This is a genomic window from Streptomyces sp. NPDC036822 (assembly GCF_055609145.1).
Window position 1 is genome coordinate 401,529 of sequence record NZ_JBVJPY010000005.1, and the last position, 55,491, is coordinate 457,019.

Consider the following 55,491-nt stretch of genomic DNA (forward strand, 5'->3'; position numbering starts at 1 on the left):
CGCAGCTGCGAGTTGTGGATCTCCGCCGCGCAGGCCCGTCTCGGACTGCGGCAGGGCCCCGGTGACCCCGATGTCGAGGGCGCCGTGGACCGGGCCCACCACCAGTGGGAGCAGATCGAGGACCCCGCCCGTGCCCGGGAACTGGGCCCTGTCCTCTACGCCTTGCGCCGAAGAGTGCCGGGCCGTCAGCCCGGGGCGCTCGCCGCACTCCGACGCCGGATGCGCTGACCCGCCCGTACCCCGCAGCGTCGCCCGGGGCGGGGCGCGCGAGGACGCGGGGGACTGCCATCATCGGGGGTATGGCGACCTCCTCCGCCCCGGCCGCGGGCGACCGAGCCGACAGGACGACGCTCACCACCGAGCGTCTGCTGCTGCGGCCCGTGCTGGCGGGCGACGTGCCGGCCGTGACGCGGTTGTGGACCGACCCGCTGGTCCGCCGCCATCTCGGAGGCCCGGTCACCGAGCAGGTCGTACGGATCCGGCAGCGGCGGGTCGTCGGCGCGCCCGGCGTCCACGCGGTGGTGCGGACGTCGGACCGGACACTGCTGGGCCTCGTCACGCTGGAGCCGGACGCCCGGGACGGGGAGACCGAGGTCTCCTACCAGTTCCTGCCCGAGCACTGGGGACACGGGTACGCCCGCGAGGCCGTCGCCGCCGCCGTCGACCGGGCTCTGGAGAGCGCACCGAGCGTGGTCGCGGTGACCCAGGAGGCGAACGACCGGTCCCGGCGGCTCCTGGCCGGGATCGGCATGACCCACGCCGAGTCCTTCGTGGAGTACGACGCCCACCAGGTCCTCTACCGCAAGCGTCGCGAGCACGTCTGAACCCGCCACGGACCCGGACCGCGAGTGAACTCCCGCCCGGATACGCCCGCCGACGACGTCAGAAGCGCGCGTGCGTGGTGATGTCGGACTCGAACTGCGTGATCATCTCCGGTGTCACCGTCGGCCGGCACTGGGCGATCGCCGCCAGGTAGTCCGCCGTGCTCGCGCCCGGCACCCGTTCCTCGGCACCGCCCCGCGCCCCGACCGCCACCAGGTCGCGCTCGAAGGAGTTCTGGGCGGCGATCCGGGCCGCGTGCTCGATGTCGGCGGGAGTGAACAGCTCGCTCGCCGCGACGAGTCCGTCGATGTCCACATCCGTCCTGCCGTCGGTGTAACGCGTCCAGATCGCGGTGCGGGCCGCCTCGTCCGGCGTACCGATCGGGATGAGGTAGTCGAACCGGCCGGGGCGCAGGAAGGCGGGATCGAGGGAGCGGATCGAGTTGGTCGCGCACACCAGGAGCCGTTCGTCGCGCTCCCGGAAGCCCGGTATGAGCTTGAGCAGTTCGTTGGTCACGCCGTGCATGCCTCCGGGCTGCGCCGGTTCGGAGCGGACCGGGGCGATCTCCTCCACCTCGTCGATGAAGACCAGGACCCGCTCCAGCTCCGCGATCCGCGCGAAGGCGGAGCGCAGTGCCGCCGCCAGGTTGCCCTCGTCGGCGAGCCGGGAGGGCAGGATCTCCACGAAGGGCCACCCGAGGCGTGAGGCGATCCCGCGCGCGAAGGTCGTCTTGCCCGTTCCCGGGGGGCCGAAGAGGCCCACCGCACGCGGCGGACGCACTCCGTGGCGCGCCGCGCGTTCCGGCTCGGCGAGGGGAAGCACGACACGCCGTTCGATCAGGTCCTTCTCCCGCTCCATGCCGGCCACCTTGGCCCACAGGTCGCCGGGAAGCAGCCGCCCGCCGAGGTCCTCGAGGAGGTTGGCGGCGGGGCCGTGCAGCGGCTCGACCTTCTCGAAGTAGGCGACGGCGGGCTGACGGGTGTAGCCGGCGTTGAGGAGCCCTTCGCCGAGCAGGTCCTCCTCCGGCAGGACGTAGGCGATCCGGCCCACCCGCGCCGCGACGAGCCGCCGCTCCAGCTCGACCAGGAGGGCGCTGGCCAGTCCGCGTCCGCGCCACGCCGAGGAGATGGCGATCCGCATCACCCAGGCCCGTTCGCCCGCCACACAGGCCAGGGCGGCCCCGATGGGAACGCCCTGGTGGACCGCGACGACGGCCGGCTGGCGGGAGGTCAGGGCGCCGATGCACTCGGCGAGGGAGAAGACCGACTCCTGACCGAGCTCGGCCGTGGTGTCGATCAGGTGGACGACCGCGGCGAGATCGCTCTCGCGGTAGTCGTGGATGAGCCAGTTCACCGGTACCGCCCCTCGTTCGTACTGTTGCGGCGAGGCTAGGGGCGGCCGGTGACGCCGGTCGTGTGCCGGTGTGCACAAGGCGGAGGCGGCGAATGCTACGAACCGTCACTGGTCCGTTCCGGTGGCTCGCGGCACGCGCGAGGGGCGGGGGGCACCGCCCCAAGGCGCGCACGCGCGCACGGGAGATGCGCGAAGCCCCCGGAGGAAATTCTTCCGGGGGCTTCTGGACACTACCTGCGGCGCTGCCGTCAGTACGCGGGCGCGAGCTTCGGGTTCGGGCCGTGGGCGTTCTCGGTCTGGTTGCCCTCGCTCGCGTAGAACACGATGAGGATGATCGCGCCGACGAGCGGGATCAGACCGATGAGGATCCACCAGCCGGAGCGGCCCGTGTCGTGGAGCCGGCGGACGGAGACCGCGAGCGTCGGGATCAGCACGGCCAGCGAGTAGATCAGGCTGAGCAGCTGGATACCCAGCGCGCTGTCGATGATGGTGAGCACGATGCTGATGAGCACGCTGAAGAGCGTGAACATCCAGAATTCCTTACGGCGCGCACGGCCGCTGAATACCGCGTACTTCTTGAGAACGTCGAGGTACCAGTTCACTTTGTCCCCCCAAGGACTGGGATGCGAGCGGGAGCCTGTCCCTGTGGAGCAAGCTTACGCAGAACTTATGTGGCTGAAACGGCGTGGGTCAATTCGTTACCTACAGAGGGGCGTTGGGCGGCGATGTGTCTGGATTTGCGCAGCCTGTGGGTCGATACACGAGAGCGGCGTCGCATCCAGGGGGTGCGACGCCGCTCGGCAGAGGATCAGAAGTTCCTCATGTCCTTCGCTTGCTCATCAGCAGTCCGCCTGCCGTGAGCGCAAAGAGGCAGACGCACGCGCCCGTGATGACGTTGCTCACGATCGCGCCGGTGTCGGCGTCCCTGGCGACCACCCATGGGGAGATGATCATCCAGACTCCGAACAGCAGGACGGCGAGATTGAGGTCTCCCGTCCGCTCCGGGGCGATCGACATGCACAGGCCGACGACCGCGAGGGCGATGCCGACGATCAGGTTGGTGAGGGCGAGGTCCGGAGCGGCGGCCGCGAAGTGCACCGTGTAGGGGGAGATCGCGAACCAGACTCCGGCGAGGATCACCAGTTCCTCGACTGCCGTAACGCCACGGGTCTGGAGCATCCGTGAGTAACGGTCCCGCATTTCCGGGGCGTCGGGGTGGCCCCTGATATCACCCGGGCGATGAGAGACGTCAGACATACGACTCGCCTCCTTCTGGCGTCATGCACGTCCGACCATGCTTGCGACATCGTGCCGCGCTTACATTGTGCTCTTATCTGGGCCTTATGTGTAGATCTGTCCGGTAAGAGATTTCTACGGAAATCAGCCGCCGAAAGTGCCTCGGCGACCGCCAGGTGAATGACCGTTCGGTGAATGAGCGACGACCGACGAATGGATACGCACCTTCGTATCCTCATGCGCGTAACCCCGCCTACCTGGCGTAAGGGCGCGTCATGATCTCCAGGTTATGGCCGTCGGGGTCGGCGAAGTAGGCGCCCCGGCCGCCGAAGAGGTGGTTGACCCGGCCGGGGTCCCGGTGGTGCGGGTCCGAGAAGTACGTCACCCCCACCACCTCCAAGCGGGCGATCATGGTGTCGAACTCCTCGTCCGGCACCAGGAACGCGTAGTGCTGCGGGACGAACGTCAGGTCCGGGTCCTCGTAGAAGTCGAGGGTGACCCGGTTCCCGGTGTCGACCGGCACGAAGGGCCCGAACGGGGCGCCGACCTCCAAACCGAGGATCGTGGCGAGGAAGCGTGCGGAGAGGTGCTTGTCGCGGGCGTGAACGGCTGTGTGGTTGAGCTCGACGGCCACAGGGGGTCCTTTCGGAAGGTGGGCGAGGGTGTCCTGGCTTCGTCTCGTCGCGCCGGCGGCGCCCGTCGCGGGCGACGTCGCGGACGACGCGGTGGCACGAGGTCGCGGCGGTCGCGATGCCTTCATGCGCGGGGAGACGGCCAAGGCGGGCCTCGCGCCCGTCCGGCGGAGCTCACGCCATGGCCGGGTGCCCTACTCGCTCACGGCCCATGGCCGACCCGGCAGTCATGGGGATCACGCTAGCCGCTGATCAGGTCGAGCGGCAACGCGGTAGCGGTGGGAGCCGTCGGGCGTAGCCTGGAAGTGGACTCGGGGGTTCTCTGTCCCACCGCCCAGGAGGCGGATGACCATGACCGGAATCGTGCGCCGGAGCTTCGACTCCGCAGACGAGACCCGCCCCTTCGAAGACGGAACGGGCCGGCTGGAACTGCTGAACACGGAACACGGCCCGGTGGGCCGCGCTGTGTTCGAGCCCGGTTGGCAGTGGACGAAGCACGTCAAGCCGATAGCCGGCACCGACAGTTGCCAGGCGTCCCACGTCGGCTATGTGGTGAGCGGCCGGATGAAGGTCGTCATGGACGACGGCGAGACCCAGGAAGTCGGCCCGGGAGACTTCTTCACGGCCACCCCGGGGCACGACGCGTGGGTCCTCGGCGACGAGGCGTGCCAAGTCGTGGACTGGGCCGGATTCGGCGACTACGCCGTGCGCAAGGACGGTTGACCCGGCCCGCCTCGCGAGGGGCGGGGGAGGATGACGTCGTCAGCGGTCTGACGGGTCGTCGCCATGAGCGGTCACCGTTCCGTCGAGCAGCCCGGCCAACTCGGCGAGCGGCCCGCTTACCGCCCGCTCGCGGCAGGGCGCGCCGCCACAGGGTGACCGGGGAAGACCGGCCGGCCACCGACCCGCGTCGTATATCCGCTGATCACGGGGGCGTTGCCCTGTTATCGTCGCCCGCATGCCCGAACTGATCGCCCCCACGGCACGCCTCCACACCTCCTGGCTCACGGCGCACGCGGAGTGGAGTCCCGGCGCCCGGCAGGACGGCGGCGGCATGCGTCTGGCGGGGGAGGACGTCCTCGCGGATCCCGACGTCTTCGCGGCCTGGGTGCGGCGACTGCGCGAACAGTCGGACCCGGATCGGCCCCTCGCCGAGGGCTGGGTGCACGCCACCCACTGGTGGATCGTCGAGGACGACACCTATCTGGGCGCCATCGACCTGCGCCACACCCTCAACGACTTCCTGTTCCGCGCGGGCGGTCACGTCGGCTACAGCATCCGTCCCTCCGCCCGGCGCCGGGGCCTGGCGACCTGGGCGCTGGGCGCGGTGCTCCCCGAGGCCCGTGCTCTGGGTATCGAACGACTCCTGCTGACCTGCGACGACGACAACATCGCGTCCGCGCGCACGATCGAGCGCAACGGCGGCTTCCTGGAGGACGTGCGGCAGACGGAGATCGGCCTCAAGCGGCGCTACTGGATCACGCTGTGAGCGGCGTGGACGGCAGCGGCACGGACGGGCGCGGTACGGGTGGCATGGGGGCGGACGGGCGCGGTACCGAAGGGGGCGCCTCCCATGGAGGCGTGAACGGCCGCGGGGTGGAGGCGGAGGCGGGAGTGGGGCGGGCCGTCGACGCCTCCGGTGAGACCGGACGCTCCGACGGCCATGAAGCCGCCGAGGTTCGCGAGGCCCGCGACGTCCACGAGGCCGTCGCGGCGGAGCTGCGGCTCATGGAGCCGGCCGTCCGTTCCTCGCGGGAGCTCGCCGGCGATCTGCTCGACCCCGACTTCGTCGAGGTCGGCGCCTCGGGCCGCCGCTGGACGTACGCGACCATGCTGGCCGCGCTCCCCACCATGGCCGGCGCGACCGCGGACGGCCCTCGTCACGAGCCGATCGGAATGACCGGTGCCGTTCTGGCCCCCGGACTGGTCCACCTGACCTACGAGACGGTGATCGAAGGGCAGCGGGCGCGCCGCAGTTCGCTGTGGCGGCGCCGTACGGACGCGGCGGGGCACGGCTGGCGGCTTTACTACCACCAGGCCACGCCCGTGCCGAGCGCTCCGCGACAGCCGTAGACCCACGGCGGACGGCCGGCCCGAACGACGGACGATCCGTCATCCGTCATCCGTCACCCGCCATCCGCGTTCCGCCATCCGCGATCCGAACGACGAACGACGGGCGACGAACGACGAACGACGGGCGACGAACGACGAACGACCGGCCGCGGACCCGCCGCGCCGCCCCGCGCGATCAGATGTAGGCGTCGGTCATGCACTCCGCGGCGTGGTCGCCCCGCTCGTACTGACACCGCAGAGCGGCCGCCGCCCGTGGCCGTTCGACGTCCTCCTGCCCGAAGTGCTCCCGTGCCACCCGCACCACGTCCTCCACCGTCACGATGGCCGGCTCGCCGGGGCCGGCCGCGCCACGAGCGGTGGCGATCGCCAGATCGGCGGCCCGCAGCAGCGCCCGCGCGGCCCTCCGCTCGGCCACCGCCCGCGCCCGCTCCGCGGACAGCGGCTGCACGGCGCGCCCCCTCCGCAGCACGCCCACCGCGATCAGGGCCGTCCCACCCGCCACGATCAGAACACCGACCGCCGTGTCAGCGCTCATCCCCACGAACCCGCCCCCCGCTCTCCTCGTGCCCCGCGCACCCGGTTTACCCGAGCGGAGAAGGCGGCACACGACAGGTGTCTTGACATGGCCAAGTTACACGTGTCACCTTGACGATCGTCCCTCAGCGCGCTGTCCGGCCAGGAAGGCTCCCCATGTCCGCCCCGACCTCCCCGCGTCCCCCGGCCGCCACGCCCGCCTCCGACTCGCGGAGCGCGGACGCCGTCGTCGTCACCACCGGCAGCGGTCCCGTGCGCGGTGAGCGCCACGCCGACGACAGCTTCCGCTTCCTGGGTGTCCCGTACGCGCGGCCCCCCGTCGGGGACCTGCGGTTCGCCGCGCCCGTACCGCCCGAGCCGTGGACCGAACCCCTCGACGCCACCGCCTACGGGCCGACGGCGCAGCGGCGCCCCTTCGCGGACGTCACCACCATCCCCGAGCCGTCGGTCCCGGGAGCCGGCGTGCTCAACCTGAACGTCTTCACCCCCTCCACGGAACCCGCCACTCCGCTGCCGGTCCTCGTCTGGATCCACGGCGGCGGTTACGTCGCCGGCTCGGCGGCCAGCCCCTGGTACGACGGGGCCGCCTTCAACCGCGACGGTGTCGTGCTGGTCTCCGTGGGATACCGCCTCGGCATCGAGGGCTTCCTCCACCTCGACGGCGCACCGGACAACCGCGGGGTGCGCGACTGGATCGCCGCCCTCGAATGGGTGAGGGACAACATCGGCCGCTTCGGGGGTGACCCGGCTCAGGTGACCATCGCCGGCCAGTCGGCGGGCGGTGGCGCGGTGCAGACCCTGCTGGCGGTGCCCGCGGCCCGGACGCTGTTCCGCGCGGCAATCTCCGTCTCCGGCGCGGTGATGCGGCCCGACGGTCCCGAGGTCGGCCGGGCCGTGTCCCGGCTCTTCACCTCACGTACCGGAGTGCCCGCCACGGCGGCCGCGTTGCGGGGTCTGAGCGACGACGAACTCCTCGATCTCCAGGGCCGCCTGGGGGAGCCCGGCCCCGACCGTGCGGGCCTGCCCCCGCTGCTGTCGCTGGCGCCGTTCGCCGACGACGAGCTGATCCCGGCGCCGGTCCTCGGCGCGCTCACCTCCGGCGACGCGGGCGCCGAGGTTCCGCTGATGCTCGGGTTCACCGCGCACGAGTTCAACGCCTTCCCCGCGCCAGGGCCCGAGGGCCCGCCCCTACCGGTGATGCTCGGCGCCCTGGGGCTCGACGAGGCCCGGGTGGAGCGCTTCATCGCGGCGTACGCGGAGGGTGCGGGCGAAGGAGGCCAGGACCGGCTCTTCGGGCAGGCGCTGACCGATGCCACCTTCCGTGCCCCGTCCCTGGCCGTCGCCGATGCCCGCGCGGAGCGCGAACGGCCGACGTGGCTCTACGAGTTCAGGTGGGCGTCCCCCGTCAACAGCCTGGCCTTCCACTGTCTCGACCTGCCGTTCGCGTTCGACCTGCTCGGCGCCGAGGGCGTCACGGCGGCCGCGGGAGAGGCGCCGCCGCGAGCGCTGGCCGACGCGATGCACCGGGCCTGGGTGGCGTTCGTACGGGACCAGGACCCGGGCGAACAGTGGCCGCGCTACACCGTGTCGGACCGGGCCACGATGGTCTGGGACGCGGAGCCGCGCGTGGAGAGCGACCCCCTGCGGCAGGTCCGCGAGATCTGGCGGCCCTGACGCGGCGGCCACCCTCCGGCATCTGTCGGACGCCCCCTCGTGAGGACGGCGGGGCTTCCCGGCACGCTGACGGCGGCGGGCCGGGGGCGACGGCAGACACCGCGTCGCCCCCGGCCCGGTCCGAGGGGTGTGGAGGGCTGTCCGATCACCGGTCTCCGGCGCAGGGCCCTCGCGCACGATTCCGGCTCAGGACGCCGTGGCCCCGAGGGCCTCGATGATGGCTTCGGAGAAGGGCTCCAGATCGCCGGGATTCCGGGAGGTGATCAGTCGGAATCCCTCGGACGAGTCGACGGCCACCTGCCGGTCCACCCAGTTGCCACCCGCGTTCGTCACGTCGGTGCGCAGCGACGGGTAGGAGGTGAGTTCCCGGCCCTTGACCAAGCCGCTCTCCACGAGCAGCCAGGGGCCGTGACAGATCGCCGCGACCGGCTTGCCCGCCTCTGCGAACGACGCCACCAGCCGGCACGCCGTCTCGTCTATCCGCAGATTGTCGGCGTTGACGGTGCCGCCGGGGATGACGACCGCGTCGAAACGGTCGGCCGACATCTCGCCGTACGTCGTGTCCGGAAGCACCCTCTCGCCCGGCTTGCGGTCGGACACCAGGGTCTCCACCGGCTCCGCCTTCTGGGCCGCCACGGTCACCCGTGCGCCCGCGTCGCGGAGCGCCGCCACCGGCTTCTTCAGTTCGTCCTGCTCCGTCCCGTAGTTCGTCGTCATGACGAGCACGCGCTTTCCGTCCAGGGTCACGGCCGTCTCCTCCTTGATTCATGGCCTTGGCGTCACCCTTTGCGTGTCACCCCCTGACGCGATCCCAAACCGGGACACTTCGGGAGCACGGGTCCGGCCCCGCGCCGGCCCTGACGTCAGCCGCCCTCGTCAGCCGGCCCTGACGTCAGCCGCCCACGTCAGCCGGCCCGGAATCCGATCGTGCCGTCCGGCAGGACCGCCTCCACCGTCGCGCCGTGCTCCACGGTCCTGCTCACCGTGCAGTGCTTCTCGTGCGTCAGCCGCACGCCCCGGGCGAAGACCTCGGCGGCCTTCGGATTGCTGTCCGGAAGCTCGAACTCGTAACTGACCCTGATCCGGCCCACCCGCCCGTCGTCCTCCGGGCCCGAGACCGACTCCACCACGATCCGCAGGTCGTCGTGGTCCACCGCGCGCGCCGTGCGGTCGATGACGAGACCGCCGCACCCGCCCATCGCCGCGAGGAGCAACTCGACGGGGGTGAAGGACGGCTGCGTGGTGTCGTCGTCCGCGGCGCCGATCCGCACCTCGGCCCCTCGGTCGTTGCGGGCGGTCCAGTCGCGGTAGCCGTTGCGGACGGTCTCGATGCGGTAGTCGGCCATGACGGCGGTGCTCCTCGGCTCGGGGTTGGTTCGTTACGGGTCGACGGCCCACGCAACCCCACGCGTCGTGAGCGGCCAAGGGGACGCGCCGGTCCGGCGCTCGGCCTGGAAGCGCGGTCGCGCGGGGATCCGGACGGCCGGACGGATCCCCGCGTGAGTAGGTGCGTACGCGCGAACTGAGTACGGCGCCCGATACCCCACCATCGCCCGCGCTGGTGGAATCGGGGCATGACCTCGGAGACCCGGCGCAGCCGCCGCATGCAGCACGTCACGACGACCGGCTCGGCGCTGGCCGTGGCGATCGTTCCCCTGGTCGTCGGCGTCCTGGTCGCCAAGTCGGTCGGCGCCGACCCGATGGCCCCGGTGAACGCGCTGATCACCAGTGGAGGGCAGCGGGCCAGGCTCTCCCGCTCCCAGCTGCGCACCTGCTCGGACCGGGTGCTCCGCAGAGCCGGCGCCCGGACGCGACGCCCCGTCGGTCAGCCGCGGAAGGACGCGGGGCGCTCCGGAGAGGCCTCCGCCAGGGCCTTCGTCACGGCCTCGACCCCGCCGCGCAGGCCGTAGACCGGGGTGTCGGGCTGCTGGCGCCAGGAGTCGTCGATGCCGCCGGCGTCGACCGTGTCGAAGCCGAGTTCGTCGATGAGGGCCCGTATCTTCCGCTTGGCCGCCTCGTCGTCGCCCGCCACCGGGAGCGCGATCCGCTCCGGGTCTCCGGCGGGGCGCGGCTTGTCGAGGATGTCGGCGGCGTAGGTGCCGTTGAAGGCCTTCACGACGGGGTGGCCCACGTGCCGCTCGGTCCAGCGGCTCTCGGTCAGACCCTCGTCCTCGATGGCGGCGATGCGGCCGTCCCGCTCACGGGGGTAGTAGTTGCCGGTGTCGAGGACGGCGAATCCGTCCGCGGCGCCGTCGAAGAGACCGATGGGAAGGTCGGGGACCGCCTTGAGCGGGACGGTGACCACGACGACCTCGGCGCCGCGCGCCGCCTCGGAGACGGGCACGGGCGTCGCCCCGGTCTCCTCCGCGAGGGCGGTGAGGGTCTGCGGGCCGCGGGAGTTGGCGACGGACACGTCGTGGCCGAGTGCGGTGAGCCGCCGGGTGAGGTTGCCGCCGATGTTGCCCGCGCCGATGATGCCGATCTTCATGGAGCTTCCTTCCGAACCGGGTGCGGCCGAATGCCACGCCAGGCCAGAACTGCCGACCGTGTGCACCTATTCCCGGCCGTCCGCCGGGGATTGAGCGGGGGGACCGGCAGGATCACCCGAGGCGGGAGGCGTGGCACGGCCTCGACGGCGCGGCGTGCGGCTACTGTCGGCCGCGCGCCGGATCACGACCGCGGTCGGCGGTGCCGCCGGCAGCGCGAGCCGGACCAGAGCGAGGAGAGGGAGACCGAGCCGTGGCGAGAAAGATCATCCTGTACATGTCGGTCTCGCTCGACGGCTACATGGAGGGGCCGGACCGTTCGATCGACTGGCACACGGTCGACGCGGAGCTGCACCGCCACTTCAACGAGGAGCTGGCCGCCGTGGGCGGCTTCATCGACGGCCGGGTGACGTACGAGCTGATGCAGGACTTCTGGCCCACCGCCGACAAGGATCCCGCGAGCACCCCGGAGATGGTCGAGTTCGCCGAGATCTGGCGCACGAAACCCAAGATCGTCTACTCCACGACCCTGGAGCACGCCGACGGCAACACCACGATCGTGCGGAGCGTCGACCCCGACGAGGTCCGTGCGCTCAAGGAGGAGCCGGGCGGTGACCTGGCGCTCGGCGGGGCGGACCTGGCGGCCGCGTTCGCGGAGCACGACCTGATCGACGGCTACCACCTCTGCGTCCATCCCGTCCTCCTCGGACGCGGCAAGCCGCTCTTCCCCGGCACGGACACCCTCACCTCCCTCCGCCTCGTGGGGACCCGGACCTTCGGCACCGGCGTGGTGCTCCTGCGCTACGAACGGGACCGGTAGCAGGCGTCGCGCGGACGTGTTCCGCCCGGACTCTTGTGGCGGGAGCGACAACTGCCTACTTTCGAGTAACTCGACTTACTCGGAGTAACTCGCTCTCGCCGCAAGGGTGTCGGTGCCCCGCGACGGCCTCCTGGAAGGAACACGGATGTCTGCTCCCCGCTCGGGTCGCGGCGCACGCCGCCTCCTGCTCGGCTCCCTCGCCGCCGCCCTCGCGCTCGCCGTCGGCAGCGGCTCGACCGTGGCCGCGGCCCCGGGCGGCTCCGGCGCCCCGGCGGCCACCGGCCTGCGGGAGGTGATGTTCGTCGGCAACAACTGGGACGGCACGGCCGACGTCATCGAGGCCGGCGGCGACTTCCGGCGGATCGCCCGGATCGACGTGGTCCCCGACCGCGAGCGGCGGATGTGGGAGATCGGCCTCAACCCCGTGAAGCTGGCGTTCTTCCTCGGCGTGCGGCAGGGACCCGGTGAGGGACACGACCAGCTGGTCGACGACATGTACGCCACGCCCGACGGCACGGCCATGGTCGTCTCCCGCCCCAGCTTCGCCGACGTCGTCTCCCTCGACCTGCGGACCGGAGCGATCAACTGGCGTTTCCCCGTCTCGGGATTCCGCTCCGACCACATGGCGGTCTCACCCGACGGCACCCGCGTCGCCGTCTCCGCCTCCACCTCCAACACCGTGCACGTCCTGGACATCGTCACCGGCAAGCAGGTCGGCTCGTTCGCCACCGGCGACAAGCCCCACGAGAACGTCTTCAGCGCCGACGGCCGGTACCTCTGGAACATGGCCATCGGCGAGGTCACCACCGCGCTGGACGAGCCGTGGCTCGACTGGACCAAGGGCGACCGCCGTATCACCGTCGTCGACACCCGCACCTTCGAGACCGTACGCGTCGTCGACATGCGCGCACGCCTCGACGCCTTCGGCCGGAAGGACCTGTCCGACGCCGTACGGCCCGTGGCCCTCACCCCCGACGAGTCCACGCTGTACTTCCAGGTCTCCTTCTTCAACGGCTTCGTCGAGTACGACGTCGTCGCCGACCGGATCACCCGGGTCAAGGAACTCCCCAAGAACCCCGCGACCGACCCCGACCGCACGGCCTGGGTCAACGACTCCCGCCACCACGGCATGTCGATGAGCCCCGACGGCAGCCGACTCTGCGTGGCCGGCACCATGGACGACTACGCCACGGTCGTCGACCGCGCGACCCTCCAGGAGGGACCGCTGGTCGAGGCGTCCAAGCCCTATTGGGCGACCGTCAGCGGCGACGGCCGCTCCTGCGTCATCTCCGAGAGCGGCGCGGACCGGGTCACGGCCATCGACTTCGCCACCGGCCGCAAGGTCGCCAGCGTCCCCGTCGGCGACCACCCGCAGCGCGTCCGGCTGGCCCGGGTCCCCGCCGGCTGGGCCGGCCCGACCACGCGCTGACGCCTCCCGCCCGGCCCGGCCCGTCCCGCCCCGCGCGGCACCGTGACGCCGGAAGGTGAGGTGCGGGCGGGGCATGGACGGGGCGCGGAAGCGCGAACGTCGGGCGGCAGGCGCTCCCGAAGGCCGTGCGCCCGGCGCGCGGAGGCACACGACCGCGCCCGGGCGTACCGGAGGAGTACCCCCGGGGCCGAGGGGAAGTGTCCCCGCCGTGAACCAGGACGAGCCGACACGGCCCCCTCACGAGCCCCTGCTGCGCACGACGTCGTTCACACCGGAGGACGAGGCGAGACACCGCCAGGACTTCCTGGCGGGCACGGTGTTCGTCGCCGCGGCCGGCACCATGGCGGCGGGCGACGGGGCGGTCCTCGAACCCCTGGACCCGCTCTTCGTCGTCTACGTCCACGAGGACGAGCGGACCTTCGGCGCCGCACCGCAACTGCGGGAGGCGTTCGCGCTCCTCGACCAGGCCGGCGCCGCCGACACGTACGGCCGGATGGAGATCGCCACCGGCTGGTCCGGCATGGGCGGCCGCGACCCGCTGCTCAAACTGCACCTGCGGTTCCCCGGCCCGCGCCCCGCGGCCGGGGTGGCCGAACTGGTCCTGCCCGGCAGGCGGTACGCCACGGTGTGGCAGCACGTCGTCGACGGCGGGCTCATCGGCATCAGCTCGCAGGAGCGGATGGCGCGAGCCGTCGGCGGGCCCGAGGCCTCCTTCGCCGACGGCATCGACGCCTGCGTCCTGCTCGCCACCGGCAGCTCGCCCGTGCTCGACCGGTTCATCGACACCTACGGCTGGCCCCGCCGCGCACGCTCCACCCCGTGCTGAGCGACGGACACCCCCGGCCGCTGCCGCCGGGGTGAGCACCGCAAGGCGAGGAGCGGATCAGCCGGTGCCAGTGGCCGCCACGAGCCCGACGCGGGTGCGGGAGGGATCGAGTGCGGCGAACGCCGTGGCCGAGAGGTCCGCGTGAAACCAGCGGCCCATCGGCGGCGGCCACGGAGCCCCACGAAGGGGGGCCGTGGCCGTTTGCCGGTGCCGGACGGCGGGCGGCACGCGCCGTCCGGCGGGCAGTGCCCGGGTCAGGCGGCCGGCGGCACCCGCGACGGGCGGCCGGAGCCGCGGGTCAGGGAGTAGCCGCCGATCCCGGCGAGCGCGCCGAGCAGTCCGCCCACCGCCGTCCACACCCAGCGGTCGGACCACCAGCCGGAGGACCAGCCGTCCTCGGGGGCCCGCGCCTCGACCGCCGACGGCCTGGACGCGTCGGCGTCCGCGTCGGCCACGTCCTCGGTGGTGGCGCCCGGCACCAGCGGGGCTGCCAGCGAACCGCCGCCCGCGACCGCACCGCCCCGCTCGACGGAGACCGCCCCGACCTTCGTCGTGAACGGCTGGCCGAGGTCGTCCTCCGGAAGACCGGTCACCGTCAGCCGTACGTAGTAGCTCCCCGGCAGCGGGTCCTCGTCCCACGTCTCGGCCCAGGGGCGGACCGTGCGCAGCGTGCAGGACAGCTCCACGGTCGCGGCCTCCTTCACCGCGACCCGGGACTGCATGCCGTACATGCACGGCTGACGGCGGCGCAGGCCGTCGTAGACGTCGACGCGCCAGGTGGAGGAACCGTGCCGGGCGGCCGGCTCGGGCAGGGTCACCGAGGCGGTCACCGTCGGCCGCTGCCCGCTGTCCGCGGGGAACACCCAGTAGAGGTAGTCGCCGGTGGACGCCTCGGCCGTGGCCTGCTGCCCCTGCCGGAACGCGGCGGCCGTGCGGAAGGTGGTGCCCGCCTCCGTCGGACCCGCCTCGGGGGTGCCCCCGTCGGTCGGCGTGGCCGTCGCGCCCGCCCCGTCGCTCGGCGACGGGGAGTCGGCAAGGGCGAGGCCGGGCGTGCCGAGGAGAGCGGCACCGGTCAGCAGGACGGTGGTCAGCGTGCGTACGGTAGGCATCAGTTGGTCCTCCAGACGGCGACGCGCCAGCGGGACAGCCAGCCCCACAGCAGACCGCCCACGAAACCGGCCAGTACCAGCACTCCGAGCAGCCACCAGCCGCGCCCGAGGCCGAAGGCGGCCACGTCGGACGCCTCGTCGGGCGCGTCGACCACGTCGACGGCCAGTTCGATCGGCATGCCGGGCGTGGTCTTCACCGAGAGGGGCGCCGAGAAGGAGTTGCTGACCTGGAGACACACGGTCTCCGCGGCCGGCTTGACGTCCCCGTCGACATCGTCGAGCGGCGGCTTGGGGTAGCGCAGACCGGTCGAGATCACGTCCGTCCGTCCGTCGCCCGCCTCCGAGCCGCGGACGATCTCCCGGCCGCGCAGGGTCACCGCGCGCAACAGGACGCCGTAGTCGTCGTTCACCGCGCGGTCGGCGGAGATGCTCACCGAGGCGCGCAGCTCCTGCCCGGGCAGGACGTCCACGCGGTACCAGCGGTGCTGTCCGAAGGTCTCGCGGTCGGTGTACAGGCCGGGCGTGAGCGTCGGGGCGTCGGCGCACTTCCCGGCGCCTTCGGTGGCGACGGGAGTGACGACCGGGTCGGCCGCGCGGTAGACCAACTGCCGCACACGCTTGGAGAGTTCCTCCGTGTGCCGGACCGAGGTGTAGGTGCCGCCGGTCGCCTCCGCGATGCAGGTGAGCTGCTGGCGGATCTTGGCGTTCGGCACCAGACCGAGGGTGTCGATGGTCAGATGGATGCCCTTGGCGGCGATGTCACGCGCCACCTCGCAGGGGTCGAGCGGGGCGCAGGTGTCCTCCCCGTCCGTGATGAGCACGATCCGGCGGGTGGCGTCACCGCCCTTGAGGTCCTCGGCCGCGCCCAGCAGGGCGGGCCCGATCGGGGTCCAGCCGGTGGGCGCGAGCGTGGCGACGGCCGTCTTCGCCTCGGTCCGGTCGAGCGGGCCGACCGGGTAGAGCTGCCGGGTGTCCTCGCACCCCTTCTTGCGGTCCTGGCCCGGGTAGTCGGCACCGAGGGTGCGTATGCCGAGCTGTACCTCCTCCGGTACCGCGTCGAGCACCTCGTTGAAGGCCTGCTTGGCGGCCGCCATCCGGGACTGGCCGTCGATGTCGCGTGCCCGCATCGAGCCGCTGACGTCGAGCACCAGCTCGACCTTGGGGGATTCCTTGGCCGCCGGTTCGTCGGCGGCGGCGCCTGAGGGGACGAGCCCGACGGCCAGGGCGGCGAGCAGAGCGCACGCCCCGGTCGCCAGCCGTTTTCTCGTGATCATCTGCCGGATCGTAGGGATGATCGTCCGACAAACCAAACGGGAGCCTCAGCGGTGCTCGGGGTTGGGGAAGTCGGCGCGGCAGCCCGCGTCCCAGGCGGTGCGCTGGTTGCCGTGCGCGGGGATGCCGCCGGCCGCCTTGACCATCGCCGCGAGGTGCATGAGGTTCCACGCCATGAACGAGGTGTTCCGGTTGGTGAAGTCGTTCTCGGGGCCGCCGGAACCGGGGTCCAGATAGGACGGTCCGGGGCCCGCCTCGCCGATCCAGCCCGCGTCCGCCTGCGGCGGGATGACGTAGCCCAGGTGCTGGAGGCTGTACAGGACGTTCATCGCGCAGTGCTTGACCCCGTCCTCGTTCCCCGTGATCAGGCAGCCGCCGACCCGGCCGTAGAAGGCGTACTGGCCCTCGTCGTTGAGCAGACTGGAACACGCGTACAGCCGCTCGACGACCCGCTTCATCACCGAACTGTTGTCGCCGAGCCAGATGGGACCGCACAGCACCAGAATGTCCGCGTCCATCACCCGCCCGTACAGCTCCGGCCAGGCGTCGGACTCCCATCCGTGCTCGGTCATGTCCGGCCACACCCCGGTCGCGATGTCGAGGTCGACCGGCCGCACCAGAGCCGTCGCCACGCCCTGCGCCTCCATCACGACCCGGCTGCGCTCGATCAGCCCCTCCGTGTTGCTCGCCTCGGGGGTGCGCTTCAGCGTGCAGTTGAGGTACAGGGCGCGCAGATCGTCGTAGCGGTACGCAGTCGCCGGCATCGGCCGTCTCCTCGCGAGGGTGGGGGGTACCGGACGCCAGCCTCCACACCGACGTCGGCACGGGCCACCCGGGAGCGCTGAACGGGTGGGCCGCCTCACCACCGCACGCGCGCCGCGACCGGCAGGTGGTCGCTCCCGGTGTCCGGCAGCGTCCACGTCTCGACCACCGTCGCGCCACGGGCCAGGACGTGGTCGATGCGCGCCAGGGGCAGGCCGGCGGGCCAGCTGAACGCCCACGCGTCCCGGCTGCCCCGCAGGAGGCCGGTCACCGGGCGCAGCCCCCGGTCGTCCACGGTCCCGTTGAGGTCGCCGAGGACCAGGACGGCGGCCTCCCGGTCGGCGGCCAGCGCCCGGCCGAGCCGCGCGGCGCTCTCGTCGCGCCATCCCGTGGCGTACCCCTCGGTGGGGCGGATCCTGACCGACGGCAGGTGCGCCACATAGGTCGCCACGTCTCCCCGGGGGCCGCGCACGACGGCGCGCAGCCCGCGGTCCCAGTCGGGGCCCACCGCCCGTGGCCTGATGTCGACACGGGTGACGTCCCTCAGCGGGTACGTCGACCAGAGGCCCACCGTGCCGACGCTCGCGTGATGGGGATGGGTGCGGGCGAACGCCGCGCGGAAGGCGGGCAGACGGGACGGGGTGACTTCCTCGAGGGCGACGAGATCGGGATCGGCGGCCAGGACGGTCCGCGCCACGCGCCCCGGGTCGGGGTTCTCGTCGCTGACGTTATGCTGCACGACCGTCATGTCGTACGTGTCGGGGTCCGCGGGCAGCAGTGTCCCCCGGAACACCCCCGCCCAGACGACCGCGAGCGCCAGGCAGGCCACCGCCGCGAGCCACGAGCGCCGTACGGCCGCCAAGAGGAGCCCGGCCGGCACGGCGAGGCCCAGCCACGGCAGGAAGGTCTCCAGAAGACTGACCGGCCCGCCCGGCAGACGGGGCAGCAAGAAGTGGAACAGCAGCACGCAACCGGCCGCCCCCACCAGCGCCGCCGTCACCGCACCGGGCCGTCGCCGCGTCCGTGGGGCCGCCGGTGCGGCGGCCGTGCGCTCTCGCATGATCGTTCCCCTCCCAGGCGCCCCGGTCTCCTCCGCCGTCCGCACGCGCCCTTCGGCGTCGTCCCGGACCGTCTTCGGCTGTCCGCGAGCGTCCTCGACCGGCCCCGGCGTGGGGCGTATGCGCCGAGGAGCCGAGAACAGGGACGCCAGGGGCGGGTGATCCAGTTGCGGGACCGAACCGACCGGGCACGCCCAGGGTGCGTGCCGGGCGTTCCCGGCCGCACCGGGTGGTGGCGACACTCCCTAGAGCACCGCGATGCCGAGGGGCCGTTCACCCGCGGCGAGGCGGCGGGTGTCGCCGGTGGCGAGGTCGAGGACGGTGATCCCGTTCCAGTAGCCGTCGCGCGTGAATCCGCCGCTGACGTAGGCGGTCCGGCCGTCGTCCGACACCGTGACGTCCTCGTGGGCGCCGTCCAGGGGGTACACACGCTCCTTTCCGCCGGGCTCCCGGACGGTGAGCGACGGCCCGCCGTCCGACGACGGATCGATCGGGCCGGTCCCCACCACGAGGAGCGTGCCGTCCCGCGTGACCGTCGCGCCGTGCTGGTGGGTGTTCGCCGTCATGGGCTCGATCTCCGTCCGGCCGGTGCGCGGATCGACGACCACCAGGCGCTCGCCCTCGAAGGGGAGCAGCAGCCTGCCGTCCGACGGACGGACGACGGCGTAGTGCGGCTTGAGCCAGGAGCCGAGTCCGCCTTCGGTGCCGTACGGCGCGACCTCGACGCGCCGCGGGACGAGCGAGCCCGTCGGGACGACGGTCACGTCGAAGGAGTCGTGATGCGTGGCGTACACCTCGGAACCGTCGCGCGAGACGTCGACGTCGAAGGGGCGCCGCCCCACGGGCACGGTGTCCGTCACCTCACGGCTCACCGTGTCGACGACCTCCAACGTCCCCTTGCCGCCGGGGACGTTGACGCCGACGTACACGCGCGTGCCGTCGGGGGAGAGCGCGATGCCCATGCCGCCGCCGCGGTATTCGCCGGTGGTGACGGGGCCGGTGTCCGTCGTGTACGGCACGAGGCCGACGCGGCTACGGAGGCGGGTGTCCACGACGGCGACGCCCTCCGCCGTGGAGATCCAGGCGCGCCCGTCCTCGCCGACGGCCACGCCGTACGGCGCGGTTCCCACCGTGACCGATCCGATCGGACCCCGTGCCGGGTCGACGAAGGTGACGGTGTCGGCGCCGAAGTCGGCCACGAGGAGGGTCCCGTCGGGTGTCCTGCCCGTCGACGCGGCACTCGACGCGCCACTCGGTGACGTCCCGTCGTCCGATGACGGCACGGCGTCCGATGACGGGCCGCTGCCCGCGGAGGGCGCCTTTCCCGCGGAAGAGGCCGTGGGGGAGCGGCCGTCGGTCCCGGCGGATCCGCCCGGCGCGCAACCGACGAGCAGGGCCAGGGCGGCGACGGCGGGCGCGAGAGCACGTGCCCTCATCGGACGTCCGCCCGCCGGGCGGTGGCCGCCAGCAGGCCGGCGATCGCGTCGAAGCCGCGCCTCCGGGCGTGCTGGAGCGGTGTGGTGCCGTCGTGGTCCGCGAGCAGCGGATCCGCGCCCGCCGTGACGAGCAGTTCGACCGTCTCCTGATGGGCGCGGCCACCGTCGCCGAGGATCACCGCCTCCAGCAGCGCCGTCCATCCCAGCCGGTTGACGTGGTCGACGTCGGTGTCCGTATCGCGCAGGACGGCCCGCACGTACGCGACGTGCCCGCGCTCGGCGGCCGGGATCAGGGACGTGCCGCCGAAGCGGTTCGTCAGGCTCAGGTCCGGCCCGGCGGGGAGCAGGGTGCGCAGCATGGGCACGCTGCCCGTGACGCCGGTGACCAGCCACGGTGTATCGCCCGAGTCGTCCCGGGCGTTCGGATCGGCGCCCGCCGCGACCAGGAGCTCCGCGACCTCCACATGACCGGCGAGGGCGGCCAGGAGGAGCGGCGTACGCCCCTCGTCGTCGCGGATCTCGACGTGCGCGCCCGCGGCGAGCGCGGCACGGACCCCGGAGGTGTCCCCGTGGCGCGCGGCCGCCGACAGCCGGTCGTTCTGACGCATGGACGTCCTCCTGGAGGCGGTGGCCGCTCCGACGGCTGCCGGAGCGGGCGGGCGGCGGGTCGCGGTGGACCGTGGACCCCGAAGCGGGGACAGGTGGTGGACAGGGGAATGACGCGGTGGCCGAGGGCCCCCGCGCTCTCCATCCTGGGGCCGGCCCTCGGCCGCCGCGTCGGCTCGGTGACTGGGAACGCCTGGCCGGCCGGTGGACCCCGGGGTCCACCGATCGGCTGACCCCGACACCCTCGTCCCGTGTCCCCGGCCACGCCCCGACCCACGGTGGCCGGGGCTTATTCGGTGTCGGACCCGGCCTCCCGTACGTGACAATGAGTCACCACACGCCAGGAGGAATCCATGAGCCAGGGGACCCTGACTCTTCACGCACTGCTGCCCGCCCGGGAACTGGCCGCCGCGCTCGACGCCGGTCATGTCACGCGCAAGGCGCACCCCGAGCTGCCGCTGTCGATCTACACCTACACCCGGGCCTGCCAGTACGAGCGGATCTGGAACCGGGTCACCACCCGCTGCCGCGGCCTCGTCGCCGACGACGTCACCGGTGAGATCGTCGCCCTCCCGCTGCCGAAGTTCTTCAACATCGGTGAACACGAGGCCGGACAGCCCTACGCGCCCGCGCTGCCGGACGAGCCGTTCGAGGTCTACGACAAGGTCGACGGCAGCCTCGCGGTGGTCTTCCACTACGCGGGCCGGTGGCGGGTCGCCTCCAAGGGCTCCTTCATCAGCGCGCAGGCGACCTGGGCGCAGCGCCGGCTCGACGGTGCCGACACGGCGGCGCTGGTCCCCGGGGTGACCTACCTCGCGGAGATCCTCTACCCGCAGAATCGTATCGTCGTCGACTACGGTGACCGCCGGGACCTGGTCCTGCTCGCCGCCTTCGCGGCCGACGGCACGGAGATACCGCTCGCCGACGCCGCCACCCACTGGCAGGGCGTCGGGTCGGTCGTCACGGTCTGGCCGGCCATGGACCTCGCCGACCTGGTCAAACTGACGGAGTCCAACACCCTCCCCGGCGGCCGCGCCGCCACGGGTACGGACGCCGAAGGGTTCGTGCTGCGCTTCGCCTCCGGCGTACGGGCGAAGGCGAAGCTCTCCGAGTACGTACGGCTCCACAAGGTCCTGACCGGAGTCACCGCCCGCGACATCTGGCGCAGCCACGGCGTCCAGCGGTTCGCCGGGGTGTCCGCGAAGCGGCTCGCCCAGGGCCTCGGCTGCTCGGTCGCCGAACTCGGCGGTGTGAGGGCGGCGGGCGGGCGGCCGCTGGACGCGCTGCTCGAACAGGTGCCGGACGAGTTCGACACCTGGGTACGCGGAGTGATCGCGCGCCTGGAGGACGAGGCCGCGGCGCGCCGGCGCGCCATCGACGAGGCGTTCCGCGGCGTCGAGCACCTGGCCGCAGACCGGGGCGCGTTCGCCCGCGCCGTGCGCCGACTGCCGCACGACGTCCGGGCGGCGATGTTCCTGCGGCTCGACGGGCGCCCGACCGACATCCTCGTCTGGCGCGCCGTGCGCCCCGAGGCATCCGACCCCTTCGCGACCGACGAGGAGAACTGAACCGTGCCTGTCGTACACGTCATGACGGGGCTGCCCGCCTCGGGGAAGACCACGGCCGCGCGGGAGCTGCAGGCCGGGGCCGAGGGCCGGATGCGCCGCGTCAACCTCGACGACCTGCGCACCATGCTCGACCTGCCCGACGCCGGGCGGGGCCGCTCGCACGCGCACGAGCAGACCGTCCTCGGCATCCAGGACGCCGCCGTGCGCGCCGCCGTCGACGGCGGGTTCGACGTCGTCGTCGACAACACGCACCTGACGCCGCACATCCCCAAGCGCCTGAAGGCGGCCGTCGCCGGCCGGGCCACCTTCGTGGTCCACGACTTCACCCACGTGCCCGTCGAGGAGTGCGTCCGCCGGGACGGCGAGCGGCCCCGGCCGGTCGGCGAGGAGATCATCCGGATCCTGGCCGACAAGCACGCCAAGGCGACCCGGGGCGGCTGGCGCCTCACCGACGCCTGGCTGAACGACCAGCCGCCCGTCCAGCCGTACGTGCCCGACCCGGCGCTGCCGTCGGCGGTGATGTGCGACATCGACGGCACGCTCGCCCTGCGCGGCGACCGGGGACCGTACGACTTCACCCGCTGCGACCTCGACCTGCTCAACGGATCCGTACGGGACGCGCTGCGGGCCTTCCAGGACGCGCACCGCGACACCATCGTGCTCCTGTCGGGACGCAACGAGGACCACCGCGCGATGACGGAGGCCTGGCTGCGGCACCACGGCGTGCCGTACGACGAGCTGTGGATGCGGGCGTCCGACGACGGCCGCCCCGACGACATCGTCAAGGCCGAACTCTTCGACGCGCACGTCCGGCACCGGTACGCCGTGCGGGTCTCCCTGGACGACCGCGACCGTGTGGTCGCGGTCTGGCGTCGCATGGGGCTGCCGACCTGGCAGGTCAACTACGGCGACTTCTAGGCCGTGTCTTGCAAGGAGGCGGGGTGCCGGTGACGGCACCCCACCTCCCCGGACGTCGGCGTCTACCCTGGACGTATGGGCACTGACCTGGTCAGACTGTTCCTCGGCGGAGACGTGATGCTCGGCCGGGGGATCGACCAGATCCTCCCGCACCCCGTCGATCCGGCCCTCCACGAGCAGTACGTACACGACGCGCGCGTCTACGTCGACCTCGCGGAGGCCGCGAACGGGCCGGTGCCCCGCCCGGCCGACTTCGCCTACCCCTGGGGCGACGCGCTGAGTGCCCTCGACACCGAGGCGCCCGACGTCCGCGTCGTCAACCTCGAGACGGCGGTCACCGCGCGCGGCGATCCCGCCCCCGGCAAGCCCGTCCACTACCGGCTGCACCCCGCGAACCTGCCGAGCCTCGTCACCGTCCGCCCCGACGTGTGCGTCCTCGCCAACAACCACGTTCTCGACTACGGGCCCCGCGGCCTGGACGACACCCTGCGGGCCCTCACCGACGCCGGCCTGCGCACGGCCGGGGCGGGCCGGGACGCCGAGGAGGCACGGCGTCCCGCCGTCGTCCCCCTCCCCGGAGGCGGCCGGGTCCTCGTGTTCGCCCTGGGCATGGCGTCCAGCGGCGTCCCCCGCGACTGGGCGGCCACGACGGAGCGCGGCGGCGTCCACTTCGCCGCGGCGCCCGGCCGGGAGGCCGCGGCCCGCCTGACCTCCCGCCTGCGGGACGAGAAGGCCCCCGGCGACATCGTCGTGGTGTCCCTCCACTGGGGCTCGAACTGGGGCTACGCCCTCCCGGCCGCCGACCTCGACTTCGCGCACGCGCTGATCGACGGCGGCACGGACATCGTGCACGGGCACTCCTCGCACCACCCACGGCCGCTGGAGGTGTACCGGGGCAAGCTCGTCCTGCACGGCTGCGGCGACCTGATCAACGACTACGAAGGAATCACCGGATACCACGAATACCGCGACGACCTGCGGCTTCTCCCTCTCGTCACGGTGGCCGTCGAGGACGGCGGACTCCAGGAGGTGCGCCTGATCCCGATGCGGGCCCGGCGCATGCGGCTCGAACACGCCTCCGGCGCCGACACGCGGTGGCTGCGCACCGTCCTCCACCGGACCAGCACACCCCACGGCGTCCGGATCACCCCCGCCCCGGACGGCGCCCTCACCGCCCGTCCCGTCCAGGGGCGGGAGCCCTGGCGCGGGACCGCCGCCGCCCGTCCGTTCTCCAGACCAGGGAGACGAGCACACCATGTACTTCACCGACCGCACCGACGCCGGCAGGCAGCTCGCCGCCCGCCTGGACCATCTCAAGGGCCGTGACGTCGTGATCCTCGCCCTCCCGCGCGGCGGAGTGCCGGTCGCCGCCGAGGTGGCCGACGCCCTCGGCGCCCCCCTGGACGTCTGTCTCGTCCGTAAGCTGGGGGCGCCGTTCCAGCCCGAACTGGCCATGGGAGCCATCGGCGAGGGCGGCGTGCGGGTCGTCAACGACCGGGTGCTGCACGGGACCGGCGCGTCCGAGCGCGACCTCGCCGCGGTGGAGGAACGCGAGCGTACGGTCCTGGAGGAGCGGATCCGGCGCTACCGCGGGGACCGCCGGCCGGTACCCCTGGAGGGCCGTACCGTCCTGGTCGTGGACGACGGAATGGCGACCGGCGCCACCGCACTGGCGGCCTGCCGCGTGGTCCGGGCCCGGGGCGCCGCCCGGATCGTGCTCGCCGTCCCGGTCGCCCCTCACGGATGGTCCGACCGGGTCCACGGCGAGGCGGACGAGACGGTCTGCGTGCACGAACCCGACGCCTTCTACGCCATCGGCCAGTTCTACAGCGACTTCGCCCAGACCGCCGACGAGGAGGTCCTCGCCTGCCTGGCCCGCCACCGCCCGGCGCGCGGGCCGGAGGCGGGCCCTCCCGCCCGGGCCGAGCGGGAGGACACCGACGTACGCATGCCCCTGGGCGAGGCCACGGTCTCGGGCCGGCTGGTCGTTCCCGAACGGGCCACCGGTGTCGTCCTCTTCGCCCACGGCAGCGGCAGCGGCCGGCACAGCCCCCGCAACCGCGCCGTGGCCGACACCCTGAACCGCGCCGGCCTCGGAACGCTGCTCTTCGACCTGCTCACCGAGGAGGAGGCCGCCGATCGCGCCAACGTCTTCGACACCGAGCTGCTCGCGGGGCGCCTCGCCCAGGCCACGAGGTGGCTCGCGGACAGGCCGGGCACGGCGGCCCTCAGGGTCGGCTACTTCGGCGCCAGCACCGGCGCGGCCGCCGCCCTCCGGGCCGCGGCCGACTCCTCCGCCTCCGTGTCCGCGGTCGTCTCCCGCGGCGGCCGCCCGGACCTGGCCGGCCCGCGCCTGGCCGCGGTCCGCGCCCCCACCCTCCTGATCGTGGGCGGCGCCGACCCCCTGGTCCTCGACCTGAACGAGCAGGCCCGTGCCGCACTGCGCTGCGAGAACCGGCTCGACGTCGTCGCCGGCGCCGGCCATCTCTTCGAGGAACCGGGCGCCCTGGAACGGGTCGGCGACCTCGCCGCCGGCTGGTTCGCCGACCACCTCTCCCGGTGACGACGGCCGCCCGACCCGGTGACGCCGACCACCTCTCCCGGTGACGACGGCCGCCCCTCCCCGTCGGCGTCCGCACGGCGGGACGCCGTCGCCCCGCCGCGCCTCCCCTCGGCATACTGACCCCTCTTGATCACCGCAGATCCGCGACACCCAGGAGGAGTGCATGGCCGCAGCTTTCAAGACCGTCATCGAGGTGGGCCCGGACCACCTCGACCAGGCCCGGGCCATCGACCGGCTGTTCCAGGAGGCGATCGCCCCGGCGACCGTCAACTTCGACTTCGACAACATCAGGGAGGCGGCCTCCGCCATACCGGACAGCGCCATCGTCAAGATGGTCCGGGGCTGGGGACTCCAGGAGAACGCCCCGGTCGTGGTCATGGTGCTCTCCCTCAAGGAGGCCGTGCGCCAGGCGCTCCCGGAGGAGTTCGCCGACGCGTCCTTCTGGGACACCATCGAGCAGGAACTCGTCCACGCGTTCACCGGCCTCGCCGCGCAGGAGGGCGAGCCCGGGCTCTCGTACTACGAGGAGGCGCAGGAGCGCACCCGCTACTACCGCGACCTGTTCTTCGCCCTGCAGGACGAGGAGACGGGCGCGTACATGTACGCGATCGCCTTCTGCATCGACGTGACCGTCGGCCTGGACAAGGAGCGGGTCGGCGCCCTCGGGATCGCGGACGTCGCCCCGTACACGATCCGCCTCAACGCGATCGTGGTCCGCCAGCAACTGGGTCTGGCCGCCTGACCCGTACCCGACGGGCGCCCGTCGCCCCGGCCCGCCGTCCCGGGCCGGACGAGGACGCCGCCGTCCGCCGCCCCGTCAGGCCGCCGCGTGCCCTGGACGGGTGAGTGTGCGGACCCGGGGCAGGAGACGGAGGCGGAGCGGGTACGGATCGCTGCGTTGCTCCGCTCCCCCCAGCGTCGGAGGATGCCGTCCCATGCCTGTCCGCAAGGCCGCCCTACGAGCGTTGACGACCACCCTGTGCGCGGCGCTGCTCCTCGCCGCCTGCACCGAGGCGCCACCCCCCGCACCCGTCAGGGGAGCGGCGGGACCACCCGGCGACCGCGACTCCGTACCGCACGTCCGCCCGGCCCCGAGGCCGGAGGCCGCCTGGGTCGACCGCATCCCGGGAGTCGGCCCGGCCACGCGTGCGGCCCTTCCCGTCGGCACCACCCAGGCCCTCGTGGTGCTGGGGGAGACGGCGACCACCAACGAGGCGACGGCCGTGCTCTACGAGCGGGACGCGAGCAGGCGGTGGAACCGGGTCGCCGGACCGTGGCCCGCCCACAACGCGCTGCGCGGCTGGACCGACGACCATGTGGCCGGTGATCTGCGCTCACCGATCGGGGTGTTCCGCGTCGGCGACGCCGGCGGGCGGCTCCCGGACCCCGGCTCGCTGCTGCCCTACGACCAGGACGAGGAGTTCGCGCTCCAGGGCACGGGCTTCGCCGGCGAGCCCCTGGAAGGCTCCTTCGACTACGTGATCGCCATCGACTACAACCGGATCCCCGGCACGACCCCCCTCAACAAGAAGAGGCCGCTGGGAGCGGCCAAGGGCGGCGGCGTGTGGATCCACGTCGACCACGGCGGGCCGACCCAGGCCTGCGTCTCGCTCGCCCGCGAGGTGATGCCGGAGCTCCTGCGCGCTCTCGACCCGGCGAGGGAGCCGGTCATCGTCATGGGCCCGAAGGCCGACATCGCCCGCTAGGCCGTGTCCGGAAGGCCCCGCCGTGCGCCGCCGCCATCGGGCGCGCGGTCGAGGCCCGGGCGCGGAGGACCCGCGAGGACACCGCCGCCACCCGGCGGTCCCGGGCGGCGGCGGTTCGCGTCCGGCGGAGCCGCTACGGCAGGTACGCCTGGCGGCTCGCGCAGCCCCAGACCACCGGCCGGGCGATGCCCGCCGCGTCCACGGCCACGCCGCCCACGCGGTCGTCGTCCGAGACGGCCCGGGCGCGCGCGGAGCCGTCCGGGGCGAGGGACGGCAGGGCGCGGACGGGGCCCTGCCCGGGCCACAGCTGGGCCTGGTACGGCTTGAGGGGGGCGCCCTCCTCATGGGTCATGGCGGTGCCGACGGAGACGTTCGTCGTCGGACTGACCGCCTCGAAGGTGCCCTCCCGCTGCCCGGCGAGCACGCCGGGCGAGCCGCCGTGGTCCGCGTGCGGCGGCGTCCAGACCCACGGCTGGTGGTCGGGGTCGAACCGGTCGGTGACGGCGACGTACCCGGCCACCCGCCCCGCATCGTCCACGCCCTCCGCCAGGTTGTGCACCAGGTACTCCGCCCTGGCCACCGGCAGCGCCCGCGCCGGGCCCCCGTCGGCCGGCCACAGGACGGGGAACGAGGCGAAGGCGAAGCCCTCGTCCGACTCGTAGGACCGCTCGGCCGCGCCGACGACGTCCCCGCGCGCGTTGATGCCGGTGACGCGGGTGACGATCGTGCCGGGGCCGGCGTCCGGGGGCAGTGCGAGGGTGCGCAGCAGGCGTCCGCCACGCCACGCCTTCGGTGTGCCGTCGGTGTCGACGGCCGCCACGACGCCGGAGTCGCTGACGTCGATGTCGGCCTGGCCCGAGGTCCCGCCCTCGCCGAGGAGGCGGACCGCGGGGTCGCCCCTGCGGAAGGTGAACAGGGCCACCGTGCGGTCGGACCGCCGCGTCAGCCAGCCGGCCATGAGCCCTTTGCGGTTGACCGCGCGGACGACCCCCTCGTCGTAGCCGGCGGGGAGCGGCACCGGGTGGACCCGGTCGCCGGTCCAGTACACGGGCAGGCCGCCGCTCGCGCCGACGGCGAGGCGGCGGGGGCCGAGGTCGTGCACGCCCTCGGTGGCAAACGCGCCGCCCGTCGAGGCCGGGAGCGAGGGCAGGACCGTCGGTCCCGGCTCGCACATCCCCGCTCGCGCGGTGGCGGCATCATCGGCCGTGGCGGGCCCCGCCCCGGTGATCAGAGCCGCCAGCGCGACCGCGCCGGCGCACCAGGCGATGCTTCTCTTCAACTGTCTCCCCCTTCGACGACGACCCGCGGTCTCCCCGGCCGTGGGTCTGCGAAGGGCCCATCCTGCCTTCCGTCGTCGGCGCGCGGGACGGAATGCCGCAGACCGCTTACGGGGCGGTCGGTGGGCGCACGGCGACGGCGAGGTCCCGGCCCCCGAGCGGCCGGGTCCTCGCCGTCGTCGTCCTCACCGGCCGCTTAGTAGGGGCCGTTGACGTTGTCGATCGAGCCGTAGCGGTCGGCCGCGTAGTTGCAGGCGGCGGTGATGTTCGCGACGGGGTCGAAGAGGTCCATCGACGTACCGGGGACGTGATAGGCGAGGAAGGTCGGCTCGATCACCTGGAGCAGGCCCTTCGAGGGAGTGCCCTTGACGGCGTTGGAATCCCAGAGGTTGATGGCCTGCGGATTGCCGGAGGACTCCCGCATGATGTTGCGCTGGATCCCCTCGTAGGTGCCGGGGATCCCGTACGACGCCATGACGTCCAGCGACTCGCGGATCCAGCCGTCGAGGTCGTTGGTGTAGCGCGGAGCGGCGGGGGCGGCCTGCGCCGCCTTGACCGGTGCGGCGCCGCGGTCCTGCGAACGGCTGGCGCGGTCGGTGCTCGTGCTCGCCGTGCTCTTCGGCTTGGCCTTGGCCTTGGCCTTCGCCTTCGGCTTGGTCGTCGTCTCCGCCTTGGCCGGCGCCTTGGGCGCGGCCGCCTGCTTCCGGAGCGTCAGTTCCAGACCCGGGTGGATGAGTGACGGGTTGTCACCCACGACGCTGCGGTTGATGTTGTAAAGGACCTTCCAACCGCCGCGCACGCCCTGCTCCTGCGCGATCAGGGAAAGGGAATCACCGGCCGTGACCGTGTAGGACCGCGCCGGGGTCGCGGCGGCGGGAATCGATTCTTTGATCTTTTCCACGGCGCTGGAGACGGTCTTCTCCGTGGCAATTCCGGTGGACGTTCCGGAGGCGGCGGAGGGCGTCGCGTGGGCGGCGGCGGTCGCGACCAGGGGCAGGGCCAGGGCGGCGCCGCCGGTGCCCGCGAGGGCGAGACCACGAGTGAGGGGACGGTGCTTGGGGCGCCGGTGCTTACCGTGTGCAGGCATGATGGGTTCCTCTCCGGCGCCTGCGGGGTGAGCTGTCGGGTTCGGGCTGGAGATGCCCGGCCGCACGTGTGCGACTTCACCCCGATCCGATCCGGAATCCCGAACCGGAGAGAAAAGTGGGTCCCCCGCTCCTGCCGACGGGTGAATAGGTGGTCTTTCGGGCGGTGGCAGGATTCGGCGATCCGCTCGAATGCAGGTGACCGTAGGCGAGAAATGTCGACGAAAACAAGTCCCGGGCCGTGCGGGTAATTCCGGAATGTGCGCCCGTGGTGTGACCTGGCCCTCGATACGGGGACGGGCCGGGCCGAACTTCCTTGGGAGGCAGGGGGTCGCCGGGTCGCCGGGGGTCGTTCCGCGCCGCGGCGTGATTCACGTCACCGGGGGAGTGATATCAGTCTTTATGAGGGATTCACCGGAGTGTGCAATCTCCAAAGGGAAAGTGCATTAATACTCCTCAATATCCCTTTTGGCCACTTGTGTCCGATGCGAGGGGAGGGTCGGGGGGGAATGCCTTGCGGTGCAAGGTAGTCGCTCACTATCATGCACCGCATGACAAAGGAGCTGCCGGGCGCCGGTGACCAGCGGCGCAGCCAGCTTCTGCGCGGGGTGCTCGACCTCTGTCTGCTGTCCCTGATCGCCGAACGGCCGCGCTACGGCTACGAGTTCGTCGAGGCGCTCACGCAGAGCGGTCTGGAGCTGGTGAGTGAGGGAAGCATCTACCCCCTGCTCGCCCGGATGGAGCGGGCCGGGCTCGTCGAGTCGTACCGGGCGCCGTCGGCCAGCGGCGGCGCGCCCCGCAAGTACTACCGGCTCACCGGGCCGGGCCGGGCCGAACTGGACGGCGGGCGGACCGTCTGGCGGGACTTCGCCGCCCAGGCCGGCCGTGTCCTGGCCGGCCCGGCTGACCGCACCATCGAACCGACGGGGGAAACGACCACATGACATCCGAACGCATACTCGCGGTCTGCCGCAGCAACTGGGAGTACCGGGGCATCGACGACGCGGCCGTCCGCGACATGCTCGCCGAGCTGGCCGCCCACCTTCAGGACGCGGAGGCCGCCGGGCGCACCCCGCACGACGTGGTCGGCGAGGACGTCAAGGCGTTCGCCGCCTCCTGGGCCGACGCCCGCCGGCCACTGCACCGGCGAGTGGCCCGCCTCGCGGCGATGATCCCCTTCGTCGCGGGCGTGCTGCTGCTGATCACCCACCTGCGCCGGTGGACCCCGGGCGTGGACGTCACCGCGGGCCACCTGGCCTTCTGGGCCGCGATCGCCGTGGTCACCGTCGCGCTGGAGCTGCGCCGAGGCTCCCTGGGCCTGGGCAAGGGCTGGCTCGTCGCGCTCGTCGTCGGCCTCCCGGCCCTCGTGATCACCGACCGGCTCGCCGGTGCCGAGCCGCTGTTCGGCGTGCCGCTGTGGGCGAGCGTGGCGCTGGTGCTTCCGGGACTCGCGTACGCCGTCGCCGACGGACGGGCTCGCAAGCGCGCGGCGGGCGAGCCGGACAGGCCGTGACCCTCCCGGCGCCGGGCCGGCATCGTTCGCACCGATGGCGGGAGGGGAGAGGGCGGCGGCCGCCGCCACGACGTACCACGTCGGAGCGGCCCGCGCGCCGCCGCTCCGAGGGGTCTGGACCACGACTGACGCTCGGGCTGAGGTGGCCGACTCGCGAACAGCGACGACGGCGGATTATGCGATTGCCGGGCTGTGGGCGCCGTGGAAGCCTGTGCAACCGGACGGACGGACGGACGGACCGGCCGAACCGCGAACCGATAGGGGACCATCTGTGGGTGTGCCAGCGGCCCGGGCGACCGTGACGACGAAGCTCGGCGAGGTCAGGGGCACGATCACCGACGGGCTGCGCGTCACCCTGGGAATCCCCTACGCCGCACCGCCGTTCGGGGCCGCCCGCTTCCGCGAGCCCCGGCCCGTCGAGCCCTGGGACGGGGTACGGGACTGCACGCGCTTCGGGCCTGTCGCCCCGCAGTCCGCGGAACTGCCCGGGGCCCCGGTCTGGCGCCCGGGCGACGAGGACGTCCTGACCCTCAACGTCTGGGCGCCGGAAGACGCAGAGGGCCCGCTCCCCGTCCTGTTCTGGATCCACGGCGGCGCCTACACCTTCGGCTCCTCCGCCCAGCCCGACTACGACGGATCCACCCTCGCCCGCGCCGGTCTGACCGTGGTGACCTGCAACTACCGCCTCGGTTTCGAAGGGTTCGGCCACGTGCCCGGCTTTCCCGACAACCGCGGACTGCTCGACCAGATCGCCGCGCTGGAATGGGTACGCGACCACATCACCGCCTTCGGCGGCGACCCGGCCGACGTCACCGTCGCCGGGCAGTCCGCAGGCGCCGGGGCGGTCGCCTGCCTCATGAGCAGCCGACGTGCCGACGGCCTCTTCCACCGCGCCATCGCCCACAGCGTCCCCGACGCCTCCTTCCCGCCGGACCTCGCCGCGGGCCTCGCCCGACAGGTCGCCGACGCCGCCGGTGTCCCGTTCACCGCCGAGGGCCTGCTCACCGCGCCCCCCCAGGCGCTCGTCGGGGCCTCGGACCGCGTCGTGGCGCGGTACGCCGCCGACCCCGACTCCGGACCGCTCCACTACGACACGGTCATCTACGGGCCGGTCCTCGACGGCGAACTCCTCACCGCCGACCCGTTCGACGCCTTCGCCGACGGCGCCGGCCGCGACATCGACCTCCTGGCCTGTCACACCACCGAGGAGTACTGGCTGATGCACCAGGTCGGCAGCATGCCCCCGGCCACCACCGAGGACGACCTCGCGCGCTTCGCCGCGCACTGGGACCTCCCCGACCACCTCGTCGAGCGCTACCGCGTCCTCATGACGGGCATGCCGGTGCTGGACATCTACCTCGCGCTGGCCGGGGACGCGCTGTTCGCCGCCCACACCGTGCGCCTCGCGCGGTCCCATGCCCGCGCCGGCGGCCGCACGCGCCTCTCCCGGTTCGACCGGCGCCGCACCCGCGCCGACGGGACTCCGGTCCGCGCCTGGCACGCGGCGGACGTCCCCTTCGCCCTCGGCACGCTGGACGCCGTCGGCGTCGACTTCCTCACCGGCGGCCCCGCCGACGCGGACGACCGGGCCCTTTCCCGGCGCATGGTCCACGCCTGGGCCGCCTTCGCCACCGACGGGGACCCCGGCTGGGAGCAGCTCGACGGCCGGACCGGCGGTCCGGTCCACGTGTGGGCCGTCCCCGCCGACCGCGACGAGGGCCCGGTGGAGGCGCACGGCCTCTGGGAAGACGTCCGAGCGACGCCGCTGCGGCTGTGACCCGCCACCGAAGCGCTCCTCAGCGAGGCGCCCACCCGGAAGGCGCTCGCCCGTGAGCCCCCGCCCCTGAGGCCGGCGCTGCGGTTCACGCCCGCGTGGCCCGCCCGCCCGTGAGGCCCCGCCCGTAGGGCCCGAGCGCGGGAGCACCCCGCCGTGCGGACCCCGCCCTTCCGGGCCACCCCCGTCCTTCCGGGCCCAGCCCCTCCCGTCTGCCCCCGCCCGTCCGGCCCCGCCCCTTCGGGCCCGCTCCCCGTCCACCGACCGACGGCGCCGGCCGGACCGCGGCGGCCCCCTTCGCCCGGCCCGCGCCGCGACGCGCGATAATCGCGACGCGCCTGCCGGCGGCCGGGGAACCGGCCACCGCCGCGCGCCGTGCCCCACCCGCGAACCACCCGGGAGGGCGGGTCGACCCGCGCCCGCCCCAGGAGAGGAAGACCTGATGGACGCCCAGCACTTCGAGCGCGTCACCGCGTTCATCGAGGCGCGCCTGCGCCCGCTGTTCGACGCCGAGACCGGCAGCGAGCACGGCTTCGGAATGGACGACACCTCCCGCTCCCTGCGCGCGCTGCTCAACACCGTGAAGGCCGCCGCGGCCGTCAAGGGCCTCGCCGAGCAGCGGGCCACCGCCGACCGGACCACCCGGGACATCATCGACCAGGCGCTGGAGCACAACTGGGACGTCTTGCGCGGCGTCGCCCGCCACTGGGAGGACCACCCCGACTTCCTCCGCGAGTTCAAGCGCCACTCCTGGGAACTCGACACCCCCGCCCCGGCCGCTGCCGCCCCCACCGACGCGTGACCGACACCGACAGCGGCATCGACGCCGGCGCCGACCCCTATCTGTGGCTCGAAGAGACCGACGGGGAAGCGGCGCTGGCCTGGGTCCGCGAGCGCAACGCCGAGACGGTCGCGGAACTGACCGCCGATCCGGGGTTCCAGGCCATGGCGGCCGACCTGCGCGAGGTCCTCGACGCGCCCGACCGGATCCCGTACACCCGCCGCCGGGGCGCGTACCTCTACGACTTCCGGCAGAGCGCCGACCACGCCCGGGGAGTGTGGCGCCGCACCACGCTGGAGCAGTACCGCAAGGACGAGCCGGAGTGGGACGTCCTCCTCGACCTCGACGCCCTGGCCGCGGCCGAGGGCGAGGACTGGACCTGGCACGGTGCGCGGACGCTGGCCCCCGAGCACCGGCACGCGCTCCTGAGCCTCTCGCGCGGCGGCGGGGACGCCGTGGTGGTGCGGGAGTTCGACCTGCTCACCCGCCGTTTCGTGGACGACGGCTTCCGGCTCCCCGAGGCCAAGACCAGCGTCTCCTGGATCGACCGCGACCACCTCTACCTCGGTACCGACCTCGGCCCCGGCTCGATGACCGCCGCCGGCTATCCGCGTACGGTACGACGCTGGCGGCGGGGCACCCCTCCCGCCGAGGCCGAACTCCTCTACGAGGCGGCGGAGACGGACCTCTCCGTCTCCGCCTGGCACGACCCGACGCCGGGCTTCGAACGCGACTTCGTGGCCTGTCACAAGGACTTCTGGCACCAGGAGACGTATCTGCTGGGCGAGGAGGACACGCTCCGGAGGATCGACGTCCCCGACGACGCCGAGTGCTCCGTCCACCGCCGGTGGCTGCTGGTCACCCTCACCTCCCCCTGGCTGGGGCACGCCGCCGGAACCCTGCTCGCCTTCGACTTCGAGGCCTTCATGGCGGGCGAGCGCGCGCCGGCCGTGCTGCACGCCCCGGAGGAGCACACGGCCCTGATCGGCCACGCCTGGACGCGCCACCACCTGATCACGGAGACCCTCGACCACGTCGAGGGCCGCGTGCACGTCCTCACGCCCGGGCCCGACGGGTGGGAACGCCGGCCGATGGCGGAGGTGCCCCCGATGGCGTCCGCCACCCTCACGGACACCGATCCCGACACCGGCGACGAGTACTTCCTCGCGATCACCGGATACCTCCGGCCCTCCACCTTGTACCGGGGCGAGATCGGCGCGGAGAGCGAGGTGATCAAACGGGCGGCGGAACGGTTCGACACGTCAGGGCTCTCCGTCCGCCGCCACTTCGCGACCTCCGCCGACGGCACCCGTGTGCCCTACACCGTGGTCGGCCCGGAGTCCGGATCCGCACGGCCCGGGCCCACCCTCCTCACCGGGTACGGCGGATTCCAGGTCGCCCTCACGCCCCACTACGACGCCGTCCGCGGCCGGGCGTGGCTGGCGCACGGCGGCACCTACGTGGTGGCGGGCATCCGTGGCGGCGGGGAGTACGGGCCGGACTGGCACCGCGCCGCGCTGAAGGCGGACCGGCAGCGCGCGTTCGAGGACTTCGCCGCCGTCGCCCGCGACCTCCACGCCCGCGGCGTCACCACCCCGGACCGGCTCGGGATCACCGGCGGCAGCAACGGCGGTCTGCTGATGGGCGCCATGCTCGTCGCGTACCCCGAGCTGTTCGGCGCGATCGTGGCCCACGTCCCCCTCCTGGACATGCTGCGCTTCCACCGGCTCCTCGCCGGAGCCAGCTGGACGGCCGAGTACGGCGACCCCGACGACCCCGCCGACCGGCTCCACCTGGCCGCTCTCTCGCCGTACCATCGGCTGCGCGCGGACCGTCCCTATCCGCCCGTGCTGCTCACCACCTCGACCAGGGACGACCGCGTTCACCCGGCACATGCCCGCAAGACGGCCGCCCGGCTGCGGGAGCTCGGTCACCGCGTGCTCTTCCACGAGACGCTGTCCGGCGGCCACGCGGGAGCCGCCGACCACGCGCAGACGGCCTTCAACGACGCTTTGGAACACACCTTCCTCCGGCGGACGCTCCGGCCGGAGTGACCGCACAATGGTGATCATGCTGCAGTCCTTCATGCCCGTCCTCGAGCGCATCGCCGAGGAGATCGAGAGCCTCACCGGCCGTGGCCGCCCCGCCGACTACATCCCGGCGCTCGCCTCCGCCGACCCCGGACGCTTCGGGATGGCCGTGGCCGAATTCGACGGCACGGTGTACGGGGTGGGGGACTGGCAGCACCCCTTCTCCACGCAGTCCGTCACCAAGGCCTTCACCCTCGCGCTCACCCTGGCCCGCGAGGGGGACACCCTCTGGGAGCACGTCGGACGGGAGCCGTCCGGCAACCCCTTCAACTCGCTGGTCCAGTTGGAGTACGAGAACGGCATCCCCCGCAATCCGTTCATCAACGCCGGCGCGCTCGTCGTCACCGACCGGCTGCACCGGCTCAGCGGGGACGCCTCGGGCTGCCTGCTGGACTTCCTGCGCGCCGAGAGCGGCAACGAGGACCTCGACTTCGACCGGGACGTGGCGGCCTCCGAGACCGACCGGGGCGACCGCAACGCCGCACTCGCCCACTTCATGGCGTCCTACGGCAACATCGTCAACCCGGTGCCCACGCTGCTGCGCGAGTACTTCCGCCAGTGCTCGATCGCCGCGTCCTGCGCCGACCTGGCGCTCGCCACGGGCTTCCTCGCCCGCCACGGCATCCGCTCCGACGGATCGCGCCTGCTCTCCCGCAGCCAGGCCAAACAGGTCAACGCCGTGATGCTCACCTGCGGTACCTACGACGCGGCCGGGGACTTCGCCTACCGTGTGGGGCTGCCCGGCAAGAGCGGGGTGGGCGGCGGCATCATCGCCGTCGTCCCCGGCCGGTGCACGCTCTGCGTCTGGAGCCCGGGCCTCGACGAGCGGGGCAACTCCGTCGCGGGCGTGGCGGCGCTGGACCGTTTCACCACGATCACCGGCCTCTCCGTCTTCTGAGACCGGTGATCGTGATGCCGTGCGACGCGGATCAGCGGCTTCCCGCCCGCAGCGAGGCGGTGTGGGCCCGTACCTGGTCGGGGGTCAGATAGGCGTCGGTGTACTCGAAGTCCCGCAGCGTCCCGGACTTGGACGCCAGGAATCCGGTCCGTACGAAGTCGTCACCGGCGACGGCGTTGAGCAGCCAGTTCGTCATCACACGGGTCTTGGCGACGTTCGTGCGCAGCGCCGACCAGTGGTAGGCGCGGGCCACCGCCTGGGCCGGCATGCCGTGCAGTTCGACACCGAGCGGCTTGGAGACGCCGTCCCGGCCGCCCAGGTCCACCACGAGGCCGAGATCCTTGTGGACGTAGGGGAAGGTCTGCTGCCCGCGCAGGGCGGCGACGAGGTTGTCGGCGACCTTCCGGCCCTGCCGCAGCGCGTGCTGGGCGGTCGGCGGGCAGATGGCGTCGTCGCCCTTGGCCAGGTCCGGCACGGCGGCGGCGTCGCCGAGGGCGTGGATGCCGTCCAGCCCCGGCACGGTCATGTCCGCGCCGACCACGAGGCGGCCCTTGTGCGTCTCCGCCTCCAGGGTGCCGATCAGCGGGCTGGCCGCGACACCGGCCGTCCAGATCAGCGTGCGGCAGGGCAGCACCCGGCCGTCGGTGAGCGTGACGTTGTTGTCGTCCACGGATGCGACCGACACCCCGAGCGAGACCTCGATCCCGCGCCGTCGGAGGATGTCGAGGGCGGCGCTGCCGAGCTTGTCGCCCAGTTCGGGCATCAGTTTGGGCGCGATGTCCACCAGGTGCCACTTGATCAGCTTCGGGTCCAGCCGGGGGTAGCGCTTGACGGCGGTGTGGGTGAGGCGCTGGAGGCAGGCGACCGTCTCCGTCCCGGCGTAGCCGCCGCCCACCACCACGAACTGCAGACGGGCCGCGCGTTCGGCCTCGTCCTGGCCCGCGTCGGCCAGATCGAGCTGGGCGATCACGTGGTCGCGGATGAAGACCGCCTCGGCGAGGGTCTTCATCCCGCGGGCGTGCTCGGTGAGACCGGGGATGTCGAAGGTCCGCGTGATGCTGCCGGGCGCGAGGACGAGGTGGTCGTACGGCTCGTTCACGATCTCGCCGGTGATCGTGCGGACCACGCAGACCTTGGCCTTGGCGTCCACGCCGATCGCGCCGCCGGGGATGATCCGGGTCCGGTGCCGCTCGCTGCGGCGCAGCGACACGGCGACGGACTGGGGCGTCAGCACGCCCGCCGCCACCTGGGGGAGCAGCGGGAGGTACAGCTGGTACGAGAAGGGTGTCAGCAGCGAGATCTCGGCCTCCCGGCCGGCCAGTCGCCGCTCAAGCCGCCGGACGCAGGCGACTCCGGCGAAGCCGGCGCCCACGACGAGGATCCTCGGTCGGGTCACGGTGTCCGTCCTTCGGGGTGGGGAGTCCTTGGATCTCCAGTAACCGCATCGGGGAAACGGAAACCCGTGCCGCCCGCCGATGGAGTGACGGCCGGGGCCCTCCACGGCCCGGCGGCCTCGGCTCGGCGCGCCCCGGCCGAGGACGAGCGTTTGCGCCGGTACGGCTCGGTTTCTTCCCTGGCCGGAACCCGCGCTTCGGGGTGCCGGTCCTGGCGGAGTTCTGTACCGGGCCCACGGGCGGTCCCTAGCATGGTCGGCCTGGGTTTCCCTGCGAGCGAAGACACGGGTGAGGACTGGATGCAAGGCAAGTCGTGGCGCCCGGACGCCATCGACACCAGCGTGCCGAGTGTGGCGCGTATGTACGACTACTTCCTGGGGGGCGACGACAACTACCAGTCGGACCGCGACGCCTGCGAGCAACTGCTCGAGCAGGTTCCCAGCACCAAGGTCCTCGCCGTGAACAACCGGCACTTCCTCCGCCGTGTCGTACGGATGCTCGCGGCCGATTACGGGATCCGGCAGTTCGTCGACCACGGATCCGGGCTGCCCACCCAGGACAACGTGCACCAGGTCGCCCAGGCCGTCGACCCGTCCTCACGGGTGGTGTACGTCGACAACGACCCGATCGTCCTGGCCCACGGGCGGGCCCTGCTGGAGGAGAACGACCGGACGGCCGTGATCCAGGCCGACATGCGGGACACCGACGGGATCTTCGGTCACGAGGAGACCCGGCGTCTCATCGACTTCGACCAGCCCGTCGCCGCGCTCTTCGTCTCGGTGCTGCACTGCATCCCGGACGAGGACGATCCGGCCGGGCTGATCCGCCGGGTCGCGGACCGCCTCGCGCCAGGCAGCTTCCTGGTGGTGTGCCAGCTCGTCAGCGACCGCCCGGAGATCCGGAAGTTCGTGACGGACTTCATGGCGGAGGCCACCGGCGGTCACTGGGGCCGGGTCCGTGAGGAGAGCGAGGTCGCCGGCTTCCTCGACGGTCTCGACATCCTCCCGCCAGGGCTGGTGGAGGTCTCGACCTGGCGGCCGGACAGCGACCTGGCGCCGGTGCAGCCCAGCGACGAATGGCTCGAATGGGGTGGCGTCGCCCGGCTGTGACGCGCGTGGGCGGGCGGCCCGGGGCCGCCCGCCGGACCGCCGTGACCCTCACAGGAGGCCGAGGCGGTCCTTGACCCGTTCCAGGGACTCGGCGGGAGTCAGCGCGCACGCGCTCAACCGGTCGAGCATGTCCCGGTACTGCTCCACGTCGGCCGGCTTCTGACTGAACGTGCTGTCGGTCAGGTGCTCGATGTAGACGGCGTCCTTCAGATCGCCCAGCGCGAACCGCAGATACGTCACGCCGGTACCGACGCCGATCGCCGCCGTCACGTCGAGCGGCGCGATCTGCAGCGTCACCCGGGACCGGCCCATCAGGTCGACCAGGTGCTCCAGCTGGCCCCGCATGACCTCGGGGCCGCCGACGCTCCGCAGCAGCACCGACTCGTCGATCACCGCCCACAGCCGGGGCCCGCCCGGCCTGTCGAGCTGTCGCTGCCGCTCCTGGCGCAGCTCGATCCGGCGCTGGACCTCGTGGGGGAGGAGGCGGCCCGGCCCCGATCGCACCACGGCGCGCGTGTACGCGGCTGTCTGGAGCAGGCCCGGGACGTAGAACGGTTCGTAGGACCGGATCAGTGCCGCCGCCCCTTCGAGGGCGACCAGCGGTGCGAAGAAGTCCGACAGCACGTCGCTGAAGGACCGCCACCACTCGGCCTGCCGGGACTGCCGGACCAGTCGGAGGAACTCCTCCGAGCGGGCGCCGTCCGTCACTCCGTACAGCGCGAGAAGGGCCATCGCGTCGGCCGGTTTGCAGCCGTGCCGTCCCAGCTCGATCCGGCTCGTCTTGGAACGGGAGAAACCCAGGCGGGCGTCCACGTCGGCCGGTTCGAGGCCCGCCGCCACGCGCAGTTCGCGCAGCTTGCCGCCGAGGATCAGCTTGAGTGCGGTGGGGTTGTTCTCGACCGTCCCGATGGAAGGGACGAACAGGGGCGAACTCGGTTCGGCTCCAGCCATCACGCGCTCCCGCATCTTCATGAGGGGACGAGGTTAGCGGGGAGGGGCGACGTCCGGCCAGGGACGCGGATCGCAGCGGCGGTTTTCAGCCGATTGCGAAGTCGAAGTCCCCGTCGCGCGCACCGGCGATGAACGCCGCGATCTCGTCGCGCGTATAGACCAGCGCGGGCCCCTCGGGGTCCCGCGAGTTGCGCAGCGCGACCCCGCCGTCGGGGAGGGCGGCCAGCTCCACGCAGTTGCCCGTGGCGTTGCTGTGGCGGCTCTTGACCCAGCTGACCGGGGCCAGCGCGCTCGCCCTCATCCCGTTGAACAGTTCCGCGGCCATGGGCCCTCCTGATCCGTACGGCATCCGTACATCCGTCCACGAGATCGCACGACTGCAATCCCAGATGCAATTGCACTTTCGGTGTGCCCTCGACAATACTCGTTCCTCATAGACCGCCGCAGCATCGAACTTCGGGGCTCGCAGGGAGACATGACAGGTGATCACTCACAGGTCGGCCTTAGCGCTCGATCCCATGTCCGCTCCCGCACGAGGTGAAGCGGACCTACCGCTCGGCTTCGCAGCGTGCGGACTCGACGGGCGCCCGCAGAACGTGTCACGCGCCAGACGGTTCGTCCTGCTGACGCTGGAGGGCTGGGTCCTGCCCGCGCTGGCGGCGGACCTGGAGCTCGTCGTCACCGAGCTCGTCACCAACGCGGTGCGCCACGCGCTCGGCTGTCCCGAGAGCGCCGTGGAGGAGACCGAGTACCCCGTGTGGCTGGGGCTCTCGCTGCACTCGCGCCACCTCGTCGCCGCCGTCACCGACCCCAGCCCCGTGCCGCCCCGTCCGCGGCCCGTGGAGGACCTGGGGACCGGCGGACGCGGCATGCACCTGATCGAGGCGCTGAGCGACAGCTGGTCCTGGGAACCCGCAGCGCCCCGGGGCAAGACGGTCTGGGCGGCGCTTCTCCTGCCGACCGTCCGCGCCGCCTGACCCAGGGTCAGGAGGGATTCTCCGTCGCCCCTCCCGGGCGCGCTCCGTCGCCGTCCGACGGCTTCCCGGAAAAACCGGTGTCCGAGTCCCGGTCCGACTCCCTACACTCGCGGCACGCGCCGCCGACGTCCCGGCCCGCGCCGGGACCAGTGAGGGGAGACCGACCGTGCGTCACCGCACCGATGTCGTCGTCCCCCGGTCACGGTACGACGTGATCCTGATGTCCTCGTCGTCCCGGTGCCGGCCGCGCGGCCCGCACCGGAAGCCCGTGACGAACTCCTGACCCCGTCCACGGCCCCCCGGCACGAAGCCGGCGGGCGGTCACGCGGATGAGCGGACCTGACGAGCGGACGCCCCCACGCCGGGGCGCCGCCGGCACCGCTCCAGGCCCCCCTTCGTCCGGGAATCGCGCCGCCCTGTTCTCCATGACAGCGAAAGGCCTTGGGCCGTGCGTACCGACGTTCGACGCCAGACGACCACCTTCACCGGCACCTCCCTGCGGCAGGTCCGGAACCTGGGCATCCTCGCCCATGTCGATGCCGGCAAGACCACCGTCACCGAGCGGATGCTCTACCTGACCGGCGCCACCCACAAGCGGGGCGAGGTCCACGACGGCACGACCGTCACCGACTTCGACCCGCAGGAGCGCGACCGCGGCATCACCATCTTCGCGGCGGCGGTCAGCTGCGACTGGGACCACCACCGGATCAACCTCATCGACACCCCCGGGCACGTCGACTTCTCCGACGAGGTGGAACGCTCGCTGCGCGTGCTCGACGGCGCCATCGCGGTCTTCGACGCCGTCGCGGGCGTCGAGCCCCAGAGCGAGTCGGTCTGGCGGCAGGCCGACCGCCACCGGGTGCCGCGGATCGCCTTCGTCAACAAGATGGACCGGGCCGGCGCCGACCTCGACGCCGCGGTCGCCTCGATCAAGGACCGGCTCGGCACCGTCCCGCTGGTCGTCCAGCTGCCGATCGGTCAGGAGGACGGCTTCACCGGCGTGGTGGACCTCCTCCGCATGCGCACCCTCGTCTGGGCCGCCGGCGGCGACACGTACACCGAAGGCCCCGTGCCGGACGGTCTGCGGGAGGAGGCCCTCCGCCGCCGCCGAGCCCTGGAGGAGGCGGTGGCCGAGCTCCATCCCGCCGCGCTGGAGGAGTTCTGCGCGGAGACGGTGCTCGGCGCGGACACCCTGGTCACCGCGCTGCGCGACCTGACCCGAAGCGGTGAGGGTGTGGTCGTCCTGTGCGGCTCGGCCTACCGCGACCGGGGGATGGAGCCGCTCCTCGACGCCGTCGTGGCGTACCTGCCGTCGCCGCTGGACGTCCCACCGGTGCGAGGGACGCTCGACGGCGCCGAGATCGAACGGGCCGCCGACCCGGCGGAGCCGTTCGCCGCCCTGGTGTTCAAGGTGCACTCCACCGCCACCGGACGGCTCACCTACCTGCGTGTCTACGCCGGAACGATCGGGAAGGGGGACGCCGTGCTCGACGTCGGCGCACGACGTACCGAGCGCGTGGGGCGCATCCTGCGCGTGCAGGCGGACCGGAACACCGACGTGGACCGGGCAGGGGCCGGTGACATCGTCGCCGTCGTCGGGCTGAAGGCGGCCCGCCCCGGCGCCACCCTGTGCGCGCCCGACGCGCCGCTGCTCTTCGAACCGCCGGCCGTGGCGGCGCCGGTGGTCTCCGTCGCGGTCGAGGCCCGCCGCAGCCTGGACACCGAGCGGCTGGCGTCCGCGCTGGCCCGGCTGGCCGAGGAGGACCCCTCCCTGGCCGTCCGGACCGACCCTGAAACCGGACAGACCGTGCTGTCGGGCATGGGCGAGCTGCACCTGGAGGTCGCGGTGGAGAAGATCCGCCGGGCCCAGGGCGTCGACATCGCCGTCGGCAGGCCGCGGGTGGCCTACCGCGAGACCGTCGTGCGCGGGGTGTCGGGCCATGTGTACCGGCACGTCAAACAGGAAGGAGGGGCAGGGCAGTTCGCCTATGTCGTCCTCGACGTCGGGGCGCTGGAGGAAGCGGCCGACGGGGCCGGCGGTGCGGCCTGTGCGGCCGGGGCGTCCGGTGCCGAGGGGTTCGCGTTCCGCTCCACCGTCACTGGTGGGCGCGTGCCGCAGGAGTACGTCCGCGCGGTGGAGGCAGGCTGCCGCGACGCGCTGCTGGAGGGCCCGCTCGGCGGTCATCCGGTGACCGGGGTGCGGGTCACGCTGACCGACGGGGCCACCCACTCCAAGGACTCCTCGGAGATGGCGTTCCGGACGGCGGCCCGGTTCGCGCTGCGTGAAGCCCTGCGGGCCAGCGCGATGACGCTGCTCGAACCGGTGGTCGAGGTCACCGTCACCGTGCCCGACAGCGCGGTCGGCGGAGTCCTCGGCGACCTCGCGGCACGGCGCGGCCGTGTCTCGGGCTCCACCGCACGGGCCGGGACCGCGGTGGTCACCGCCACGGTCCCGCTGGCCGAGCTCTTCGGCTACGCGTCCCGCCTGCGCGGACGCACCCAGGGCCGGGGCACGTTCACCACCCGGCCCGCCGGCTACGCCCCGGTCCCGGCCGGCCTGACGGCCGACCGGTAGCCCGCCTCGGGCCCGCCTCCTCGGGGGCGGGCCCGTTCGTGGGCCTCACCCTCGTCCTCGGGCGTGTTGCGAAAGCAGCGCCCCGCCCTCCTGGCGGACGCCGATACGTTCCGGACGCTCCCCAGGGGGCTGATCCGTCCGTCCGTGGGGCGGCACCCTGACGTGGTGCTCGTCGACGGCGTGCCGGGTGGTGTGCACCCACCCGGCGCTCAGGCCGGTCCGGCCACCACGTCGATGCGCAGCGGGGCCCGGAAGGAGAGCAGACCGAGCATCGGCGGGTCCGCCGGGGCCGGGGCGAGCCGGACGGCCGGCAGGCGCCGGGCCGTCGCGCGCAGGGCGACGGCAGCTTCCGTGCGGGCCAGGGACGCGCCGGGGCAACGGTGGCGGCCCGCCCCGAAGGCGAGGTGATGGCGGACCTCCGCCCGGTCCGTACGCATCAGCGCCGGATCGGTGAAGACCTCCGGGTCGGAGCCGCTCCCCATGAGCATCAGCAGCAGGGGGGCGCCGGCGGGCAGCCGTACCCCGCCCAGCTCCACCGGCCGCGAGGTCACCCGGCGCCAGGAGGTGACGGGCGGTTCGCGGCGCAGCACCTCCTCCACCCAGGCCGGGGCCAGCGGCTCCTCGTGCGCCGGCCGGGGCCAGAGCCCCGGTTCCGCCAGCGCGCTGCGGAGCACCGTGGAGATCAGCTGCCCGGTGGTCGACTGGCCCGCGACGAAGACGAAGAAGCAGGCCCCGACGGCGGTCTGGACGTCCAGTGGCCGTCCGTCGGGCAGCCGGTGGCGGATCAGGGCGCCCATGAGACTGTCCCCGGGCACCGCCTCGCCGTTCACCGCCGCGGTCAGCCACTGGTGGAACTCGCCCACCAGCTCGGCCAGTTCGAGCTGCCGCTCGGGAGTCGGCCGCCCCCAGAACAGCTCCAGCGACGCGTCGCTCCAACGGGCGAGGGTCGCCGCGTCGAGGGCGTCGACCCCGAGGAGTTCCATCATCACCCGGCAGGGAAGCACCTGGGCGAAGGCGGAGAAGAGGTCGCATCCGCCCGTGGCGCCGAGGCGCGCCCGTACCCCGTCGAGCAGTTCGTCGGCGATCCGCTCGATCAGCGGCACCGCCGCCGCGACCCGGTGGGCGTTGAAGAACCGGGTCACCACCCGGCGCAGCCCGGGATGGCTGTCGGTGCCGTTGTTGGCCAGGGCCGGCCGCACCCGGAAGCCGGCGCGGGCGAGCACCCGCAGCGCCGGGACGCCGAGGGGGGTGACCGCGTGCTGGGCGTTGTCGGGGAGGAACGCCTTCTGGTCGAGCAGCACCGTCCGGATGTCGGCGTGCCGACTGACCAGCCACAGACCGGTGGCGGGATCGTGGTGGACCGGCGACTCGCGGCGGAGCGTGTCCATCCAGGGGTACGGGTCGCGGACGAAGCCGTCGCCGAAGAGGTCGAGGAGTCCGTGCCCGTCGAGGGAAGCGGACGAGTCCGTGACGCCGCTCCCTGCCGAGGCGTCGGCCGTGACCGGGGCTCTGCGCGTACCCGCGGCGTCTGCGGGGCCGTACGGGCAGCCGCCGCTCACTCCGCTGTGCGGCGCGGGTCCGGTCACGGCCTGGTAGATCACGGCGGGACGCTAACACGAGCCCGCGCGGTCTCCGTGGCCGTGTGCGGAGGATCACGCGGCCCGCCATCGTCGCGCGGGCGGGGGCGGGCCGAAGCCCCCGGGGCGGGGGACCGGGCAGAATGGCCGGATGACGCGGCGATCGTTCGAGGAACTGGTGGCGGAGGCCGACACGGTCTCCGTGGACGGGTGGGACTTCTCCTGGCTCGACGGAAGGGCCACCGAGCAGCGGCCGTCCTGGGGCTACCAGCGGTTGATGGGTGCGCGCCTGGCCCGTGCCACGGCGGCGCTCGACATCCAGACCGGAGGCGGGGAGGTCCTCGCCGGCGTCCCCGTCCTGCCGAGGACGATGGTGGCGACGGAGTCCTGGCCGCCCAACGTCGCCAAGGCCACCGCGCTGCTCCACCCGCGCGGCGCGGTGGTGGTGGCCGACCCGGACGAGCCGCCGCTGCCCTTCGGGGACGGGGCCTTCGACCTCGTCGTGAGCCGGCATCCCGTCAAGGCGTGGTGGCAGGAGATCGCCCGCGTGCTCGGTCCGGGCGGCGTCTACTTCTCCCAGCACGTGGGGCCGGCGAGCGTGTTCGAACTCGTCGAGTACTTCCTGGGGCCGCAGCCCGAGGAGGTACGCCGCGCCCGGCACCCGGACGACGCCGTGGCCGAGGCGGAAGCCGCGGGCCTGGAGGTCGTCGAGGTGCGCTCGGAGCGGTTGCGCACCGAGTTCCACGACATCGGCGCCGTCGTCTACTTCCTGCGCAAGGTGATCTGGATGGTGCCCGGCTTCACCGTCGAGGCGTACCGCGACCGGCTGCGCGAGCTGCACGACCTGATCGAGTCGGACGGGCCCTTCGTGGCCCACACGGCGCGCTTCCTCGTCGAGGCCCGCAAGCCCGCCGCGTAGAGCGGGCCCGCGTCCGGACCCCGTGGTGTCCCGGAAGGCTCAGCCGCCGGAGGTGACGGCGTTGCGCCAGACGGTCACGTCCAGGGTCAGGTAGGTGCTGGGCGAGTCCTCGGCGGAGAAGCCCTTGACCGTGACGAGCCCCAGATGGCCCGTGCCGGTCGTGACGCAGACCTGGCGGCCCTCGGAGAGCTTGTTGACGTAGACGTCCTTCGTGAACCGGGTCTCCGCGCGGCAGGTGGCGAGCGAACCCTCCTGGTCCGGGTCGAGCAGTACCAGGTTCCCGTCCTGGCTCTCGGCGTCCAGATAGCCACCGGTGTCGTACGACAGTTCGTAGCCGCCGTCCTCGCCGATCTGGGGGCGGAGGCTGCCGTCCCCGAGGGTCAGGTGGTATCCGGCCGTCAGGTTGATGCCCTTGTGGACGTCGGGCTTCGGGTCGGGCCTGGCGGTCGGCTTGGCTCCGACGGTCTCTCCGCCGCCCTTGCCCGTCCCGGTCTCCGGCGGCGTCCCGCGGCCCTGGGCGGTCTCGCGACCCTCGTCCTTGAGCAGGGCGTACGCCGTCACGCCGCCGACGAGACCGAAGACGAGCGCCGCGGCGAGCGCGATGACCGCCGTCCTGCCGCCCGTGTTCCGCGCGGCGGGGGGCTGTGCGTAGAGGGGCGGGCGGTTCTGGCCAGGCTGCGTCCCCGGCGCCATGGGCGCCGACTGCCCCGGGTGCGCCGCCTGGGTCGGCGCGTAGGCGTGCGGGTACGCGGCCGGGGGAGGGGCGTAGGGGCCGGGGGCCGGTGAAGGGTGCGGGGGCCGGTGCGCCACGGGCGGGCCGTAGCCGGGGGGAGGGCCGGTGGGGCCGGCCGGCACGGTGGGCGAGTACGCGGCGGACGCCGGCGGAGCCGTGGGCGGCGGCGGGGTCTGCACGGGCGCGGGAGCCGCCGCGCGTACGGTGATGTCGGCGGCGACCGCGCCCGGCAGCCAGTCCTCGGGGCGGCGCAGCACCGTCTCCGCGTTGGCGGACTGGCAGAGGGCGATGACCTCGGCGATGGTCGGCCTGGCCTCGGGGTCCTTGGCGAGACAGTGGGTCACCAGCTCCCGCAGCCGGTCCGGCACCGCGCCGAGGTCCGGCTCCTCGTGGACGATGCGGTAGAGCACGCCGTGCGAGGTGCCCTCGCCGAACGCCGGGGTCCCTGTCGCCGCGTACGCCGCCACCTGGCCGAGCGCGAAGATGTCCGTGGCCGGGGTGACCCTGCGGCCCGCCGCCTGCTCGGGTGCCATGAAGGAGGGCGTCCCGATGGTGACACCGCTGCCGGTGAGCGACGTCGCGTCGGCGGCGTAGGCGATGCCGAAGTCGATGACGCGGGGGCCGTCGGCCGCGAGGAGCACGTTGGACGGCTTGAGGTCGCGGTGCACGATGCCCGCGCCGTGGATGACGTGCAGCGCCTCGGCCATGCCGGCGATCAGCAGCAGGACCGTCTCGACGGGCAGCGCGCCGTGCGCGACGACCGCGTCGGCGAGCGAGGGGCCCGGGACGTACGCGGTGGCCAGCCACGGGTGCGTGCCGTCGGTGTCGGCGTCGATCACGGGCGCGGTGAACAGGCCCTGCACGCGCTGCGCCGACTGCACCTCCTGGGCGAACCGGCGACGGAACTCGGGGTCTTCGCCGAACTCGGGGCGGATCACCTTGATCGCGACGGGCCGGCCGCCGGGGGTGTACGACAGGTACACCTTGCCCATGCCGCCCGCGCCGAGCTTGGCCGCGATGCGGTATCCGGCGATCGTCGCCGGGTCGTCTCCCCCGAGGGGCTGGAAGACCTGCGGGGCGCTGCCCCGGTCCGGCTGCTGACCGCTCATCAACTCATGCCCCCCGCACCGCGCGTCGATATCGAACGGCACCCTATCGAAGGACGGGGCCCCGTGCCCCCGGCGAAGGGCGCGGCGCACCTCGTCCGAGAGCCTCAGCCGCGCAGCCGTCCGCGGGTGCCCTTCGCCGCCGCCACCAGTTCGGGAAGGGTGCCGAGCTTGACCCGCGGACGGCCGTCCGCGCGGCCACGGGCCAGCTCGGCGCGATTGATGGCGGCGAGCCCCCGCGCGTCGACGACCTGGCGGGCCCGGCTCCGGGCCAGGCGCTGGAACGCCCGCGCGGTCCGGGTGGCCGAGGGAAGGGCGCCGGCCACCGCGTCGGCCAGGAGCGTACCGACGGTCTCCGCGGCGCAGCCCCGGTTGGCACCGATCCCGCCCGAGGGGCCGCGCTTGATCCAGCCCACGACGTACGTCCCGGGGAGTCCGGTCACCCGGCCCCGCTCGTGCGGCACGGTTCCGGTCGCCTCGTCGAAGGGCAGTCCCGCCACCGGCACACCGCGGTAGCCCACCGCCCGCAGGACTATGCCCGCCGGGATGACGCACTCCTCCTGACGGTCCGTCACCCGTACGTCCGTCACCGCGTTCTCGCCCAGGATCTCCAGCGGTGCCGAGTGGAAGCGGAGGACGAGGCGCCGCCCCGGAGCCGGAGGATCGGACCAGTCCACCGCCGTGCGGGTCACGCCGCGCAGCAGGGCGGCCTTGTCACCGTCCGCGGCGCCGTCGATCGCCGCGCCGGTCCGCGGATCGTGGTCGTCCACGACCAGGTCCACCCCGGGCAGATGCCGGAGCGCCAGCGCCTCCGAGGCGGTGTACGCCGCGTGTTCGGGGCCGCGCCGCCCGAGCAGCACCACCTCGCGCACCCTGGAGGTGCGCAGGGCCGCGAGCGCGTGGTCGGCGATGTCGGTGCGGGCCAGGGCCGCCGGGTCCATGACGAGGAGGCGGGCCACGTCGAGGGCGACGTTGCCGTTCCCGACCACCACGACCCGCTCGGCCGAGAGGTCGACCGCGTCCGGCGCGGTCTCGGGATGGGCGTTGTACCAGGAGACGAACGCGGTCGCCGAGACGCTGCCGGCGAGGTCCTCGCCGGGGATGCCGAGCCTGCGGTCGGCGGAGGCGCCGACGGCGTAGATCACCGCGTCGTGGTGGGCGGCGAGCTCCTCGGCGGTGACGTCCCTGCCGACCTCCACCCCCAGGTGCATCCGCACCCGGGGGTGGGTGTGGAAGCGCGCGAAGGTGTCCCCCACCTTCTTGGTCGCGGGGTGGTCCGGGGCCACGCCGTACCGCACGAGCCCGCCGGCCACCGGCAGCCGGTCGACGAGCGTGACCTCGGCGTTGGTGTGCAGGAGCAGGTCCTCGGCGGCGTACATGCCGGCCGGTCCCGTGCCGACGACCGCGACCCGGATCGGCGCGAAGTCGGACGGCAGGCTCCGCTCGAAGGTGGGGCCGCCCCAGGCGTGGAAGTTGGGACCCGCGTCGACGGGCTCAGGGTCCTGGTCCGCGAAGTACGCCGCGTTGATCGCGGCGTACTCCTTCTGCGGCCCCGTCAGGCTGTCCACCGGGAAGATCGCGTCGACCGGGCAGGCGTCGGCGCATGCGCCGCAGTCGATGCACGCCTTCGGGTCGACGTGGAGCATCTCCGTACTGCCGAACGCGCGCTCCTGCGGCGTCGGGTGGATGCAGTTGACGGGGCACACCGCGACGCAGGTCGCGTCGCTGCAGCAGGTCTGGGTGATGGCGTAGGTCATCTCGTCATCCGTCGGCTCGGGTCGTCGTCGGGGGCGGTGGGGTCGTTCGGGCGGGCGGCCCGGGCCGGTTCAGATCAGGTGGGCGCGCTTGTAGAAGGCCAGCGCCGGCCTGGTGAGCAGGCGGGCGGAGGCCAGGAACTCCATGAGTCCCGAACAGCTGGACCGCATCAGGGACTTGTGGTGCTCGTTGGCCTTCGCCTCGGCGAGGGCGCGCCGCGCGTCGAGGCCGGCGTTCGCGTAGACGTCGCGGTTCACCATGCTGGTGACGATGAAGTACGAGGCGACCGCGATGACGAAGGCGTGGATCTGCCGGCGCACCGGACCGGCGTGCCGGAGGCGCTTGCGGGTCTCGTCGCGGGCGAACTTCATGTGCCGCGACTCCTCCACCACGTGGATGTTGTTGATGGTGCGGACGAACGGCACCACCCGCTCGTCGCGCATCCAGTCGCGCTGCATGACGTCGAGGACCTCCTCGGCGACCAGGATCGCGGCATAGGCCGCCTCGCCGAACGCGAGCGTCTTGAAGGCCCTGCCGAGTTCGACGACCATCCGGGGCGGCCGGTAGGCGGGCGCACCGAGCTTCGCGGCGCCGCGGGCGAACATGATGGAGTGCCGGCACTCGTCGGCGATCTCGGTGAGGGCCCACTGGAAGCGCGGGTCCGTCGGGTCCTTGGTGTACATGTCGCGCAGCACCATGTGCTGCAGGATCATCTCGAACCAGATGCCGGTGCTGGCCACCGATGCGGCTTCCTGCCGCGTCAGTTCCTTGCGCTGCGCGTCGGTCAGTTCGTTCCAGTACGCCGTGCCGTAGAGGGTGCTCCACTCGGGGCTCGCGCCGTGGAAGTCCTTGTCCAGGGGGGTGTCCCAGTCCACCTCGACCGCCGGGTCGTACGACAGTTTCGCGGCCGAATCGAGCAGCCGCCGGGCGACGTCCTGCTCGAGGCGCAGGTCCTCGTTCTCCGGCCGGACGGTGCTGCTTGCCATGCTGCGGCTCCTTTGACTCGAGAGATCGGCGAATGCCACCGCGCTTGTTAGATGTCGCATCTAGCAAGCTGTTAGACGGAACGTATAACAAGGCCCCCGGGTCGGCCTACCCCTCGGTAGGAAATCCGTGCGAAGTCTTCACGGCCGTCGCCGCGAACCGGCGATGGAGCGCCCCGTCATCTGTCCGATGACGACGCATTTGTCGTCATTTGGATGACGTGCTAGAACGGAGACGCCCCCGGCACGACCACGGCCGGCCGGAGCGAAAGGCCACGACCATGGACACCGCACCCGCGCTGAAAACCGCGCTCACCCGGAGCGGCTCCCACACCACCGTGACCGTCGCGGGCGAGATCGACATCGACACGGTGGCCGAGCTGCGCCAGGCCCTCGCGACCGCGCTCTCGGACGGCGCGCGCCTGATCGACGTCGACTTCACGGACGTCTCCTTTTGCGACTGCACGGGCCTCGCCGTGCTGCTCCGTGCCGGTCGGTACGCCCGTGCCCGAGGGGCCTCGCTACGCGTCGTGAACGTCACGTCCTCGCTGGTCCAGCGCCTGTTCGTGACCACACGGACCGCGGGCGTCCTGACCGGCCCCCCGCCCGCCCGGCCCCTGACGCCCTCGTGACGACAGGCCCGGGCCCGGACGGGCATGGGAAGCCCCCACGGGGGAACGGGCGAGGCAGGCGACACGAGTGGGGCGCCCGTGGCGGACGGGGCCGCCGATGCGTACCGGATGCCCGAGACGCGAGGCGGACAGGGTGCCCGTGCCACGCGCGGGCCACGGTAGGAGGCAGGGCATGGTGGTGAGGGCCGCTGACGTACTGGGCGCGCCGTGCTGGCTGAGCCTCGTGGCGCGGGACCTGCGGGCGGCGGAGGATTTCTACGGCGCCGTCCTCGGCTGGAGCTTCCGGCAGGGCAGCTTCGGGCGGGCCTTCTCCGTCGCCGAGCGCGACGGCGTGCCCGTCGCCGGCATCGGCGCCGTCGCCGGACAGCTGGCCGTCCCGGTGGCCTGGACGGCGTACTTCGCGGTCGACGACGCCGACGCGGCCGTCGCCCGGGTACGCGAACGCGGCGGAACGATCGGGGTGGGCCCCGTCTCCTATCCGCCCCGCGGCCGGGCCGCCCTGGTGGCCGACCGGGAAGGAGCGGTCTTCGGCATCTGGGAGGGAGGCGTCCACGCGGACTGGCGCGTCGGAGAGGGGGCGGCCCCCGCGTGGCTGGAGCTCCACACCGGGAACGCCTTCGACGCAGCGGTCTTCTACGGCGAGGTCCTGGGGTGGGGCGAGCCCGGGGACCACGGCTGCGACGTGTTCTACGAAGAGGACCAGGTCGTCCTGCGACGCGCCGGTGAGCCCGTCGCGCGGCTCAACAGCGGGCCCGTCGAGGAGGGTGCACCGAAGCCGCAGCGCCGTCCCCGCTGGCTCGTCCACTTCAAGGTCCGGGACCTCGACGCGGTGAAGGCCGTGGCCGTCGACCGCGGCGGCAGCGTCGTCACCGGCGCCGACTCCGCATGGGGCGACGGGCGCAGGGCCACCCTGCGGGACCCCGAAGGCGCCCTGTTCACCCTCGACGAGTCGCCCGACGGGGTGTGACGCTGACGCCGCGCCCGTCGCCGGCCGGCCGCGGTCGACGGGCCCGGGAGCCCGCCTGCCCGCGGGCCTGGGAACGCTGACCCGGCGTACCTGCTCCTCGGGGCGGGGTCATCCCGCGCCGCCTCGCGTCCGCAGGAGCAGCAGGGCGATGTCGTCCGTGCGGTCCCGCGCCGGGCGCACCTGCCGCAGCAGCGTGTCGATGACCTGGTCCAGGTCTCCGTCGGTGGCCCGGGAAAGGCACGCGGAGAGGCGGGCGACGGACTCGTCGATGTCGGTCCCCGGCGTCTCGACGAGACCGTCGGTGTAGAAGGCCAGCACCAGCCCGGGGGTGAGCGGGATGTCGGCGACGGGATAGACCGCGTCGGGGTCGATGCCGAGGAGCGGGCCGGGTGTGATCTCCAGGGGAGCCGTACGGCCGTCCGGCTTTCGCAGGAGGGGCGGCGGATGGCCCGCGCTCGCGACGTGCAGATGACCCTCCGCGAAGTCCAGGTGGGCGTAGAGGCAGCTGGTGAAGAGTCCCGGGTCGAGGTCGGTGAGCAGCCGGTTAGTCGCGGACAGGACGATGTCCGGAGCGGTGCCGAGCGTGGCGTGGGCGTGGACGCCCGCCCGCACCTGCCCCATCAGTGCGGCGGCGGCGACGTTGTGCCCCTGGACGTCGCCGATGACGGCCGCCGCGGCGCTGCCGCCGAGCCGGATCACGTCGTAGAAGTCGCCGCCGATGTCCATGCCCCGGGTGGCCGGAAGGTACCGGGCGGCGACCTCGAGGCCCGGAACCAGGGGAAGGGTGTGCGGCAGCAGCGCCTGCTGGAGGCCGTGGGCGAGCTGGTGCTTGATGTCGTAGAGCCGGGCGCGGTCCAGGGCCTGCGCGATGAGTCCGGCGAGCGAGGACATCAGTGCGCGCTCCTCGGCCGAGAACTCGTGGGGCTGGTCGTACGTCAGGACGCAGCAGCCGACCGCCCGGCCGGAGATGATCAGCGGCAGGAACGCCCATGCCTGCTTGCCGCTGACCGGGGCTGCCTCCGGGTAGATCCGCCGCAGCTCCTCCGGGTCGGCGAAGAACGAGGGGATGCCGGTGGAGAGCGTGCGCCCCGCCGGTGTGAACTCCGTGTCCACCGGCAGACCGTCCAGACGTTCGATGACCTCGGGGGGATAGCCGCGGTGCCCCGTGATCCGCAACCGGCCGGCGTCCTCGGCGGACAGGACCAGACCGTTCGCGCCGAAGGCCGGCATGATCTGGTCGGCGACCAGATCGACGACGTCCTGGACGCCCACGACCTCGGTGAGCCCGGCGGCCAGGTGCATGAGCTGGTAGAGCTGCCCCGCACGGGCGGGCGTGGCGGTACGCATCGAACGCCGCGGGGCCGGTGAGGGCGGGGGCTGCGCGCCCGTCGGGACGATCCGCACGCTGATGCCGCTGGCGTCCGGATACAGATGGAAGTCGAGCCAGCGGTCGGGCGGGCGGCAGGCCGTGAAGGAGACGGGTTCGCGACTGATCACCGCCGCGCGGTAGCGGTCCTCGTAGGTCGGGTCGTCGAGCCAGGGCAGGGACAGCCACGGCAGCGTGCCCAGCAGGTGCGCGGCGTCGCGGCCCAGCAGCTCGCACCCTCCGGAGGTGACGTAGCTGATGCGTCCTTCCAGGTCCAGCGAACAGGAACCGCCCGGCAGCCGCTCGGCGAAGTCGGCGGCCGCCCGGACGGGGCTGGCGGGCCTGCCCCCGGCCTCCACCGGGATGACGCGGGGCGAGGCGCCCCCCTCGACCGGTCTGCCGGACTCGAGGGCCTCGTCGAGGAGCCGGGCCAGGCGACGGCAGTGGGAGGCGATGTGGCCGCGTTCCCTGCGGCTCATGCGCGCGGGCCGGGTGGGCGGCCACATGAGCAGCAGTGACCCCCAGGGCCGACTGCCGGTGATCGGAGCGGCGGCGAGCGACAGCGGGTAGGGCAGTGCCATGGCCGTACGCGGGTAGAAGCGGGCCATCTCCTGCTGACTGCCCACCCAGACCAGGTGGTCCTCGCGCACGGCCTCGGCCACCGGGGCGGGGGCGTTCGCCGGGACCCGTGCCCAAGGAGCGGCGAACTCCAGCGGCGCGCCGCACAGCGTCTCCAGGTGCAGGGCCCGCTCGTCCGGGGTCAGGAGATAGACGGCGCCGATCGACGCGCCGGTCCTGCGGGCCGTCTCGGCGAGCGCCTCGTCCAGCGCGGCGGCGGTCGGGTGCGCGGTGGTGGTCGACGCCCCGACCGGGATCGGCGGGGGGACGACGGACGGATCCGTGTCGGCGGAGGGCACGGTGCCGGGGGGTGGCGCGGCCCCACGAGGCGGTGCGGTGGCGACGTACGGATCGGCCGGGACGTGCGGTTCGGCGGCGCTGGACGGCTCGGCGGCGACATGCGGATCCGCACCCCCGGCCGCATCCGTCCCGTCCGCCGGGTCGGCGGCTTCGTACGGATCCGCACCCCCGGCTGGATCCGGTCCGTCCGCAGGCTCGGTGGCGTCGTACCGAGGCGCCCCGTCCGCCGGACCGGCGGGGTCATGCGGATCGGCGGCATCCGCCGGATCGCTCGCATTCATCACGGAGGCACCTCCAGCGTCGCGGCCGGTTTCCTCCCCGTCCCGCCATCCCCACGGACCGCCGGACCCCTGGAGCCATTATGGCGCTCAGCAGCCCGCGAGCGGCGTCCGGCCTGATCAGACGGGCTGAGGACGACCGAAGAGCACGTCGTAGCCGACGGGCAGCTGAAGGAGGATCCGGCTCATCAGGTCGTCCCCGGCCAGGTCGGCCACGACGCCGAGCACCGCTTGGACGTCGGACGGCGCCGTCTTCTCGTCGGCCCCCTCGATCCACGCGGCCGTCGCCCGGACGAACCTCTCCGGCGGCAGCGGCTCACGTGCCTGGAGGGGGTTGAGCAGCACCGTCGCCACCGTCGCGGGGAGCCGGTCGGCCAGTTCGGACCGGACCTCGCCCACCAGATGGGCGCCGAGCAGGGCGAGAACGACGCGGGTGGCGCGTTCGGCCTCGTCCGGCGAGGCGTAGGCGCCGCGTTCCTGGACCTCACGCAGCAGCGCGTCCTCGTGCACAGGCATGCTGACCTCCCACACGTCGGGATGCACATGTCGGACACTCTGCCTATATACCTCCGCGCGTCAGAGCTGACAACCACCGGCCGAAGCCGGATCGGCGGTGTACGGCGGGGGTTCGGCCTCGTCGCCGAGGTAGCGGGGATCGTCGCCCTGGCGCAGGTCGAGCATGTCGAGGAGCCGCGCCAGATCGGCGGGCCCGGTGGCGCGCTGGGTGACGGCCAGCCGGGCGGCGCGTCGCTGGGCGGCCGTCGTCGAGGGGGCCCGGTCGTTGCCTTCTGCTCGCTCCATGAGCAGATCCGACCACGCCCCCGCCGCCCCCGCAGCCCGACGGCCGCCTCGCACGCGGCGTGGGCGCCGTCCGATGGTCCGTCCGGCGGATCCGGCCCGGCGTCGCCGCCGCGGCCCGATTCCGGCGGCCTGCGAGGTGTGAGTCCCGC

General features: G+C 73.2%; 54 protein-coding genes and 1 riboswitch (1 of these 55 cut by a window edge). Of the genes, 28 read left to right on the forward strand and 26 right to left on the reverse strand.

What is annotated here, in order from left to right:
• A protein-coding gene (locus ACZ68P_RS15030; protein WP_471006101.1) for a hypothetical protein crosses the window boundary here: on the forward strand, positions 1–228 show its final stretch. The gene continues 1,569 nt to the left of window position 1, outside the view; the window shows 228 of its 1,797 coding nt (coding positions 1,570–1,797); its start codon lies beyond the left edge, outside the window; it ends in the stop codon at positions 226–228.
• A 71-nt stretch (positions 229–299) separates the two neighbouring features.
• Positions 300–824, forward strand: a complete 525-nt coding sequence (locus ACZ68P_RS15035; protein ID WP_471006103.1) for a GNAT family N-acetyltransferase — start codon at positions 300–302, stop codon at positions 822–824.
• A gap of 58 nt (positions 825–882) precedes the next feature.
• Here the strand turns inward: ACZ68P_RS15035 and ACZ68P_RS15040 are convergent, their stop codons facing one another.
• From ACZ68P_RS15040 to ACZ68P_RS15055, 4 genes are all read right to left on the reverse strand, one after another.
• Positions 883–2,175, reverse strand: coding sequence for an ATP-binding protein (locus tag ACZ68P_RS15040; RefSeq protein ID WP_471006105.1), 1,293 nt, complete (start codon positions 2,173–2,175; stop codon positions 883–885).
• A 248-nt stretch (positions 2,176–2,423) separates the two neighbouring features.
• Positions 2,424–2,777 (reverse strand): DUF805 domain-containing protein, encoded by a 354-nt coding sequence (locus ACZ68P_RS15045; RefSeq protein ID WP_365717867.1) that lies wholly within the window; start codon positions 2,775–2,777, stop codon positions 2,424–2,426.
• Positions 2,778–2,994: 217 nt separating this feature from the next.
• A complete protein-coding gene (locus ACZ68P_RS15050; protein WP_471006107.1) occupies positions 2,995–3,354 on the reverse strand; it encodes an SPW repeat protein in 360 nt (119 codons plus the stop codon).
• Between the two features lie 310 nt (positions 3,355–3,664).
• Positions 3,665–4,045: a VOC family protein gene (locus ACZ68P_RS15055; protein ID WP_471006109.1), complete on the reverse strand. Its 381-nt coding sequence runs from the start codon at positions 4,043–4,045 to the stop codon at positions 3,665–3,667.
• 349 nt (positions 4,046–4,394) lie between these two features.
• On the opposite strand from ACZ68P_RS15055, the gene ACZ68P_RS15060 reads away from it, so the two are divergent.
• From ACZ68P_RS15060 to ACZ68P_RS15070, 3 genes are all read left to right on the forward strand, one after another.
• The gene (locus ACZ68P_RS15060; protein ID WP_471006111.1) at positions 4,395–4,766 is read left to right on the forward strand and encodes a cupin domain-containing protein; all 372 of its coding nucleotides are present in this window, start codon (positions 4,395–4,397) and stop codon (positions 4,764–4,766) included.
• 235 nt (positions 4,767–5,001) lie between these two features.
• Positions 5,002–5,532, forward strand: coding sequence for a GNAT family N-acetyltransferase (locus ACZ68P_RS15065; protein ID WP_471006113.1), 531 nt, complete (start codon positions 5,002–5,004; stop codon positions 5,530–5,532).
• Positions 5,533–5,762: 230 nt separating this feature from the next.
• Positions 5,763–6,116 (forward strand): nuclear transport factor 2 family protein, encoded by a 354-nt coding sequence (locus ACZ68P_RS15070; RefSeq protein WP_471006388.1) that lies wholly within the window; start codon positions 5,763–5,765, stop codon positions 6,114–6,116.
• Positions 6,117–6,291: 175 nt separating this feature from the next.
• On the opposite strand, the gene ACZ68P_RS15075 is transcribed toward ACZ68P_RS15070, so the two are convergent.
• On the reverse strand, positions 6,292–6,651 hold the full coding sequence (locus ACZ68P_RS15075; protein ID WP_471006118.1) for a hypothetical protein: 360 nt from the start codon (positions 6,649–6,651) through the stop codon (positions 6,292–6,294).
• Between the two features lie 155 nt (positions 6,652–6,806).
• Between ACZ68P_RS15075 and ACZ68P_RS15080 the strand changes: the two genes are divergently transcribed.
• Positions 6,807–8,324 (forward strand): carboxylesterase/lipase family protein, encoded by a 1,518-nt coding sequence (locus ACZ68P_RS15080; protein WP_471006120.1) that lies wholly within the window; start codon positions 6,807–6,809, stop codon positions 8,322–8,324.
• Between the two features lie 186 nt (positions 8,325–8,510).
• Here the strand turns inward: ACZ68P_RS15080 and ACZ68P_RS15085 are convergent, their stop codons facing one another.
• Together ACZ68P_RS15085 and ACZ68P_RS15090 are read right to left on the reverse strand one after the other, a co-directional pair.
• Entirely contained in the window at positions 8,511–9,071 is a 561-nt protein-coding gene (locus ACZ68P_RS15085; protein ID WP_471006121.1) for a DJ-1/PfpI/YhbO family deglycase/protease, read from the reverse strand.
• A 158-nt stretch (positions 9,072–9,229) separates the two neighbouring features.
• Positions 9,230–9,670, reverse strand: coding sequence for an OsmC family protein (locus tag ACZ68P_RS15090; RefSeq protein WP_471006123.1), 441 nt, complete (start codon positions 9,668–9,670; stop codon positions 9,230–9,232).
• 228 nt (positions 9,671–9,898) lie between these two features.
• Between ACZ68P_RS15090 and ACZ68P_RS15095 the strand changes: the two genes are divergently transcribed.
• Entirely contained in the window at positions 9,899–10,234 is a 336-nt protein-coding gene (locus ACZ68P_RS15095) for a hypothetical protein (protein ID WP_471006126.1), read from the forward strand.
• On the opposite strand, the gene ACZ68P_RS15100 is transcribed toward ACZ68P_RS15095, so the two are convergent.
• Entirely contained in the window at positions 10,150–10,854 is a 705-nt protein-coding gene (locus ACZ68P_RS15100; protein WP_471006390.1) for an NADPH-dependent F420 reductase, read from the reverse strand. The two genes, ACZ68P_RS15095 and ACZ68P_RS15100, sit on opposite strands and share 85 nt — an antisense overlap.
• 209 nt (positions 10,855–11,063) lie before the next feature.
• On the opposite strand from ACZ68P_RS15100, the gene ACZ68P_RS15105 reads away from it, so the two are divergent.
• The 3 genes from ACZ68P_RS15105 (at position 11,064) to ACZ68P_RS15115 (ending at position 13,885) form a co-directional block, all read left to right on the forward strand.
• Complete coding sequence (locus ACZ68P_RS15105) at positions 11,064–11,630, forward strand: dihydrofolate reductase family protein (protein WP_471006127.1); 567 nt, start codon at positions 11,064–11,066, stop codon at positions 11,628–11,630.
• A 145-nt stretch (positions 11,631–11,775) separates the two neighbouring features.
• The gene (locus ACZ68P_RS15110) at positions 11,776–13,059 is read left to right on the forward strand and encodes a YncE family protein (protein WP_471006129.1); all 1,284 of its coding nucleotides are present in this window, start codon (positions 11,776–11,778) and stop codon (positions 13,057–13,059) included.
• Between the two features lie 208 nt (positions 13,060–13,267).
• Entirely contained in the window at positions 13,268–13,885 is a 618-nt protein-coding gene (locus ACZ68P_RS15115; protein WP_471006131.1) for a hypothetical protein, read from the forward strand.
• 254 nt (positions 13,886–14,139) lie between these two features.
• On the opposite strand, the gene ACZ68P_RS15120 is transcribed toward ACZ68P_RS15115, so the two are convergent.
• The 6 genes from ACZ68P_RS15120 to ACZ68P_RS15145 all read right to left on the reverse strand — a co-directional run bounded on the left by ACZ68P_RS15120 (position 14,140) and on the right by ACZ68P_RS15145 (position 20,130).
• Positions 14,140–14,994, reverse strand: coding sequence for a hypothetical protein (locus tag ACZ68P_RS15120; RefSeq protein ID WP_471006132.1), 855 nt, complete (start codon positions 14,992–14,994; stop codon positions 14,140–14,142).
• Positions 14,994–16,268, reverse strand: a complete 1,275-nt coding sequence (locus ACZ68P_RS15125; protein WP_471006134.1) for a VWA domain-containing protein — start codon at positions 16,266–16,268, stop codon at positions 14,994–14,996. Before ACZ68P_RS15125 ends, ACZ68P_RS15120 begins: the two co-directional genes overlap by 1 nt.
• A 45-nt stretch (positions 16,269–16,313) precedes the next feature.
• Positions 16,314–17,030 carry a flavodoxin family protein gene (locus tag ACZ68P_RS15130; protein WP_471006135.1) on the reverse strand — a complete coding sequence of 239 codons (717 nt, stop codon included), beginning with the start codon at positions 17,028–17,030 and terminating at the stop codon, positions 16,314–16,316.
• A gap of 95 nt (positions 17,031–17,125) precedes the next feature.
• Positions 17,126–18,088, reverse strand: coding sequence for an endonuclease/exonuclease/phosphatase family protein (locus ACZ68P_RS15135; RefSeq protein WP_471006136.1), 963 nt, complete (start codon positions 18,086–18,088; stop codon positions 17,126–17,128).
• Between the two features lie 243 nt (positions 18,089–18,331).
• Positions 18,332–19,522 (reverse strand): YncE family protein, encoded by a 1,191-nt coding sequence (locus ACZ68P_RS15140; protein ID WP_471006139.1) that lies wholly within the window; start codon positions 19,520–19,522, stop codon positions 18,332–18,334.
• Complete coding sequence (locus ACZ68P_RS15145; RefSeq protein ID WP_471006142.1) at positions 19,519–20,130, reverse strand: ankyrin repeat domain-containing protein; 612 nt, start codon at positions 20,128–20,130, stop codon at positions 19,519–19,521. The genes ACZ68P_RS15140 and ACZ68P_RS15145 overlap by 4 nt, the downstream gene beginning before the upstream one ends.
• 351 nt (positions 20,131–20,481) lie before the next feature.
• On the opposite strand from ACZ68P_RS15145, the gene ACZ68P_RS15150 reads away from it, so the two are divergent.
• The 6 genes from ACZ68P_RS15150 to ACZ68P_RS15175 all read left to right on the forward strand — a co-directional run bounded on the left by ACZ68P_RS15150 (position 20,482) and on the right by ACZ68P_RS15175 (position 26,883).
• Positions 20,482–21,696 carry an RNA ligase gene (locus ACZ68P_RS15150; RefSeq protein ID WP_471006144.1) on the forward strand — a complete coding sequence of 405 codons (1,215 nt, stop codon included), beginning with the start codon at positions 20,482–20,484 and terminating at the stop codon, positions 21,694–21,696.
• Between the two features lie 3 nt (positions 21,697–21,699).
• Positions 21,700–22,614, forward strand: a complete 915-nt coding sequence (locus ACZ68P_RS15155; protein ID WP_471006146.1) for a phosphatase domain-containing protein — start codon at positions 21,700–21,702, stop codon at positions 22,612–22,614.
• Positions 22,615–22,689: 75 nt separating this feature from the next.
• Positions 22,690–23,940, forward strand: a complete 1,251-nt coding sequence (locus ACZ68P_RS15160) for a CapA family protein (RefSeq protein ID WP_471006148.1) — start codon at positions 22,690–22,692, stop codon at positions 23,938–23,940.
• On the forward strand, positions 23,870–25,177 hold the full coding sequence (locus ACZ68P_RS15165) for a phosphoribosyltransferase family protein (protein ID WP_471006151.1): 1,308 nt from the start codon (positions 23,870–23,872) through the stop codon (positions 25,175–25,177). Before ACZ68P_RS15160 ends, ACZ68P_RS15165 begins: the two co-directional genes overlap by 71 nt.
• A 163-nt stretch (positions 25,178–25,340) precedes the next feature.
• Complete coding sequence (locus ACZ68P_RS15170) at positions 25,341–25,919, forward strand: Type-2Aa cytolytic delta-endotoxin (RefSeq protein ID WP_471006153.1); 579 nt, start codon at positions 25,341–25,343, stop codon at positions 25,917–25,919.
• A gap of 193 nt (positions 25,920–26,112) precedes the next feature.
• The gene (locus ACZ68P_RS15175; RefSeq protein WP_471006156.1) at positions 26,113–26,883 is read left to right on the forward strand and encodes a hypothetical protein; all 771 of its coding nucleotides are present in this window, start codon (positions 26,113–26,115) and stop codon (positions 26,881–26,883) included.
• 133 nt (positions 26,884–27,016) lie between these two features.
• On the opposite strand, the gene ACZ68P_RS15180 is transcribed toward ACZ68P_RS15175, so the two are convergent.
• Both ACZ68P_RS15180 and ACZ68P_RS15185 read right to left on the reverse strand, forming a co-directional pair.
• Positions 27,017–28,162 (reverse strand): hypothetical protein, encoded by a 1,146-nt coding sequence (locus tag ACZ68P_RS15180; protein ID WP_471006157.1) that lies wholly within the window; start codon positions 28,160–28,162, stop codon positions 27,017–27,019.
• Positions 28,163–28,356: 194 nt separating this feature from the next.
• On the reverse strand, positions 28,357–29,247 hold the full coding sequence (locus ACZ68P_RS15185; RefSeq protein ID WP_471006159.1) for a LysM peptidoglycan-binding domain-containing protein: 891 nt from the start codon (positions 29,245–29,247) through the stop codon (positions 28,357–28,359).
• A 2-nt stretch (positions 29,248–29,249) separates the two neighbouring features.
• A riboswitch (cyclic di-AMP (ydaO/yuaA leader) is annotated at positions 29,250–29,409 on the reverse strand.
• A gap of 387 nt (positions 29,410–29,796) precedes the next feature.
• On the opposite strand from ACZ68P_RS15185, the gene ACZ68P_RS15190 reads away from it, so the two are divergent.
• From ACZ68P_RS15190 to ACZ68P_RS15215, 6 genes are all read left to right on the forward strand, one after another.
• Positions 29,797–30,189: a PadR family transcriptional regulator gene (locus ACZ68P_RS15190; protein WP_471006161.1), complete on the forward strand. Its 393-nt coding sequence runs from the start codon at positions 29,797–29,799 to the stop codon at positions 30,187–30,189.
• On the forward strand, positions 30,186–30,758 hold the full coding sequence (locus tag ACZ68P_RS15195; protein ID WP_471006163.1) for a hypothetical protein: 573 nt from the start codon (positions 30,186–30,188) through the stop codon (positions 30,756–30,758). Before ACZ68P_RS15190 ends, ACZ68P_RS15195 begins: the two co-directional genes overlap by 4 nt.
• A 277-nt stretch (positions 30,759–31,035) precedes the next feature.
• Positions 31,036–32,535, forward strand: coding sequence for a carboxylesterase/lipase family protein (locus ACZ68P_RS15200; protein ID WP_471006165.1), 1,500 nt, complete (start codon positions 31,036–31,038; stop codon positions 32,533–32,535).
• Between the two features lie 439 nt (positions 32,536–32,974).
• Entirely contained in the window at positions 32,975–33,334 is a 360-nt protein-coding gene (locus ACZ68P_RS15205; RefSeq protein ID WP_471006166.1) for a hypothetical protein, read from the forward strand.
• A complete protein-coding gene (locus ACZ68P_RS15210) occupies positions 33,331–35,367 on the forward strand; it encodes a prolyl oligopeptidase family serine peptidase (protein ID WP_471006168.1) in 2,037 nt (678 codons plus the stop codon). The genes ACZ68P_RS15205 and ACZ68P_RS15210 overlap by 4 nt, the downstream gene beginning before the upstream one ends.
• 7 nt (positions 35,368–35,374) lie before the next feature.
• A complete protein-coding gene (locus ACZ68P_RS15215) occupies positions 35,375–36,301 on the forward strand; it encodes a glutaminase (RefSeq protein WP_471006170.1) in 927 nt (308 codons plus the stop codon).
• Positions 36,302–36,332: 31 nt separating this feature from the next.
• Here the strand turns inward: ACZ68P_RS15215 and ACZ68P_RS15220 are convergent, their stop codons facing one another.
• Complete coding sequence (locus tag ACZ68P_RS15220) at positions 36,333–37,697, reverse strand: NAD(P)/FAD-dependent oxidoreductase (protein ID WP_471006172.1); 1,365 nt, start codon at positions 37,695–37,697, stop codon at positions 36,333–36,335.
• A gap of 297 nt (positions 37,698–37,994) precedes the next feature.
• Here ACZ68P_RS15220 and ACZ68P_RS15225 point away from each other — a divergent pair, with 297 nt between their 5' ends.
• Positions 37,995–38,804: an SAM-dependent methyltransferase gene (locus tag ACZ68P_RS15225; RefSeq protein ID WP_471006174.1), complete on the forward strand. Its 810-nt coding sequence runs from the start codon at positions 37,995–37,997 to the stop codon at positions 38,802–38,804.
• A gap of 48 nt (positions 38,805–38,852) precedes the next feature.
• Here the strand turns inward: ACZ68P_RS15225 and ACZ68P_RS15230 are convergent, their stop codons facing one another.
• Both ACZ68P_RS15230 and ACZ68P_RS15235 read right to left on the reverse strand, forming a co-directional pair.
• On the reverse strand, positions 38,853–39,755 hold the full coding sequence (locus tag ACZ68P_RS15230; RefSeq protein ID WP_471006176.1) for a helix-turn-helix domain-containing protein: 903 nt from the start codon (positions 39,753–39,755) through the stop codon (positions 38,853–38,855).
• A gap of 85 nt (positions 39,756–39,840) precedes the next feature.
• On the reverse strand, positions 39,841–40,080 hold the full coding sequence (locus ACZ68P_RS15235) for a DUF397 domain-containing protein (protein WP_471006177.1): 240 nt from the start codon (positions 40,078–40,080) through the stop codon (positions 39,841–39,843).
• 271 nt (positions 40,081–40,351) lie between these two features.
• On the opposite strand from ACZ68P_RS15235, the gene ACZ68P_RS15240 reads away from it, so the two are divergent.
• Together ACZ68P_RS15240 and fusA are read left to right on the forward strand one after the other, a co-directional pair.
• Entirely contained in the window at positions 40,352–40,732 is a 381-nt protein-coding gene (locus tag ACZ68P_RS15240) for an ATP-binding protein (RefSeq protein WP_471006179.1), read from the forward strand.
• Positions 40,733–41,180: 448 nt separating this feature from the next.
• The gene (fusA, locus tag ACZ68P_RS15245; protein WP_471006181.1) at positions 41,181–43,307 is read left to right on the forward strand and encodes an elongation factor G; all 2,127 of its coding nucleotides are present in this window, start codon (positions 41,181–41,183) and stop codon (positions 43,305–43,307) included.
• 209 nt (positions 43,308–43,516) lie between these two features.
• Here the strand turns inward: fusA and ACZ68P_RS15250 are convergent, their stop codons facing one another.
• Complete coding sequence (locus ACZ68P_RS15250) at positions 43,517–44,908, reverse strand: cytochrome P450 (RefSeq protein WP_471006182.1); 1,392 nt, start codon at positions 44,906–44,908, stop codon at positions 43,517–43,519.
• A 127-nt stretch (positions 44,909–45,035) separates the two neighbouring features.
• On the opposite strand from ACZ68P_RS15250, the gene ACZ68P_RS15255 reads away from it, so the two are divergent.
• Positions 45,036–45,803, forward strand: coding sequence for a methyltransferase domain-containing protein (locus tag ACZ68P_RS15255; RefSeq protein WP_471006185.1), 768 nt, complete (start codon positions 45,036–45,038; stop codon positions 45,801–45,803).
• Between the two features lie 39 nt (positions 45,804–45,842).
• On the opposite strand, the gene ACZ68P_RS15260 is transcribed toward ACZ68P_RS15255, so the two are convergent.
• From ACZ68P_RS15260 to ACZ68P_RS15270, 3 genes are all read right to left on the reverse strand, one after another.
• The gene (locus ACZ68P_RS15260) at positions 45,843–47,645 is read right to left on the reverse strand and encodes a serine/threonine-protein kinase (protein ID WP_471006187.1); all 1,803 of its coding nucleotides are present in this window, start codon (positions 47,643–47,645) and stop codon (positions 45,843–45,845) included.
• Positions 47,646–47,749: 104 nt separating this feature from the next.
• On the reverse strand, positions 47,750–49,399 hold the full coding sequence (locus ACZ68P_RS15265) for an FAD-dependent oxidoreductase (RefSeq protein ID WP_471006188.1): 1,650 nt from the start codon (positions 49,397–49,399) through the stop codon (positions 47,750–47,752).
• Positions 49,400–49,468: 69 nt separating this feature from the next.
• On the reverse strand, positions 49,469–50,383 hold the full coding sequence (locus tag ACZ68P_RS15270; RefSeq protein WP_471006189.1) for an AurF N-oxygenase family protein: 915 nt from the start codon (positions 50,381–50,383) through the stop codon (positions 49,469–49,471).
• A 278-nt stretch (positions 50,384–50,661) separates the two neighbouring features.
• Between ACZ68P_RS15270 and ACZ68P_RS15275 the strand changes: the two genes are divergently transcribed.
• Both ACZ68P_RS15275 and ACZ68P_RS15280 read left to right on the forward strand, forming a co-directional pair.
• On the forward strand, positions 50,662–51,012 hold the full coding sequence (locus ACZ68P_RS15275) for an STAS domain-containing protein (RefSeq protein ID WP_471006191.1): 351 nt from the start codon (positions 50,662–50,664) through the stop codon (positions 51,010–51,012).
• A 172-nt stretch (positions 51,013–51,184) separates the two neighbouring features.
• Positions 51,185–51,979 (forward strand): VOC family protein, encoded by a 795-nt coding sequence (locus ACZ68P_RS15280; RefSeq protein WP_471006192.1) that lies wholly within the window; start codon positions 51,185–51,187, stop codon positions 51,977–51,979.
• Positions 51,980–52,087: 108 nt separating this feature from the next.
• On the opposite strand, the gene ACZ68P_RS15285 is transcribed toward ACZ68P_RS15280, so the two are convergent.
• The 3 genes from ACZ68P_RS15285 to ACZ68P_RS15295 all read right to left on the reverse strand — a co-directional run bounded on the left by ACZ68P_RS15285 (position 52,088) and on the right by ACZ68P_RS15295 (position 55,342).
• Positions 52,088–54,544: a SpoIIE family protein phosphatase gene (locus tag ACZ68P_RS15285; protein ID WP_471006194.1), complete on the reverse strand. Its 2,457-nt coding sequence runs from the start codon at positions 54,542–54,544 to the stop codon at positions 52,088–52,090.
• Between the two features lie 117 nt (positions 54,545–54,661).
• Positions 54,662–55,057 carry a DUF2267 domain-containing protein gene (locus ACZ68P_RS15290; protein ID WP_471006195.1) on the reverse strand — a complete coding sequence of 132 codons (396 nt, stop codon included), beginning with the start codon at positions 55,055–55,057 and terminating at the stop codon, positions 54,662–54,664.
• Positions 55,058–55,117: 60 nt separating this feature from the next.
• A complete protein-coding gene (locus tag ACZ68P_RS15295; RefSeq protein ID WP_471006196.1) occupies positions 55,118–55,342 on the reverse strand; it encodes a hypothetical protein in 225 nt (74 codons plus the stop codon).
• Positions 55,343–55,491: the final 149 nt, after the last annotated feature.

Excerpts from the sequence above, each read along its gene's own strand:
- ACZ68P_RS15035 (WP_471006103.1), top strand. The coding sequence starts at position 300 with ATGGCGACCTCCTCCGCCCCGGCCGCGGGCGACCGAGCCGACAGGACG.
- ACZ68P_RS15050 (WP_471006107.1), bottom strand. The coding sequence starts at position 3,354 with ATGCTCCAGACCCGTGGCGTTACGGCAGTCGAGGAACTGGTGATCCTC.
- ACZ68P_RS15060 (WP_471006111.1), top strand. The coding sequence starts at position 4,395 with ATGACCGGAATCGTGCGCCGGAGCTTCGACTCCGCAGACGAGACCCGC.
- ACZ68P_RS15065 (WP_471006113.1), top strand. The coding sequence starts at position 5,002 with ATGCCCGAACTGATCGCCCCCACGGCACGCCTCCACACCTCCTGGCTC.
- ACZ68P_RS15075 (WP_471006118.1), bottom strand. The coding sequence starts at position 6,651 with ATGAGCGCTGACACGGCGGTCGGTGTTCTGATCGTGGCGGGTGGGACG.
- ACZ68P_RS15080 (WP_471006120.1), top strand. The coding sequence starts at position 6,807 with ATGTCCGCCCCGACCTCCCCGCGTCCCCCGGCCGCCACGCCCGCCTCC.
- ACZ68P_RS15090 (WP_471006123.1), bottom strand. The coding sequence starts at position 9,670 with ATGGCCGACTACCGCATCGAGACCGTCCGCAACGGCTACCGCGACTGG.
- ACZ68P_RS15095 (WP_471006126.1), top strand. The coding sequence starts at position 9,899 with ATGACCTCGGAGACCCGGCGCAGCCGCCGCATGCAGCACGTCACGACG.
- ACZ68P_RS15110 (WP_471006129.1), top strand. The coding sequence starts at position 11,776 with ATGTCTGCTCCCCGCTCGGGTCGCGGCGCACGCCGCCTCCTGCTCGGC.
- ACZ68P_RS15120 (WP_471006132.1), bottom strand. The coding sequence starts at position 14,994 with ATGCCTACCGTACGCACGCTGACCACCGTCCTGCTGACCGGTGCCGCT.
- ACZ68P_RS15125 (WP_471006134.1), bottom strand. The coding sequence starts at position 16,268 with ATGATCACGAGAAAACGGCTGGCGACCGGGGCGTGCGCTCTGCTCGCC.
- ACZ68P_RS15130 (WP_471006135.1), bottom strand. The coding sequence starts at position 17,030 with ATGCCGGCGACTGCGTACCGCTACGACGATCTGCGCGCCCTGTACCTC.
- ACZ68P_RS15135 (WP_471006136.1), bottom strand. The coding sequence starts at position 18,088 with ATGCGAGAGCGCACGGCCGCCGCACCGGCGGCCCCACGGACGCGGCGA.
- ACZ68P_RS15140 (WP_471006139.1), bottom strand. The coding sequence starts at position 19,522 with ATGAGGGCACGTGCTCTCGCGCCCGCCGTCGCCGCCCTGGCCCTGCTC.
- ACZ68P_RS15145 (WP_471006142.1), bottom strand. The coding sequence starts at position 20,130 with ATGCGTCAGAACGACCGGCTGTCGGCGGCCGCGCGCCACGGGGACACC.
- ACZ68P_RS15150 (WP_471006144.1), top strand. The coding sequence starts at position 20,482 with ATGAGCCAGGGGACCCTGACTCTTCACGCACTGCTGCCCGCCCGGGAA.
- ACZ68P_RS15160 (WP_471006148.1), top strand. The coding sequence starts at position 22,690 with ATGGGCACTGACCTGGTCAGACTGTTCCTCGGCGGAGACGTGATGCTC.
- ACZ68P_RS15165 (WP_471006151.1), top strand. The coding sequence starts at position 23,870 with ATGTACTTCACCGACCGCACCGACGCCGGCAGGCAGCTCGCCGCCCGC.
- ACZ68P_RS15170 (WP_471006153.1), top strand. The coding sequence starts at position 25,341 with ATGGCCGCAGCTTTCAAGACCGTCATCGAGGTGGGCCCGGACCACCTC.
- ACZ68P_RS15175 (WP_471006156.1), top strand. The coding sequence starts at position 26,113 with ATGCCTGTCCGCAAGGCCGCCCTACGAGCGTTGACGACCACCCTGTGC.
- ACZ68P_RS15185 (WP_471006159.1), bottom strand. The coding sequence starts at position 29,247 with ATGCCTGCACACGGTAAGCACCGGCGCCCCAAGCACCGTCCCCTCACT.
- ACZ68P_RS15190 (WP_471006161.1), top strand. The coding sequence starts at position 29,797 with ATGACAAAGGAGCTGCCGGGCGCCGGTGACCAGCGGCGCAGCCAGCTT.
- ACZ68P_RS15195 (WP_471006163.1), top strand. The coding sequence starts at position 30,186 with ATGACATCCGAACGCATACTCGCGGTCTGCCGCAGCAACTGGGAGTAC.
- ACZ68P_RS15205 (WP_471006166.1), top strand. The coding sequence starts at position 32,975 with ATGGACGCCCAGCACTTCGAGCGCGTCACCGCGTTCATCGAGGCGCGC.
- ACZ68P_RS15215 (WP_471006170.1), top strand. The coding sequence starts at position 35,375 with ATGGTGATCATGCTGCAGTCCTTCATGCCCGTCCTCGAGCGCATCGCC.
- ACZ68P_RS15225 (WP_471006174.1), top strand. The coding sequence starts at position 37,995 with ATGCAAGGCAAGTCGTGGCGCCCGGACGCCATCGACACCAGCGTGCCG.
- ACZ68P_RS15230 (WP_471006176.1), bottom strand. The coding sequence starts at position 39,755 with ATGGCTGGAGCCGAACCGAGTTCGCCCCTGTTCGTCCCTTCCATCGGG.
- ACZ68P_RS15235 (WP_471006177.1), bottom strand. The coding sequence starts at position 40,080 with ATGGCCGCGGAACTGTTCAACGGGATGAGGGCGAGCGCGCTGGCCCCG.
- ACZ68P_RS15255 (WP_471006185.1), top strand. The coding sequence starts at position 45,036 with ATGACGCGGCGATCGTTCGAGGAACTGGTGGCGGAGGCCGACACGGTC.
- ACZ68P_RS15260 (WP_471006187.1), bottom strand. The coding sequence starts at position 47,645 with ATGAGCGGTCAGCAGCCGGACCGGGGCAGCGCCCCGCAGGTCTTCCAG.
- ACZ68P_RS15265 (WP_471006188.1), bottom strand. The coding sequence starts at position 49,399 with ATGACCTACGCCATCACCCAGACCTGCTGCAGCGACGCGACCTGCGTC.
- ACZ68P_RS15270 (WP_471006189.1), bottom strand. The coding sequence starts at position 50,383 with ATGGCAAGCAGCACCGTCCGGCCGGAGAACGAGGACCTGCGCCTCGAG.
- ACZ68P_RS15275 (WP_471006191.1), top strand. The coding sequence starts at position 50,662 with ATGGACACCGCACCCGCGCTGAAAACCGCGCTCACCCGGAGCGGCTCC.
- ACZ68P_RS15280 (WP_471006192.1), top strand. The coding sequence starts at position 51,185 with ATGGTGGTGAGGGCCGCTGACGTACTGGGCGCGCCGTGCTGGCTGAGC.
- ACZ68P_RS15285 (WP_471006194.1), bottom strand. The coding sequence starts at position 54,544 with ATGAATGCGAGCGATCCGGCGGATGCCGCCGATCCGCATGACCCCGCC.
- ACZ68P_RS15290 (WP_471006195.1), bottom strand. The coding sequence starts at position 55,057 with ATGCCTGTGCACGAGGACGCGCTGCTGCGTGAGGTCCAGGAACGCGGC.
- ACZ68P_RS15295 (WP_471006196.1), bottom strand. The coding sequence starts at position 55,342 with ATGGAGCGAGCAGAAGGCAACGACCGGGCCCCCTCGACGACGGCCGCC.